Source organism: Gordonia lacunae, assembly GCF_002149015.1.
In the GTDB taxonomy this organism is placed as follows: Bacteria; Actinomycetota; Actinomycetes; order Mycobacteriales; family Mycobacteriaceae; genus Gordonia; species Gordonia lacunae.
Window position 1 is genome coordinate 114,178 of the sequence record NZ_NGFO01000003.1, and the last position, 57,671, is coordinate 171,848.

General features: G+C 68.3%; 46 protein-coding genes and 1 tRNA gene (2 of these 47 only partly in view). 26 read left to right on the plus strand and 21 right to left on the minus strand.

All coding sequences use genetic code 11. From position 1 onward, the window contains the following. Nucleotides 1–1,637 carry the 3' portion of an NADP-dependent isocitrate dehydrogenase gene (locus tag CA982_RS03695; protein ID WP_086534002.1) on the plus strand. It extends 601 nt beyond the left edge of the window, so only the last 1,637 of its 2,238 coding nucleotides appear in the window; its start codon lies off the left edge, out of view; the stop codon is at nucleotides 1,635–1,637. Between the two features lie 58 nt (nucleotides 1,638–1,695). Here the strand turns inward: CA982_RS03695 and CA982_RS03700 are convergent, their stop codons facing one another. From CA982_RS03700 to CA982_RS03710, 3 genes are read right to left on the minus strand one after another with little or no spacing between them, the layout of a single operon-like run. After that, nucleotides 1,696–2,628: a LysR family transcriptional regulator gene (locus CA982_RS03700; RefSeq protein WP_244176125.1), complete on the minus strand. Its 933-nt coding sequence runs from the start codon at nucleotides 2,626–2,628 to the stop codon at nucleotides 1,696–1,698. 54 nt (nucleotides 2,629–2,682) lie between these two features. Next, on the minus strand, nucleotides 2,683–4,101 hold the full coding sequence (locus CA982_RS03705; RefSeq protein ID WP_086534003.1) for an amidase: 1,419 nt from the start codon (nucleotides 4,099–4,101) through the stop codon (nucleotides 2,683–2,685). A gap of 45 nt (nucleotides 4,102–4,146) precedes the next feature. Next, nucleotides 4,147–5,604: a purine-cytosine permease family protein gene (locus tag CA982_RS03710; protein ID WP_086534004.1), complete on the minus strand. Its 1,458-nt coding sequence runs from the start codon at nucleotides 5,602–5,604 to the stop codon at nucleotides 4,147–4,149. Between the two features lie 245 nt (nucleotides 5,605–5,849). Between CA982_RS03710 and CA982_RS03715 the strand changes: the two genes are divergently transcribed. From CA982_RS03715 to CA982_RS03730, 5 genes are all read left to right on the plus strand, one after another. Then, nucleotides 5,850–7,352: a CoA-acylating methylmalonate-semialdehyde dehydrogenase gene (locus CA982_RS03715; RefSeq protein WP_086534005.1), complete on the plus strand. Its 1,503-nt coding sequence runs from the start codon at nucleotides 5,850–5,852 to the stop codon at nucleotides 7,350–7,352. 13 nt (nucleotides 7,353–7,365) lie between these two features. Further along, entirely contained in the window at nucleotides 7,366–8,529 is a 1,164-nt protein-coding gene (locus CA982_RS03720) for an iron-containing alcohol dehydrogenase (protein ID WP_086534006.1), read from the plus strand. Nucleotides 8,530–8,582: 53 nt separating this feature from the next. Continuing rightward, nucleotides 8,583–8,738 carry a hypothetical protein gene (locus tag CA982_RS26535; protein WP_158097794.1) on the plus strand — a complete coding sequence of 52 codons (156 nt, stop codon included), beginning with the start codon at nucleotides 8,583–8,585 and terminating at the stop codon, nucleotides 8,736–8,738. A 160-nt stretch (nucleotides 8,739–8,898) separates the two neighbouring features. Further along, nucleotides 8,899–10,053, plus strand: a complete 1,155-nt coding sequence (locus CA982_RS03725) for a glycerate kinase (RefSeq protein WP_086534007.1) — start codon at nucleotides 8,899–8,901, stop codon at nucleotides 10,051–10,053. 145 nt (nucleotides 10,054–10,198) lie between these two features. Further along, nucleotides 10,199–10,921: a mycothiol-dependent nitroreductase Rv2466c family protein gene (locus CA982_RS03730; RefSeq protein ID WP_086534008.1), complete on the plus strand. Its 723-nt coding sequence runs from the start codon at nucleotides 10,199–10,201 to the stop codon at nucleotides 10,919–10,921. 12 nt (nucleotides 10,922–10,933) lie between these two features. Here CA982_RS03730 and CA982_RS03735 read toward each other — a convergent pair whose 3' ends face one another. Together CA982_RS03735 and CA982_RS03740 are read right to left on the minus strand one after the other, a co-directional pair. After that, the gene (locus CA982_RS03735; protein ID WP_086534009.1) at nucleotides 10,934–11,749 is read right to left on the minus strand and encodes an SDR family NAD(P)-dependent oxidoreductase; all 816 of its coding nucleotides are present in this window, start codon (nucleotides 11,747–11,749) and stop codon (nucleotides 10,934–10,936) included. Between the two features lie 103 nt (nucleotides 11,750–11,852). Next, the gene (locus CA982_RS03740; protein WP_086534143.1) at nucleotides 11,853–12,950 is read right to left on the minus strand and encodes a hypothetical protein; all 1,098 of its coding nucleotides are present in this window, start codon (nucleotides 12,948–12,950) and stop codon (nucleotides 11,853–11,855) included. A 167-nt stretch (nucleotides 12,951–13,117) separates the two neighbouring features. Here CA982_RS03740 and CA982_RS03745 point away from each other — a divergent pair, with 167 nt between their 5' ends. Continuing rightward, nucleotides 13,118–13,714: a TetR/AcrR family transcriptional regulator gene (locus CA982_RS03745; RefSeq protein ID WP_086534010.1), complete on the plus strand. Its 597-nt coding sequence runs from the start codon at nucleotides 13,118–13,120 to the stop codon at nucleotides 13,712–13,714. Continuing rightward, complete coding sequence (locus CA982_RS03750; RefSeq protein ID WP_086534011.1) at nucleotides 13,711–15,267, plus strand: MFS transporter; 1,557 nt, start codon at nucleotides 13,711–13,713, stop codon at nucleotides 15,265–15,267. The genes CA982_RS03745 and CA982_RS03750 overlap by 4 nt, the downstream gene beginning before the upstream one ends. 60 nt (nucleotides 15,268–15,327) lie before the next feature. Here CA982_RS03750 and CA982_RS03755 read toward each other — a convergent pair whose 3' ends face one another. The 9 genes from CA982_RS03755 to CA982_RS03795 form a co-directional block, all read right to left on the minus strand. Further along, nucleotides 15,328–16,251 (minus strand): ABC transporter substrate-binding protein, encoded by a 924-nt coding sequence (locus CA982_RS03755; protein WP_086534012.1) that lies wholly within the window; start codon nucleotides 16,249–16,251, stop codon nucleotides 15,328–15,330. A gap of 54 nt (nucleotides 16,252–16,305) precedes the next feature. Further along, a complete protein-coding gene (locus CA982_RS03760; RefSeq protein ID WP_086534013.1) occupies nucleotides 16,306–17,022 on the minus strand; it encodes a class II aldolase/adducin family protein in 717 nt (238 codons plus the stop codon). A 68-nt stretch (nucleotides 17,023–17,090) separates the two neighbouring features. Next, the gene (locus tag CA982_RS03765; RefSeq protein ID WP_086534014.1) at nucleotides 17,091–18,263 is read right to left on the minus strand and encodes an LLM class flavin-dependent oxidoreductase; all 1,173 of its coding nucleotides are present in this window, start codon (nucleotides 18,261–18,263) and stop codon (nucleotides 17,091–17,093) included. A gap of 46 nt (nucleotides 18,264–18,309) precedes the next feature. Continuing rightward, nucleotides 18,310–19,401, minus strand: coding sequence for an LLM class flavin-dependent oxidoreductase (locus tag CA982_RS03770; RefSeq protein WP_086534015.1), 1,092 nt, complete (start codon nucleotides 19,399–19,401; stop codon nucleotides 18,310–18,312). Beyond that, nucleotides 19,401–20,501 carry an ABC transporter substrate-binding protein gene (locus CA982_RS03775; RefSeq protein WP_086534016.1) on the minus strand — a complete coding sequence of 367 codons (1,101 nt, stop codon included), beginning with the start codon at nucleotides 20,499–20,501 and terminating at the stop codon, nucleotides 19,401–19,403. The genes CA982_RS03770 and CA982_RS03775 overlap by 1 nt, the downstream gene beginning before the upstream one ends. 8 nt (nucleotides 20,502–20,509) lie before the next feature. Then, the gene (locus tag CA982_RS03780; protein ID WP_086534144.1) at nucleotides 20,510–21,307 is read right to left on the minus strand and encodes an ABC transporter ATP-binding protein; all 798 of its coding nucleotides are present in this window, start codon (nucleotides 21,305–21,307) and stop codon (nucleotides 20,510–20,512) included. After that, on the minus strand, nucleotides 21,304–22,173 hold the full coding sequence (locus CA982_RS03785; protein WP_086534017.1) for an ABC transporter permease: 870 nt from the start codon (nucleotides 22,171–22,173) through the stop codon (nucleotides 21,304–21,306). The genes CA982_RS03780 and CA982_RS03785 overlap by 4 nt, the downstream gene beginning before the upstream one ends. Then, nucleotides 22,170–23,207 carry an NrtA/SsuA/CpmA family ABC transporter substrate-binding protein gene (locus tag CA982_RS03790; RefSeq protein ID WP_086534018.1) on the minus strand — a complete coding sequence of 346 codons (1,038 nt, stop codon included), beginning with the start codon at nucleotides 23,205–23,207 and terminating at the stop codon, nucleotides 22,170–22,172. The genes CA982_RS03785 and CA982_RS03790 overlap by 4 nt, the downstream gene beginning before the upstream one ends. Before the next feature lie 107 nt (nucleotides 23,208–23,314). Beyond that, nucleotides 23,315–27,067 (minus strand): ABC transporter ATP-binding protein, encoded by a 3,753-nt coding sequence (locus CA982_RS03795; RefSeq protein WP_086534019.1) that lies wholly within the window; start codon nucleotides 27,065–27,067, stop codon nucleotides 23,315–23,317. A 164-nt stretch (nucleotides 27,068–27,231) separates the two neighbouring features. Between CA982_RS03795 and CA982_RS03800 the strand changes: the two genes are divergently transcribed. The 4 genes from CA982_RS03800 to nrfD are packed head-to-tail and all read left to right on the plus strand — an operon-like array spanning nucleotide 27,232 to nucleotide 33,473. Further along, nucleotides 27,232–27,981 carry an IclR family transcriptional regulator gene (locus CA982_RS03800; RefSeq protein WP_086534020.1) on the plus strand — a complete coding sequence of 250 codons (750 nt, stop codon included), beginning with the start codon at nucleotides 27,232–27,234 and terminating at the stop codon, nucleotides 27,979–27,981. Between the two features lie 24 nt (nucleotides 27,982–28,005). Next, nucleotides 28,006–31,329, plus strand: coding sequence for a formate dehydrogenase (gene fdh / locus CA982_RS03810; protein ID WP_244176113.1), 3,324 nt, complete (start codon nucleotides 28,006–28,008; stop codon nucleotides 31,327–31,329). Next, on the plus strand, nucleotides 31,330–32,364 hold the full coding sequence (locus CA982_RS03815; RefSeq protein WP_086534023.1) for a 4Fe-4S dicluster domain-containing protein: 1,035 nt from the start codon (nucleotides 31,330–31,332) through the stop codon (nucleotides 32,362–32,364). After that, on the plus strand, nucleotides 32,361–33,473 hold the full coding sequence (nrfD, locus tag CA982_RS03820) for an NrfD/PsrC family molybdoenzyme membrane anchor subunit (RefSeq protein WP_086534024.1): 1,113 nt from the start codon (nucleotides 32,361–32,363) through the stop codon (nucleotides 33,471–33,473). The genes CA982_RS03815 and nrfD overlap by 4 nt, the downstream gene beginning before the upstream one ends. 450 nt (nucleotides 33,474–33,923) lie before the next feature. Here the strand turns inward: nrfD and selD are convergent, their stop codons facing one another. Further along, nucleotides 33,924–34,913, minus strand: a complete 990-nt coding sequence (gene selD / locus CA982_RS03825; RefSeq protein WP_425269030.1) for a selenide, water dikinase SelD — start codon at nucleotides 34,911–34,913, stop codon at nucleotides 33,924–33,926. A gap of 71 nt (nucleotides 34,914–34,984) precedes the next feature. Here selD and CA982_RS03830 point away from each other — a divergent pair, with 71 nt between their 5' ends. From CA982_RS03830 to selB, 4 genes are all read left to right on the plus strand, one after another. Continuing rightward, nucleotides 34,985–35,275, plus strand: a complete 291-nt coding sequence (locus CA982_RS03830; protein WP_167383325.1) for a hypothetical protein — start codon at nucleotides 34,985–34,987, stop codon at nucleotides 35,273–35,275. Nucleotides 35,276–35,306: 31 nt separating this feature from the next. Beyond that, nucleotides 35,307–35,401: transfer RNA gene (locus tag CA982_RS03835), tRNA-Sec, on the plus strand. Between the two features lie 97 nt (nucleotides 35,402–35,498). Continuing rightward, a complete protein-coding gene (gene selA, locus CA982_RS03840) occupies nucleotides 35,499–36,815 on the plus strand; it encodes an L-seryl-tRNA(Sec) selenium transferase (RefSeq protein WP_086534027.1) in 1,317 nt (438 codons plus the stop codon). Nucleotides 36,816–36,853: 38 nt separating this feature from the next. After that, on the plus strand, nucleotides 36,854–38,650 hold the full coding sequence (selB, locus tag CA982_RS03845) for a selenocysteine-specific translation elongation factor (RefSeq protein ID WP_086534028.1): 1,797 nt from the start codon (nucleotides 36,854–36,856) through the stop codon (nucleotides 38,648–38,650). A gap of 37 nt (nucleotides 38,651–38,687) precedes the next feature. Here the strand turns inward: selB and CA982_RS03850 are convergent, their stop codons facing one another. Next, nucleotides 38,688–39,311: an acyl-CoA-like ligand-binding transcription factor gene (locus tag CA982_RS03850; RefSeq protein WP_086534029.1), complete on the minus strand. Its 624-nt coding sequence runs from the start codon at nucleotides 39,309–39,311 to the stop codon at nucleotides 38,688–38,690. A 131-nt stretch (nucleotides 39,312–39,442) separates the two neighbouring features. Between CA982_RS03850 and CA982_RS03855 the strand changes: the two genes are divergently transcribed. The 5 genes from CA982_RS03855 (at nucleotide 39,443) to CA982_RS03875 (ending at nucleotide 44,874) form a co-directional block, all read left to right on the plus strand. Continuing rightward, on the plus strand, nucleotides 39,443–40,270 hold the full coding sequence (locus tag CA982_RS03855; RefSeq protein ID WP_086534145.1) for a mycofactocin-coupled SDR family oxidoreductase: 828 nt from the start codon (nucleotides 39,443–39,445) through the stop codon (nucleotides 40,268–40,270). A 13-nt stretch (nucleotides 40,271–40,283) separates the two neighbouring features. After that, on the plus strand, nucleotides 40,284–41,138 hold the full coding sequence (locus tag CA982_RS03860; protein WP_086534030.1) for a mycofactocin-coupled SDR family oxidoreductase: 855 nt from the start codon (nucleotides 40,284–40,286) through the stop codon (nucleotides 41,136–41,138). A 14-nt stretch (nucleotides 41,139–41,152) separates the two neighbouring features. Next, complete coding sequence (locus tag CA982_RS03865) at nucleotides 41,153–42,085, plus strand: AAA family ATPase (protein ID WP_086534031.1); 933 nt, start codon at nucleotides 41,153–41,155, stop codon at nucleotides 42,083–42,085. A 105-nt stretch (nucleotides 42,086–42,190) separates the two neighbouring features. Continuing rightward, nucleotides 42,191–43,066, plus strand: coding sequence for a vWA domain-containing protein (locus tag CA982_RS03870; RefSeq protein ID WP_086534146.1), 876 nt, complete (start codon nucleotides 42,191–42,193; stop codon nucleotides 43,064–43,066). A 200-nt stretch (nucleotides 43,067–43,266) separates the two neighbouring features. Next, nucleotides 43,267–44,874: an HNH endonuclease signature motif containing protein gene (locus CA982_RS03875; RefSeq protein WP_086534032.1), complete on the plus strand. Its 1,608-nt coding sequence runs from the start codon at nucleotides 43,267–43,269 to the stop codon at nucleotides 44,872–44,874. 60 nt (nucleotides 44,875–44,934) lie between these two features. Here CA982_RS03875 and clpB read toward each other — a convergent pair whose 3' ends face one another. After that, nucleotides 44,935–47,487 carry an ATP-dependent chaperone ClpB gene (clpB, locus tag CA982_RS03880; protein ID WP_086534033.1) on the minus strand — a complete coding sequence of 851 codons (2,553 nt, stop codon included), beginning with the start codon at nucleotides 47,485–47,487 and terminating at the stop codon, nucleotides 44,935–44,937. Nucleotides 47,488–47,682: 195 nt separating this feature from the next. On the opposite strand from clpB, the gene CA982_RS03885 reads away from it, so the two are divergent. Beyond that, nucleotides 47,683–49,110 carry a glucose-6-phosphate dehydrogenase gene (locus tag CA982_RS03885; protein ID WP_086534034.1) on the plus strand — a complete coding sequence of 476 codons (1,428 nt, stop codon included), beginning with the start codon at nucleotides 47,683–47,685 and terminating at the stop codon, nucleotides 49,108–49,110. Nucleotides 49,111–49,125: 15 nt separating this feature from the next. Here the strand turns inward: CA982_RS03885 and CA982_RS03890 are convergent, their stop codons facing one another. Together CA982_RS03890 and CA982_RS26540 are read right to left on the minus strand one after the other, a co-directional pair. Next, complete coding sequence (locus CA982_RS03890) at nucleotides 49,126–51,012, minus strand: glycoside hydrolase family 15 protein (protein ID WP_244176114.1); 1,887 nt, start codon at nucleotides 51,010–51,012, stop codon at nucleotides 49,126–49,128. Between the two features lie 21 nt (nucleotides 51,013–51,033). Then, on the minus strand, nucleotides 51,034–51,183 hold the full coding sequence (locus tag CA982_RS26540) for a hypothetical protein (protein ID WP_158097795.1): 150 nt from the start codon (nucleotides 51,181–51,183) through the stop codon (nucleotides 51,034–51,036). On the opposite strand from CA982_RS26540, the gene CA982_RS03895 reads away from it, so the two are divergent. Continuing rightward, a complete protein-coding gene (locus CA982_RS03895; RefSeq protein ID WP_086534036.1) occupies nucleotides 51,182–52,420 on the plus strand; it encodes a cytochrome P450 in 1,239 nt (412 codons plus the stop codon). The genes CA982_RS26540 and CA982_RS03895 overlap by 2 nt on opposite strands. 24 nt (nucleotides 52,421–52,444) lie before the next feature. Here the strand turns inward: CA982_RS03895 and CA982_RS03900 are convergent, their stop codons facing one another. Further along, complete coding sequence (locus CA982_RS03900; RefSeq protein ID WP_086534037.1) at nucleotides 52,445–53,221, minus strand: DUF427 domain-containing protein; 777 nt, start codon at nucleotides 53,219–53,221, stop codon at nucleotides 52,445–52,447. Between the two features lie 401 nt (nucleotides 53,222–53,622). Here CA982_RS03900 and CA982_RS03910 point away from each other — a divergent pair, with 401 nt between their 5' ends. The 3 genes from CA982_RS03910 to CA982_RS03920 all read left to right on the plus strand — a co-directional run bounded on the left by CA982_RS03910 (nucleotide 53,623) and on the right by CA982_RS03920 (nucleotide 56,673). Further along, nucleotides 53,623–54,177, plus strand: coding sequence for a DUF6328 family protein (locus CA982_RS03910; RefSeq protein WP_086534039.1), 555 nt, complete (start codon nucleotides 53,623–53,625; stop codon nucleotides 54,175–54,177). A 32-nt stretch (nucleotides 54,178–54,209) separates the two neighbouring features. Continuing rightward, a complete protein-coding gene (locus CA982_RS03915; protein WP_086534147.1) occupies nucleotides 54,210–55,106 on the plus strand; it encodes an MBL fold metallo-hydrolase in 897 nt (298 codons plus the stop codon). An 85-nt stretch (nucleotides 55,107–55,191) separates the two neighbouring features. After that, entirely contained in the window at nucleotides 55,192–56,673 is a 1,482-nt protein-coding gene (locus tag CA982_RS03920; protein ID WP_244176115.1) for a CYTH and CHAD domain-containing protein, read from the plus strand. 10 nt (nucleotides 56,674–56,683) lie between these two features. Here the strand turns inward: CA982_RS03920 and CA982_RS03925 are convergent, their stop codons facing one another. Next, nucleotides 56,684–57,671, minus strand: partial view of a Mur ligase family protein gene (locus CA982_RS03925; RefSeq protein WP_086534040.1) — the 3' portion only. It continues 530 nt past the right edge of the window; the window shows 988 of its 1,518 coding nt (coding positions 531–1,518); its start codon lies off the right edge, out of view; it ends in the stop codon at nucleotides 56,684–56,686.

Consider the following 57,671-nt stretch of genomic DNA (forward strand, 5'->3'; position numbering starts at 1 on the left):
AGCTCCTCACCGACGCCGGCGAGACCCTCGTCCTCAAGCCCGAGGTGTCGCTGACCGACGGTGACGTCATCGACAGCATGTTCATGAGCAAGAAGGCGCTCATCGCGTTCTACGAGGAGCAGATCGAGGACGCCTACAAGACCGGCGTGATGTTCTCGCTGCACGTCAAGGCCACCATGATGCGGGTCTCGCACCCCATCGTCTTCGGGCACGCGGTGAAGGTCTTCTACCGCGAGGCGTTCGAGAAGCACGGCGAACTCTTCGACGAGCTCGGTGTCAACGTCAACAACGGCCTGTCGGACCTCTACAGCAAGATCGAGTCGCTGCCCAGCGCGCAGCGCGAGGAGATCATCGACGACCTGCACAAGTGCCACGAGCATCGTCCCGAGCTGGCCATGGTCGACTCGGCCCGCGGCATCACCAACTTCCACTCCCCCAGCGACGTCATCGTCGACGCCTCGATGCCGGCCATGATCCGCGCCGGCGGCAAGATGTACGGTGCCGACGGCCGTCTCAAGGACACCAAGGCCGTCAACCCGGAGTCGACCTTCTCCCGCATCTATCAGGAGATGATCAACTTCTGTAAGACCAACGGGCAGTTCGATCCCACCACGATGGGCACCGTGCCCAACGTCGGCCTGATGGCGCAGAAGGCCGAAGAGTACGGCTCCCACGACAAGACCTTCGAGGTCCCCGCGGGCGGAACCGCGAACATCACCGATCTCGAGACCGGTGAGGTCCTGCTGACCCAGACCGTCGAAGAGGGTGACATCTGGCGTCTGTGCATCGTCAAGGACGCCCCGATCCAGGACTGGATCAAGCTGGCTGTCAACCGATGCCGCGATTCCGGGATGCCGGTGCTGTTCTGGCTGGACCCGTACCGCCCGCACGAGAACGAGTTGATCAAGAAGGTCCACAAGTACCTGCCCGATCACGACACCGAGGGCCTCGACATCCAGATCATGTCGCAGGTACGCGCGATGCGATACACCCTCGAGCGCGTCGTCCGCGGCCTGGACACCATCTCGGCGACGGGCAACATCCTGCGCGACTACCTGACCGACCTGTTCCCGATCCTGGAGCTCGGCACCAGCGCCAAGATGCTGTCCATCGTCCCGCTGATGGCCGGCGGCGGACTCTACGAGACCGGCGCGGGCGGCTCGGCACCCAAGCACGTCAAGCAGCTCATCGAGGAGAACCACCTCCGGTGGGATTCGCTCGGCGAGTTCCTCGCGCTCGCGGTGAGCCTGGAGGACGTGGGCAAGAAGTTCGACGACAAGCGCGCCGTCATCCTGGCGAAGGCCCTCGACACCGCCACCGGCAAGCTGCTCGAGAACGACAAGGGACCGTCGCGCAAGACCGGCGAACTCGACAACCGCGGCAGCCAGTTCTACCTCGCGCTCTACTGGGCGCAGGAACTCGCGGCGCAGACCGAGGACTCCGATCTCGCGAAGCACTTCGCCTCGCTGGCCGAGACGCTCGCCGCCAACGAGGACAAGATCGTCGACGAGCTCAATTCGGTGCAGGGTGAGCAGGTCGACATCGGCGGTTACTACTACCCCGACTGGGACAAGACCGCCGCCGTCATGCGTCCGAGCACGACGTTCAACGACGCACTCGCGAGCGCGCAGCGCTGATGCGGAGGTCGGCGTGGGTCTCGGATGAGTCCCACGCCGAACCTGCCGAACGCCGCCGTCAGTGGACTCGTCGCACCCGATCACGTCGCGGAGCGCGCAGGTGTGGACTGTCGGCCACTATCCGGCCCAGAGCGTCGACGATCTCAGCGATGCGTGCCATGCGAACCAGTTCGCGGGGCACCACAAGCCAATAGCCGCGTTCGACGACGAACTCGTCGCCGAGGACCACCGTCGCGCCGGGCAGGTTCTCTCCGATGTACGTCGGCAAGGGCGCGATGCCGAGACCCGCCAGGACCGCCTCGCGGTGCCCCGCGATCCCGTTCGCCTGGAGTCTGGCGCGGACCCCGGGCAGATGCCGCTCCAAGATCTGCAGCGGGTCGACGTCGAGGAGATCCTCGATGTACCAGATGAACGTGTGGTGGTGCAGATCCTGCGCCGACTCCGGGGTTCCCCTTCGCTCCAGATACTCATGCGAGGCATACAACTTCAGCTGGTACTGCGCCAGTTTGTCGACGACCACCGAGCGGGGTGACGGTTCCTCCAGGGTGATCCCGATGTCGAAGTCACGACCGGTCAACAGGTCGTGCGTGGTCGCAGTGAGTACCTCGAGGGTCAGATCCGGATGGCGGGTCATGATCGACGACAGACCCGGAAGCAACAGGTAGGTGCCGAACCCGTCCGGGGCGAGGATGCGCACCGTCCCCGACAACGCGCCGCCGGACTGTGCTTCGACAACCGCTCCGGAAGCCGCGACCACCGTCGTCTCCACCGTTTCCGCATACGGGACGAGATGTTGTCCCGCGTCGGTGAGGCGCCAGCCACCCGCTGAGCGATCGAAGAGTCGGACCCCGAGATCCTTCTCGAGCCGGCCGATCCGGCGCGACACCGTCGTCTGATCGACGCGCAGCCGACGTGCGGCATCGGAGACTCGTCCGGTCCGGGACACCTCCAGGAAGAACTGCATATTGTCGGCCGCCAACACCGGTCCCATACTCACCGATTGCCCCCTGGGAGGCAACGCCGACGTGACACGACCGAGGACCGTTCAGAGCGCGGGATGTGTCTGATTCCAGTCAGTCGTCCGCTGCAACGCGTCGACCACCGACACCAGGGACTGCTCGCTGAACGCCCGGCCGACCATCTGCAGGCCAACCGGGAACGGAACGCCGGACTCGGTGGTCGTGAAGGCGCCCGGGAAGGTGACGGTCGGCAGCTGGGAGAGCGTGAAGGGCACGGTGAAACGGTGCACGCCCGCCGTCGTCTCGTCATCCATGCGGATCATCTTCTCGACCGGCGGAGCGATGAAGGACATGGCCGGGATCAGAACCGAATCGACCTGCGACACCGCAGCTTCCATCCGGCCCTTGAAGATCCAACGACGCTGCAGCAACTCGTCGTACTCCATCGCCGACATCGACCGGCCACGCTCGATAAGCTCGCGCAGTGCGGGCCCGTAGGTATCCAGAGCGCCCACGAAACCGTCACCGTGCGCGCGTGCGGTCTGCGCGGCACAGACCCCGAACCAATCGTCGATCGCCTGCGTGGGGTCCGGCAGCGTCACCTCGACCATCGTCGCCCCCAGGTCGGCGAGCCGGGCCTCGGCGGCTCGGTGTGCCTTCTCGACGTCGGCGCTGACATCGCGGTAGCTCCATTCCGGGTCGACCCCGATCCGGACTCCGGCGAGGGAGCGCGGACCGTCCCCGACCGACATGTCGGGTACCGGCACCTGCGCGGCCGTCGGATCCCGTGGATCCGCACCGGCGATGACCCCGAGAACGAGGCCGGCGTCGCGGGCGGACCGGCACATGGGTCCCACGTGGTCCAGTGTCGCTGCGAGCTCGACGGCGCCGGCGCGACTGACCCGACCCCAGGTCGGCTTCAAGCCGGTGACGCCGTTCGACGCCGACGGCATCCGAATCGAGCCACCGGTGTCAGAGCCGAGGGCGCCGAAGCAGAGGCCCGCCGCCACCGACGCACCGCTTCCGCTGGAGGAGACCCCCACCCAGCGCCCCGCGTCCCAGGGATTCAACGGTGCCCGGAACGGTGGTGTGTGTTCGGTGTACACCCCCTCGGTGGTGTGGACCTTGCCCAGGAGAACCGCGCCCGCCGCCTCCAAACGCTCGACGACGGTCGCGGACGTCGTCGCGACCGTTCCCCGCCGCGACGCCATTCCCGCCTCCGTCTGCCACCCGGCCCGATCGAAGATGTCCTTGATCGCCAGCGGAACACCGTCCAGCCGTCCGAGGGGTCGGCCCTCCGCACGTCGCGAGTCGGACCGCCGTGCGGCGGCCAGCGCGTCATCGTGTGCCACCCAGGCGTACGAGCCGATGGTCTGATCGACCTGGCCAATACGGTCGAGCAAGGCTTCGGTGATGGCGTACGAGGTCTGCTCCCCGGTCGCCAATTGGTCGGCGATCTCGTGGATCTCCTGGTAGTGCAGCTGGTCTGGATTGTGTGTGCTCATCGAGAGTGCTCCGTGATCTGTGCGGGGTGTTCAGTCGCGGGGTGTTCAGTCCATGGCCGGCGCTGGACTCGGTTCCTCATCGTGCGGCGCAGACCTGGCGGCAGGACGATACTGCGAGCCCTTGGTGATGATGGCCAACGGGATGTAGATGGCCGGACCGAGCAGCATCGCGACGAACGAAGCGTAGTAGAGGGGGTACACGCCGGCGACGCCGGCCGCCCCGACGGCGATGCTCACGAGCAGCGCCACCAGACCGCAGACGTTCCAGTTCTTCACTTCCCCCTCGCGGAACTCGATCGACTCGGATGGTGCCAGCCGCAGCCACTTGCGGCAGACGAAGTAGTCGCTGAGGAGGATGAAGATCCAGGTGTTGGTCATGATGCCCGTGACCGCGAGAAACTTGTCGGTGTACTGCAAGATGTTGATGGGGTACAACACTATCCCCACCAAGACCAGCGCCACCATCCACCACTGACGCCCAACTCTCCTCTGTGACAATGCGTCCCAGGTGTTTGCCAGGGCGAGAGAACCCGAGTACAGATTCATCACATTGATCCGGATCTGCGTGATGATCGCGAAGACGACGCCCAGGACGCCCATCACCACCGCGAAGATGAGGCCGGGATCGGTGGCCGACAGTTCCCGTTCGGCCTGAGTCCCGGAGAAGTGCTCGAGCATGGTGTAGCCGAGGAACACACCCAGAATCATGACGACGACGATCAGCAGCAGTTCCACCAGCATCACCGCGCCGGCGCCGACATAGGAGACCGACCGCTTGATGAAACGTCCGTAGTCGGTGGCGATCAGCGCCTGGAAGACCACCTGACCGTTGGCGAGGCTCATCGCCTGCCACATCGCCGCACCGGTCACTCCGCCGGTGACCTCCCACTGCCCCGGACCGACGAGGACGTACCCCTTCGCCAGCATCACCAGCCCGATGATGAAGAGCAACAGGAAGATCGGCGCACCGAATCGCTGCAGCAGGTTCATCGAGTGCATTCCGCGCCACGAGAAGTACAGGGCCACCATCGCGACGATTGCGAAGACCACGCTCGCAGCGGCGGAGTTGATCGAGATACCCAGCAGTTCACTCAGGCCGTGCGAGACGATGCTGCCTTCGAAGATGAAGTAGAAGACGTAGTTGATCGCGTAGACGAAGGACGCAACCGCCGAGCCTTTGGCGCCGAAGCCCAGCCCTCGCGAGAGGAGCGGGAGTGAGAGGCCCTGCTGACTGGCGATTCTCATGATCAAGGCGCCCACGATGGTTGCACCGATGACCATATAGGCCACCGGAACGAGGAACAGCGGCCAGCCGACCAGAAAACCGATCTGGCCACCCAGCGCAAACCAGAACATCGCGGTGACATTGCCGGTCAGGACCAACAGGATCGCCGGTCGGCGCCATCGCGCCGTGTCGGGTACCCGCTCCGTCGCGTAACTCTCGATCTGGTCGTCGAGGCTGGCGGAGGGACCCTTGAAGTAGTCAGCGAGACTCACGTGCATTCCCTTCACGCGTCCACCGACGGTCGGTGTGCCGTCGGCGTCGCATCTACCCAATACGTGTGAACCACATCTCACAAGGCGTGGATGCATTCGTCAACGGCGTGATGTGCACTCTTGACTGCAATTATGCAGTTTCCGCAAAGGTGACCACCCGCGGCGACGTCGCCCAGCGGATATGCGAATCTGCAGCCTCAGATGCAATTTCGGTGATTGACTGCTGCACATCCGCATCACACAGTGAGGACATGACTGTTCCTCCGATCACAATTTCGCACTGGCTCGACAACCGTCGACACGTCGGCTCCAGCGCGGACACCGCCGATATCACCAACCCCTCGACGGGCACCGTCACCGGTCGCGTCGCGCTCGCCACCCGGGACGACGCCGCCGAGGTCATCACCGCCGCCGCCGCGGCCTTCCCGGGATGGCGCGACACGTCCCTGTCGAAGCGGACGGCTGTCCTCTTCCGTTTCCGCGAGTTGCTGAACGCCCGCAAGGGTGAGCTCGCCGCCATCATCACCGCCGAGCACGGCAAGGTTCTCGACGATGCCCTCGGTGAGGTCAGCCGCGGCCAGGAAGTCGTCGAATTCGCCTGTGGCATAGCGCATCTACTCAAGGGCGGGTACACCGAGAATGCATCGACGAATGTCGACGCGCACTCTGTACTCCAGCCGATCGGGCCGGTGGCGATCATCAGCCCGTTCAACTTCCCGGCGATGGTCCCCCTCTGGTTCTTCCCCGTAGCGATCGCGGCAGGCAACACGGTGATCCTCAAACCCAGCGAGAAGGACCCGTCCGCGTCGCTGTGGCTGGCGGAACTCTGGAAAGAAGCGGGCCTCCCCGACGGGGTCTTCAACGTGTTGCAGGGCGACAAGACCGCGGTCGACGCCCTCCTCACCGATCGGGCGGTGAAGGCGATCAGCTTTGTCGGGTCCACACCGATCGCACAGTACGTGTACTCGACCGGTACCGCCGCGGGCAAACGCGTACAGGCTCTGGGCGGAGCAAAGAACCACGCCATCGTGCTTCCGGACGCGGATCTGGACCTTGCGGCCGACGCGATCGTCGGAGCCGCTTACGGTTCGGCCGGCGAACGCTGCATGGCCATCTCCGTCGCGGTAGCGGTCGGTGACATCGGTGATCTGCTCGTCGACAAGCTGGCCGCCCGGGCCGCACAGATCGTTCCCGGGGACCCCACCGCCGGTAACGAGATGGGGCCGCTGGTGACATCGGCACACCGCGACAGGGTCGTGGGCTACATCGCGGCCGGGGTCGACGAGGGCGCCAAGCTGGTGCTCGACGGTCGGGAGACGTCACCGCTGGGAGACCCGAAGGGGTACTTCGTCGGCCCGACACTGTTCGATCACGTCGCCACCGACACCTCGATCTATCGAGACGAGATCTTCGGGCCGGTTCTGGCCGTGGTCCGAGTCGACACCTACGACGAAGCACTCGAGCTCGTCAACAGCAGCGAGTACGGCAACGGCACCGCCATCTTCACCAACGACGGGGGCGCGGCACGCCGATTCACCACGGAGGTCGAGGTCGGGATGGTCGGTGTCAATGTGCCCATCCCGGTGCCGATGTCCTACTACAGCTTCGGCGGCTGGAAGAGCTCGCTGTTCGGCGACTCGCACGCGCACGGCATGGAGGGCGTCCACTTCTACACGAGGACCAAGGCAGTGACCACCCGATGGTTGGATCCCAGCCACGGTGGCGTCAATCTCGGCTTCCCCCAGAACGACTGACATCGGAGGATTCGTGTCCCGTTTCGCATTCCCCAGATTCCTGAACGTCGGGCCCGGCACGCTGGACACCGCGGCTGAGGCCCTCGACGCGTTGGGGCTCACTCGACCACTCATCGTCACCGACGCCTTCATGGTGTCGACCGGGACGGTCACCCGCCTGTGCCGTGCCCTGGAGCAGTGCGGGCACGAGGTCGCGGTCTTCTCCGACACCGTGCCGGACCCCACCACCACGTCCCTGCAAGCCGGCCTCCGGGCGGTCGACGACCACGGAGCCGACAGTGTGATCGGTCTCGGCGGCGGCAGCCCGATCGACACCGCGAAGGCGTTGGCGGTTCTCGCCGTCAACGCCGAGAGCTCCATGAACGAATTCAAGGCGCCGTCGTCGTTCAGCGGACCGGCGCTTCCGGTCGTCGCCATCCCGACGACTGCGGGAAGCGGCTCGGAGGCAACGCAGTTCACGGTCATCACCGACGACTCGACCGACGAGAAGATGCTGTGTCCCGGCCTGTCGTTCCTGCCGGCCGCAGCCATACTCGACTTCGAGCTCACGATGTCGATGCCACCTCGACTGACCGCCGACACCGCGGTGGATGCACTGACACACGCGATCGAGGCCTATGTCAGCATGCGTGCCAATCCGATCTCGGATTCGCTGGCGCTCTCCGCGATCTCGACGATCTCCACGTTCATCCGCAGAGCCTATGCCGACGGCGACGACAGGGAAGCCCGCGAAGGTCTGATGATGGCAGCCACCCAGGCCGGCATCGCCTTTTCGAACTCGAGCGTCTGCCTGGTTCACGGCATGAGCCGACCGATCGGCGCCCACTTCCACGTGGCGCACGGTCTGTCGAATGCCATGCTGTTGCCGGCAGTCACCCGATTCTCGGTGCTCGGCAACGTCTCTCGCTACGCAGACTGCGCGCGAGCATATGGCGTCGCGACCCACGACACCGACGATGCGACTGCCGCAGCGCAACTCGTCCTCGAGATCGATCAGTTGTGCGCCGACGTCGAGGTTCCCACTCCGCAGGCCTACGGCATCGACGCCCGCACATGGCGAGACCTCACCCCGACGATGGCGGAACAGGCACTGGCATCGGGGTCTCCGGGCAACAACCCGGTGGTCCCCAGCAAGGCACAGATCGAAGAGATCTATGCGGCGGTCTACGCCGGCTGAACTCCACGGCGGGGCGGGGAAGACATGTCGATGTCGACTCGCCCCGTCGCGGTATGTCCGAATCCACAGAAGGGCGCACTGTGCTGAATGACGCCGCTCATGCCACGATCACAACCTTGCGCACCGGGATCACCGCCATCGCGGCTGTCCTCGGAATCGCGATACTCATCGTCTGGTATCTCATGCGTCTGGCCGTCGGGCGCCGGTAGGCCTACGGCCGGAGCCCGGCGGGGGAGTCCCGTTCCGCTCTCGGTTGCGCACTGGTGATCACCGGTGCCCGACCAACCCATCCGAAAGACACGCAGCGCGGTTGCGGCTCGGTGGCCCCGAGCCGCAACCGATCCACCACGACTGAAAGGCCTCGGTCCCATGCACGCCCTGATCGCGCCGGACAAGTTCAAGGGCAGCCTCACCGCCCGGCAGGTGGCCGACGGTCTTGCCGAGGGGATGAGGGTGCCGGGTGTGGAGATCACGACCCTCCCCCTGGCCGACGGCGGGGACGGAAGCGTCGACGCGGCTGTCTCCGCGGGACTCCGTCACGAGCGGGTCCGCGTCGCCGCGGCCCTCGGTGATGTCCACACCGCGTCCTACGCGCACAACGCTTCCACCGCTGTCGTGGAGATCGCCAACACCTGCGGACTCAGCACCCTGCCCGCAGGTCACAAAGACCCTCTGCGAGCTTCCAGCCTGGGAGCAGGCCAAGTCCTGCGAGCGGCGCTGCGACACCGGACCCCTCGAGTGGTCCTCGCCCTCGGCGGCAGCGCGAGCTCAGACGCGGGCGTCGGCCTGCTGTCCGCACTCGGGGTCACCTTTCGCGACGACGCGGGACACATCCTCACCCCCGACGCCGCCTCGCTGCCCCACATAGCCCGGATCGAGGGGCGCCCGCTGCCCGAACTGGACGACGTCGAACTGCTCATCGCCGGCGACGTCACCAACCCGTTGACCGGGCCCGACGGGGCCGCGCACGTCTACGGCCCGCAGAAGGGTGCCGACGCCGCGACCGTGCAGTGGCTCGACACGGCAGTTACCGAGTTCGTGGATGTACTCAGCCACAACGGATTTCCCGCCGCACCTGCGATTGCCGCACGTGCCGGCGCCGGTGCGGCCGGAGGCGCCGGATTCGCCGCTATGCTCCTGGGCGGGCGCATGGTGTCCGGCGCCGACTTCTTCCTCGACCTCCTCGACTTCGACACACACCGCGCCGCCGCCGATCTCGTCATCACCGGCGAGGGACGAATCGACCGCCAGACCGCGCACGGGAAGCTGTTGTCGGCCCTGGCCGCCCGCGCCCACCCGACACCGGTCGTCGCCGTGGCCGGCCGCAACGACCTGCCGAGGCGCGAATGGGCGCGGGCCGGCTTCACCGCCGTCCACGCGCTGGCCGACCTCACCTCGAGCGACACCGCCGCCGATCCGGTACTCACGACACAACTGCTGACACAGGTCGGACGCGACATCGCCCGCGAACACGGACGGTCGGCCGGCATACCCGCCGATACCGAGCGACCGAGATCCGGCTGAATGCGTTCGAGGAGGTGATGGCCGCCTCGCGGCAACTCGAATGCGATGTCCCGGTCGACGAGGTCCTGCTCATGCAGAAGCCGGTCATCGATTGTTCGTGGCTTCCCGAGGATGTGGGGCTTCCCCCTCGTCTACCCTCGAGTCCATGGCCGACGTCAACTTCTACTTCGACCCCGTCTGCCCGTTCGCCTGGATGACGAGCACCTGGGTGCGAAAGGTGCAGTCCCAGCGCGATTACACGGTCGACTGGCGTTTCATCTCGCTGCGCCTGCTGAACGCGCATGTCGATTACGACGCCCAGTTCCCACCGGAGTACGAGGCCGGGCACACGGCCGGGTTACGGCTGCTGCGAGCCGCGGCGAGCATCCGCCGCGACCACGGACGAGCCGCCATCGGCCCGCTCTATCAGGCACTCGGCACGCGAATCTTCGACGCGCACACCGGTTCTTACACGGTCGACGCCACCGACATCCGCGGTACCGCGAACTTCGTCGGACCCGTCCTGGACGAACTCGGGTTGCCCGCGCATCACCTGAACGCCCTCGACGACACCGGCTTCGACGCCGAGATCCAGTCGGAGACCGACGAGGCCCTGTCACTGACGGGTCGCGACGTGGGTACGCCGATCATCCACTTCCGACCGCCCGAGGGCGTGGCGTTCTTCGGACCGGTGATCAGCCGGTTGCCGAGTGACGACGACGCGGTCGTCCTCTGGGATCACGTGATCGGGCTGGCGAGTTTCCCGGGCTTCGCCGAACTCAAGCGCAGTCTGCGGGAGAAGCCGCAACTGCGGGCCTTTGGCGTGTCCGACGACGAGGCGGGTGTCCAGGAGGATTGGCACGGCGGGAGCCGGCGCACCCACAAGTGAGCCCACCCGTTCCTACCTGAACGGGTTGAGCGTCCGGCCGAGGAAGTACTGGACACCCGGCGGGATCGGTCGTACCGCTGCCGTGACCAGCTTGTTCACCGTGCCGGTGATGCACACCGGATCACCTTTCATCACCGCGTTCCACCCTTCCCGCACGACGTCCTCGGGCTCTTGCCACAGCACACCCGGCAACCGGTCGGCGGTCTTGCGGGTCTCTGCGCCCATCGCATCGTGGAACTCGCTTCTGGTGAATCCGGGACACAGCGCCGTCACGTGGATCCCGTGCGGCTTGAGTTCCATGTCCAGGGACTCAGACATCAACAGCACGTACGACTTGATGGCGCTGTAGAGCAGACCCTCAGCGGGAGGCAACAGCGCCGTGATGGACGAGACGTTCACGATCCGCCCCCACCGGCGCTCCTTCATCCCCGGGAGCACGCCGTGGGACAGCTCGGTCAGCGAGGTCAGCATCAACTGCAAATGACCTCGGACCTCCTCCCACGACGTCTCGGCGAACGTGGTGCTCAGCGACATCCCGGCGTTGTTGACCAGCACGTCGATCGCCAGCCCGAGCTCGTCGGCGTGCTCGATGATCGCAAGCGGGGTCGCGCGATCGGACAGGTCGCCGGCGAAAGTCTCGCATCGGACACCGTGCTCTCGACGCAGGCGCGCGGACAGTTCATCGAGCCGTTCGGCTCGCCGCGCAACCAGGATGAGGTCGTATCCCTGTGCGGCGAGATGGTCTGCGAACGTCTTGCCGATGCCGGCGGAGGCGCCGGTGATCAGGGCCGTGCGGTGATCAGGCGACCCGTGTCGATTCGATGACATGAGTGGACTCTCGGTCGATGGACGATGCCGCGAGTTCTACCAGGCCGCACGCCGCATCATTGGCGACGACAGCGGGATTCGTTCCAACGCCGGGTGGGGCGCTTCAGGACACGTGACCGTACGGGTGCCATCCGGACGGGTTCCATTTGCCGCCGCGCTCCCGCCGGACCTCGCGGAGGCTGGTCCCCACGTATCGCGCCTCGAGATCGGGGTCGGGTGTCCCGGTGTACACCCACCGCTTCGGGTCGAGGTTGCCCTCGGCGTCGCGATAGGACTCCCAGTAGTCGACGCGATGGACCGCACGGACGAGGTCGTCGGCAAAGACCAACACGGGCAGGTCCGGAACGGTCCGGTGCGGTCCCGCGCGCCAGGCGCTGCGGGAGAGTTCGTAGATGACGTCGGCGGTGGCGTCGCCCCGCGCCGACGCGTCGACCTTCACCAGCACGCACAGCTCCGGTAGCGGCGGCGACACCGGCGCCGCATATCGCCCGACGAGTTCCTCGATGCGCCACGGCCCGTGCGCATCCGGCGCATCCGATGAACCCGACCCGGCCAGGTCGGCGACGTCGAGGCCCGCGCGCCGCAACGAGTTCGCATGCAGCTCAGCAGAATTCGCAGAGCCGATGTCATACCGCAGAATCCAGTGTTCGACGCCGAACCCGTCGGCATCGATGTCGCGGATACGTTCTTCGATCGCATCCGCGATCGCCACCGGGTCGTCGTCACCCACGATGTCGACGGGGTCCGGCACGACCCCCGCCAGGGCGGCGGCCGAATGACGATGCACCCGGTCACCCCGACCCGCACCGACATGGAACAAGGACGCGTCCCGCGGATCGACGAGCGCATACACATAGACGCCGAGGGCGGACTGCGCCTCGTACGGAACCGGCTTCGGCGGACCGGGGGCCGGGACCGCGACCGGTCGCAGCAGGGCGAGCACCTCGTCGACGACCGACGGCCGGACCCCGAGCCCACCCCCGGTGATCCCACCGAAGACCACCTCGCCGGCACGCTCCCGATCGATGAACCGGCGGCCGGCCAAACGGTCGACCGCACGCACGACCTCGGCGACCTCGGCGCGGCGCGCCGCAGCACTCCGCGACGCCGTCCGCTCGTCGCCGGGGTCGAGCATTTCGGCGAACGCCGACGAGGACAGGAAGGCGTCGAGTGCCGTCCGGGGCAGCTCTACCGCATCGATCCGGTGCGGTGCACGCCCGGGTTCGGTCGCGTCGTCGTGGCGCTGTCGCGTCATGGTCGCATGATGCCAGCACCAGGTCCGGAAACCGACGAAGCGGTAGTGTACGTTTGTACATGTACATACGTACATCAACGTTGAGAGGACCGGACCGTCGTGAGCAGACCGTCATGACCGAGGTCCCGGCCCGCCGTCGCCGGAACCCCGAAGAACGCCGTCGCACGATCGTGGAGGCCGCCGCCACCCTGATCACCGAGGTCGGCTCGGACGCTCTCACGCACCGGCTCGTGGCCCGGCGGGCCGGCGTACCACTGGGTTCGACGACGCAGTACTTCGCCACGCTCGACGATCTGCGCGAGGCCGCGCTCGCCCGCCTGGCCGACGACATCGACTCGGGCCTGGCCGAGGTCGCGGAGACACTCGGCGAGCACGGCCCGTCGGCTCCCGTCTTCGCCGAGGCGCTCCACGAGTACCTGTCCGACGAGCGGCTGATCCGTGCCGACCTCGCACTCGTGTCGGCCGCGGTGATCGATCCCGCACTGCGCCCGCTCGCGGTTCGCTGGCCCGCCGGACTGATCGAGATGCTCGTGCCCCACGTCGGGGCCACGGCCGCCCGTGCGATCGCCGCCTACACCGACGGGGTGGCGATGCACGCACTCCTGTACGGGTCACCGCTGTCGCTACACGACCTGACGGCGACCCTCACCGCTCTCACCGCACTGCCCTCCACTCCCTCCACCACCGATCAGAACCGGAGCCGACGATGACGCAGCACTCATCGAAGACCACCTCGCCGACGGGCGCCGGACCGGGCCTGTCCGTCCGGCGCCGGTGGGCGTCGGCCGCCGTGCTGTCGGCCAGCCTGCTGGTCATCACCGTCGACCTGACGATCCTCAACGTCGCACTGCCCGATCTGGCGGCCGACCTGCGCCCAACCGCCGACCAGCAGTTGTGGATCATCGACGCCTACTCGCTCGTCCTGGCCGGCCTGCTGCTCTCCATGAGTTCGCTGGCCGACCGGTGGGGCCGAAAGCGGATGCTGATCACCGGCTTCGCGGTGTTCGGCGGCGCCTCGGCCCTGGTGCTGCTGGCCGATTCGCCCGGCGCGGTGATCGCGGTTCGGGTGCTGTTGGGCGTCGGCGGCGCGATGATCATGCCGACCACGCTGTCGCTGTTGCGCAGCATCTTCACCGACCCCGCCGAACGTGCCACCGCTCTCGGGCTGTGGGCCGCGGTGTCGGGTCTGGGTGCGGCCATCGGTCCGATCGTCGGCGGCTTTCTGCTGGAGTACTTCTCGTGGCGCGCCGCGTTTCTGGTCAACGTCCCGCTGATGGTCGTCGCCATCGTCGCCGCCCTGCTGATCCTGCCGGAGTCGAAGCACCCGCAACCGGGCCGGTGGGACGCCCTCGGCGCGGTGATGTCGATCGCCGGCATGGTCGCGCTGGTCTGGGCGATCAAGCGGTTCGCCAAGGAGGAGAGCCTCCTCGCGCCAGAGGCCTGGTTGGCCCTGCTCGGCGCGATCCTCATCCTGGCCCTGTTCGTGCGGCGATGCCTGCGCCGCACCGAACCGCTCCTCGACGTCTCGCTCTTCCGCAGCCGGCCGTTCAGCGCCGGCGTCCTGGCCGCGCTCGGCTCGATGTTCGGACTGGCTGCGGCACTGCTGCTGCTGGCGCAATGGCTTCAACTGGTCGAGGGCCATTCCCCGATCGCGGCCGGTGTCCGGCTGCTGCCGGTGGCGGGAGCGGCGATCGTGTCCTCGATGATCGCCGCCCCGCTGTCCCGCATGATCGGCGCGCGCGCCGTCGTGGCCGGCGGCATCGGCATCGCCGGTGTCGGCATGGCGCTGATGTCGCTCGGCTCCGACGGAATCGGTTACGGCACGGTCGCCATCGCCCAGGTCCTCGTCGGTTTCGGCATCGGCTCGCTGGCGATCGCGTCGGCGATGATCATGGCCGGCACACCGGATGCCAAGGCGGGCAATGCTGCTGCCCTGGAGGAGACCGCGTACGACCTCGGCAACGTGCTCGGCGTCGCCATCCTCGGAAGTGTCGCGTCGATTCTGTACCGGTCCACGCTGACGGCCGAACCGATCCCCGGCGTGCCAGCCGAGGCGACCGACGAGGCCGCCGAATCCCTCGGTGCCGCCATGGGTCTCGCCGACGCGGCGGGCTCGCCGGGCCTCGCGGAGCGGGCGGCGACCGCGTTCACCGACGCCATGCAGGAGACGAGCCTCATCGGCGGGCTCACCCTCGTCGCCGTCGCCGTGGCTGTCTTCGTGCTCGTGCCGCGCGGCACAGACGTCACGGCGGTGCAGCACTGAGTCGGGGCAGCACTGAGTCAGGGCAGCACTGAGTCGGGGCAGCACTGAGTCGGCCGGCCCTCAGTTCGTCACGGCGGCCTCGACCGACGGCAGGACGGCATCGCGCACCCGCACCGGGCGCGGGAGAAGACCGTTGGCGTGGAGGAGGTCGGCGGCGCGCTGCTGCTCGTCGAGGAATTCCTCTGTGACGGGCCCGATTCCGAACGGCCGGTTGCGGATGGCGGCCTCCCAGGCGTCGAGACTGGCGTCCCCACCGCGATCGACGACGTCACGGACGAAATACTCGGCGGCCTCGCGGGGATGGTCGACGATCCACTGATCCGACTCACGGAGCGCGTCGACGATGGCGGCCAGTTCCTCGGAATGCTGTTCGGCGAAGTCGCGTCGCGTGAACCACAGCGACGGATGGCTGAACAGTCCTTCGGTGTCGATCAGGGTCCGGAGTTCGAGGTCGCGCTCGACGGCGGCCAGACCGGGGTAGGCGCCGACCCAGGCGTCGATCTCACCACTGCGGAAGGAGTCGGCGCCGTCGGTGACCGAGGTGTTGACGGGCACGATGTCGCGCCACGTCAACCCGACCGAATCGAGCGCGAACAGCAGCAGTGTCGTCTGCCACGAACCGTGGGCGATGCCCACCCGCTTGCCCTTCAGCGCGGCCACCGAGTCGATGTCGGAGTCGGCCTTCACCACGAGACGCCCGTTCTCGGTACGTGGTCCGGACACTCCGACGTAGACGAGGTCGCGCTCCTGTGCCAGACCCGTGATCGGCGGCGTGAAACCCGTGCCGATGAAGTCGTACCCGCCCTCGGTGAACAGCCAGTCCGAGTGCAGGGTGGGCAGGCCCGTGGTCGGGTCCGGCTCCGGCGACGCGGGCAGGCTCCGCAGGTCGACCCATTCGACGTCGATGCGTCGTTCGAGGATGCCCCGGTGGCGGAGCACGAACAGGGAGTTGTTGTGCGGGAAATAGCCGACTCGAACGGTCATTGTCTCTCCTGAGTGGTGTGGGGTGGTTCGGGGCGGATCAGAGTTCGGGGCGGTTCAGAGTTCGGGGATGAGACCGCGTTCGCGCGCCTCGGGGAGCAGACCGCTGCGCTTCCACTGCACCTCGAGATTGGTGGGGTGGAATTCCGCCGACCCGCCGAGTCCTTCGGCGATCGCCTGGAACTGGGCCCCCTCCTCCAGCAGGACGATGAACTTGGCGGTGTCGAGCAGTCCTCGGCGACCGATCACGTTGGACCCGCCGTTGGCCTCGAAGATCGCGGCGAGATGCGGATCCTCCTGAAGCCGTTCGAGGATGAACTCCGATGCCGGCTGGCGGCGGTTGATGTGCGGCGGGATCTCCCGCGACAGCGTCAGCCGCTGGGAGGCCGCGTACCGGATCGGGAGGGTCCGGTGGGTCTGCGCCCAGGCACCCAGCCACGGCGTGTGGATGTGCACGACGGTCGTGATGTCCTCGTGGGCGCGGAACACCGGCGCATAGGATGTTACGAAACCCGCTGCACCCGAACCGGACAGGATCTCCCCGTCGAAGGTCGCCACCACCGGACGGACGGTCAGGTCGTCGGCCCAGGGACCCGGGTCGTTCAGTGCGACGGCGATCTCACGACCGGGGACGCGTTCGACGAAGTTGGCGGTACCGTTCGCCGACACCGTCCCGGTGGTCCGGAAGACGTCGAACGCCTTCTGTGCGTGCTCGGTCGCCTCGGCGACGAATTCGGCGACCTCGCGGTCGAGTCCGGTCTCTACGGTGGTCATGTCTCTCCTTGCGATGAAATGGGTTGTCTGTCTTCGACGATGGCGTGCGAGAGGAGGCGCGGCGGTGCTCAGGCCACACCCAGGGCGGACCCGGCGGTGGTCTCGGGCCGGCCGAGCCGGGATCGTCCCAGGAGCGGGAGGACCTCCTCGCCGACGCGATAGGCCTCTTCGAGATGGGGGTTGCCCGCCAGGATGAAGGCGTCGACGCCGAGATCGATCAGTTCGTCGAGTCGTTCGGCGACCTGCTCGTAGCTGCCGACCAGCCCGAACGCCGGGCCGCCGCGCATCAGGCTGAATCCGCACCACACGTTGGGCTGGACCTCGAGATCGGTGTAGTCGGTGATGTTCTCGGGCACCCAGCCCTTGATCCGGCCCGCGCCGACGGAGTCGCCCTGCGCCTGGCGGTTCGCCGCGGCGCGGTCGACGTGCTGCCAACCCTCGGCGATCTCGGCCCACGCCGCCTCGGCGGTGTGCCGGGCGAGGACGTCGATGCGGACCGCGAACCGCGGACGCCGTCCCAGCCGCGCCGCGTGCTCGCGCACCCCGTCGAACTTGGCACGCAGATCCGCGAAGGGTTCGAGCCAGGACAGGTAGTAGTCGGCATGACTGCCCGCGGCGTTGACCGCGGCGCCGGACGACCCGGAGAAGTAGATCTCCGGGAACGGCGTCTCGGCGAGTTGTGGTGGCAGCGCTGCCCCCTCGGTGGAGAAGAAGTCGCCGTCGTAGTCGAATGGCTCAGTCCCCCACACCCCCTTGAGGACGTCGAGGAACTCGCTGGTCCGGCGGTACCGGTCATCGTGGGCGACCTTGTCGCCCCACCACAATTGGGCCGGACCGCCGCCCCCGCTGATGATGTTGTAGACCAGGCGGCCCCCGTTCGCCCGCTGCAGGCTGGCCGACATCCGGGCGGCCTGCAGCGGATGCAGGAACCCCGGCTGGAACGCGACCATGAACCGGTAGGTGCTGGTCTCCCGGGCCAGTGCCGCAGCGGCCGCCCACGGGTCATCGGTCCCGGGGAACGACGGAAGCAACCCGCCGACGAAGCCGGCGCTCTCGGAGGCCTTGGCCACGGCCGCCATGTGGTCGATGTAGCTGTAGGAGTCGCGTTCTCCCGCACGGATCGCCGGCGTCAGGTTGCCCGGCTGGACGCCGCGCCAGTCGCCCCGGTTGAGCCGGCGCGGCGTGCGCAGGGTGGCATGGTCGCCCCCCATCCCTATCCGCCAGTAGAAGTCGATGGTCATGGGTCTCCGCTCGTCGATGGAGGAAACGGGTCGGTCAGGAGTCGGGTCAGGCCAGGACGCGATTGCGCTCGTCAGCCCGGAAGAGCAGGTGCTCGGTGTTGCGGTTGAGTTCCTCGATGTTCGGTATGCCCGACAGGACGAAGCGCTCGAAGCCCTGCCCGGTCAGGTCGACGATGCGTTGCGCGACCTCGTCGTAGGAGCCGACCAGACCGATGGGATGCCGGTGGCCGATCCGGTCGAACCCGGCGAAGGTGAGGTCGTCGACCCAGAGATCCTCCGCGCGGGTGTCGGCGTCGGCGCCGTAGGCGTCACGCCACTGGCGGCGCAGGCGTTGCACCGCCTCGTCTTTCGTCGCCCGGGCGATCACCGGGAGGTAGAGGCCGGCCGCCACGGTCCGTCCGAGTGCTGCCGCCCGTTCGGAGAGCGGCCCGATCAACGGCGCCGCGCCGGTCGAGGACAACTCGAACAGGTGGATGTCGCCGTGCCTGGCCGACAGCGCGAGCGCCTCGTCGCTCTCGCCGGTCAGGCGGACAGTCGGGAAACGATGGCCGTGCACCGACCGGTCGAGCCCGCCGTCGGTGACCTCGTAGAACTCGCCCACGTGGTTGAACTCACCACCGTCGAAACCACCCTGGCGGGCTCCGGCCCCGTCCCACACCCCTTTCGCCACGGTCAGGAACTCGTCGGCGCGGCGGTAACGCTCGGCGTCCGTCAGTCGGTCTCCGCGAGCCCGGTTGTCCGCTGCGTCGGTCACCACGCGCAGTTGCCACTGCAGCCGGTCGTCGGAGTTCCGCTGCAGGGTCGCCGACACCTTCGCCGCGTAGACCGGTGTCCCGAAACCGGGATGGAATTCGACTGCCACGCGCGCATGACGGGTGCGCCGCAACGCGATACCCGCCAGGATCCACGATTCCTCACCAGCGGGGTCGTACGGGGCGATCACCGTGTCGTAACCGGCCGTGTCGATCGCGGTGATGACCTGTTCGGTCGGGTCGAACGGATCCCACCGGCCACCCGTTCGCAGGTCGGTGGCCACCGCCGACCCGGGGGTCGGCGCCCAGCCACCGCGGTGACGCGCGGCGGAACCGACGTGCCGGCTGTCTCCGCGTGTCGGCACCTCCCATTCGAAGGCGACCATCACGCTTCTCCGACGATGTCCGAGATGGGCGTGGCCGCACCGACCTGGGCGCGCGCACGTCGCAGCGGCTCGACGTCGACCCAGCTCTCGATGTCGAAGTCGGCGGGCAGGAAGCCGTAGGTGTAGAGGAAGCGCTTCTGGATTCCCAGCAGATCCAGCCGCTCCTCGGAGAGCGACGGGTGCAACGAGGTGTGGAAATCGTCCCCGTAGGCCGCCACGACGCCGTCCGGGCCCGAGAAGGTTTCCCGCGCAAGCACTTCACGGACGGTGTTCAGATTTCCGGCGGCCCAGTCCGCCGCACGGAGGCTGGCGGCGAGGAAACCGACGACGACCTCGGGATGATCCTGCAGCAGCGACTCGTGGACGGTGATCGGTCGCGGCGTGCCGTTGTTGACCCGCGACCGCCTCGACTCGGTCGAATCGAGATCGACGAGGACGCGCAGACCGTGCTCGACGGCGGCCTCGGCGGCCCGGGCGCCCTTCACGTAGATGGCGTCGACGTCACCGTTGAGCAGTTCGGGGAAACCGGACGGCACCGATCGCAACCGCGCCGCCTCCTCGGTGCGTACGCGCGGTTCCCAGTTGCCGGCCGTCTCGACGACGATCACGTCGCCGAACGAGAGTCCGGCAAGTGCCAGCGCGGAGGCGAAGCCGTGCAACGACATCGCGCGGGGGAAGCTGCGTGCCTGGTCGACCGCCCACGCGGGAATGCCGACTCGTCTGCCGCGGAGCCCCGCAGCATCGTCGATGTCGGAGTCGGGTCCCACCAGAATCGACTGCGACTCGTCGATCCAGGTGAGTCCGATCAGACGTGTCGGCGAACCCGACGCGCGGGCGACGATCGCGGGCACGTTGCCGCCTTCGCGGATCAGGCCGGACAGCTGATGATCGAAGTGGCGGGGAGCGAGTTCGGCGCCCGCGTCCTGGAGGATCGAGAATTCCAGGCCCGCAGCCGATGCCGGCTCGCCGAGCCAGCCCAGGCTGTTGGCCAGACCGCTCGCGGTGGGGACCGGGCACCGGGTGTACCAGACGGTGTCGGCACCGGGAGAATTCGCCGGGGTGACCGGGGTGTGCAGGGAGGTCGCGCTGTCGATGGTCATGGTGTTCCTCAACTCTCGGTGTCGGGATGTATGCGGCCGACGCCGAGTTCGCGCAGGAACTCGGCCCGGTAGCGGAGCGATTCGGGGTCGGAGCGGTCACGCGGGCGGGGCAGATCGATGTCCTCGTCGACGCCGAAGGTGCCGTGCGACAGGATGATCACGCGGTCGGCGAGCCGGACCGCCTCGTCGACGTCGTGGGTCACCAGAAGCACCGCGGGCTGGTGTCGGGCCACCAGATCACCGACCAGGTCCTGCATCTGGAGCCGGGTGAGGGCGTCGAGCGCCGCGAACGGTTCGTCGAGGAGCAGCAGTTCCGGTTCACGGACGAGGGCTCGGGCCAGCGCGACCCGTTGCGCCTCACCGCCGGACAGGGTGGCCGGCCAGGCCTCGGCCTTGTCCGCGAGGTTGACCTCCGCCAGCGCGGCCCGACCGCGGTCCTTCGTGCTCTTGCCACCACGCTGGCCGATCGTCACGTTGGCCAGCGCCCGCTTGGAGGGCACCAGGCGCGGCTCCTGGTACACGGTCGTGCGTGCAGCGGGGACGAGGATCTCACCGGAGTCCGGTTCCTCGAGCCCCGTCAGCAGGCGCAGCAGCGTCGTCTTGCCGGTACCCGATGGACCGAGCAGCACCACGAACTCGCCGCGCCGGATGGTCAGGTCGACCGACTGCAGCACGGTCTTCGGGCCGAAGGTCTTGGTGACGTCGGTCAGCGAGACCGCAACCGGTTGGCCCGCACGGCGTTCGCGTGCGGTGACCTGCGTCGGCTGCCGTTCCAGGAGTGGGGGCAGCGGAGACTCCGGGCTCATCGGACGGTCACCCCCGCCCGCCACGGCATCGAGTACTTCTCCAGGATGCGGACGATCAGGTCGAAGATCAGACCGAGGATGGCGTACAGCACCACACACAGGATCATGTAGTCGGTGCGGTTGTACTCCTGCGCCAGACTCACCAGATAGCCGATCCCCTCTCGGGTGCCGACCTGCTCGGCGGCGATCAGTCCGGTGATCGAGATCGACAGGCAGATCCGCAGTGCCATCAGGATGCCCGGCAGCGCTGCCGGGATGATCACGCCGAGGATCAGACGGCCCCCGGTGAGCCCGAAACCCTGTGCCGCCTCGATCATCTTGCGATCGACGTTGCGCACGCCGAGATAGCTGTAGGCGTACATCGGCGACACCGTGGCGATGGCGATCAGCAGCACCTTGAAGGTGTTGTCGATGCCGAACCAGGCGATGAACAGGGGCACCAGCGCGAGGAACGGAATGGCCCGGTTGATCTGCATCGTCGAGTCGATGAGCTCCTCGCCGAGCGTGTACAGACCCGCGAGCACGCCGAGGATCAACCCGACTCCGACGCCCAGACCGACACCGAGCGCCGCACGCTCCAGCGACGCCACCGCGAAGTCGACGAGCTGGCCGGTGCGGTAGAGCTCGACGAACGCGTCGAACACCGCCCCGGGTGACGCCAGTACCGCCGGCGAGATCGTGCCGGTCGCGGTGCCGATCCACCAGACCGCCACGATGACCCCGGGCACCAGGAACCGCAGAGGAAGCGAGAGCCAGACGGGCCGGTTGCGTTGCTTCCGTGTCCGGGGGGTCTCCAGGCCGATGCGTGACACCCGCTGCGACGCAGCGTCTCCCGAGGTGGACTGCGCGACCGTTGCCGAGGTCACTTCTGTCCGCTCTGGTACTTCTGCAACTGTGCGGGCAGATCGAAGAAGACGTCCTCGGCCGTGACCGGCTTCTGGATCACGCCGGCCTCGACGAACAGCGCCGACACGGACTCGAGATCCTCGGCATCCTTCGCCGTGGGATAGCGCGGCGTGGACGCGTCGGCGCCGAGTGCGAGGGCACGGGTGAGGCGGTCGCCGCTGAGCGCGCGGGGTCCCGCCTTCTCGAAGACGTTCTCGTAGTCGTCGGGGTTCTCCCGCTGCTGATCGGTCAGCTGCTGCAACGTCTTCAGGTACACGTCGGCGACGTCGGGCCGCTCTTCGAGCACCTCGGTCCGGAAGGCGACGATGGTGTTGTCGACCGAACCGATGCTCTCCTCGGTGGCGATCTCGACTCCGCCGGCGGCCTTCGCCTCCTGGTAGGGCTGGTTGAAGGACGCCCAGGCGTCGACCTGACCGGTGGAGAACGCCGACCCGGCCTCGGCCTGCTGCAGGGGTACCCGCTCCACCTTGTCGAACGGAATCCCGGCCTGTTGCAATGCCTTCAGCGTGATGTACTCACCCTTGCCGGCCGGATTGACCGCGATCCGCTTGCCGACGAGACCGGCGACATCGGTGACCCCGGAGTCCTTGGTGACCAAGATGCCGTTCTGGTCCTTGCCGGCCGGGTCGGCCACGGCGATGATCCGGACGCCGACGTTCTTCGACAGCGCCCCGACGACCGGGCTGTAGGCACCGCCGGACACGTCGAGCTGACCGGTGTTGAACAGCTTGAGGTTCGACGAGAAGCCCGGTGTCGAGTTGACCCATTCGATCTTCGCACCCAGCGGGGCCAGCGCCTCGTCGAAGGTCCCGTCACGTTTGCCGACCGCCAGCGGGCCGGCGTTGCCCGGGTCGGTCACCTTGAGCACGTACTGGTCGCCACCACCGGCGGCGGCGCCGCCCGAGTCGCCCGACGCACACCCGGTGGCGACGGTGAGCAACGCGGCCGCTGCGACCGCGGCAGCGGCGAGACGAAATCGTGGGGATCCGGGCATGAAGGACTCCTGTTCGACAGGTGGAGACCGTGTTCAGACGAACACGAGGACTGGGTTACCGCAGACGTTATGTGGACTCAGGCGCCGCGCACACCTCTGGGTTTCCATCAGTTGGAAAGCTTGACAACTTCGCTCAGGGCTGGGTCAGTCGGCGCATAGCTCTCCCACAGATCGCGATACTCACCCGGCCTCGACACCAGATCGGCATGACGCCCGGATTGGACGGCCCGGCCGTCCCGCATCACGACGACCCGGTCCGCCCACGCGGCGGTGGTGAGTCGATGCGCCACGAGAACCGTTGTGCGACTCCGCGCGACGGCTTGCAGTGCGGAGAGCACCTCGGCTTCGGTCCCCGGATCGATGTCTGAGGTCGCCTCGTCGAGGATCAGCAGGTCCGGCTCGACGAGTTCGGCACGCGCGAGACAGATCAGTTGCTGCTGTCCCGCCGACAGCGTGGCCCGGCCCGGCCCCACCGGTGTCTGGTAGCCGAGCGGGAGCGCCGCGATGCTCTCGTGCGCGCCGACCGACCTCGCCGCGCGCTCGATCTCGGCCTGTCCGGCGTCGGGACGCCCGAACGCGATGTTGGACGCGACCGTTCCGGCGAAGAGGTAGGGATCCTGTGGCACGTAGGCGATCCCCGGCCGGGGGCCGGGTGCGCCGGTGTCGCGCAGGTCGACGCCGCCGACCCGGACGACGCCGCGGTCGGGCCGGTAGAACCGCAACAGCAGCTTCATCACGGTGCTCTTGCCCGCGCCGGTGGTGCCGACGACGGCCGCGGTCTCGCCGTCGGGGATGACCAGGTCCAGCCCGTCGAGCGCGGGACGACCCCGCGTCCGCGCCGCCGACGAGTAGCCGAACACCACCCCGTCGAATTCGACTGCCGCGCCGAGTGGTCCGGCGGCGGTACCGGTCGTCGCCGGCCGCACGTTCTGGTCGACGGGGGTGTCGACGGGGGTGTCGAGGAAGCCGCGCATCCGCTGGGTGCCGACCCGAGCCTGAATCCAGAGGTCGAGCACGATCGACAACTGCTGGAGCGGGGTGAAGAACAGATCGACGTAGAGGAGCGCGGCGACCAGCACACCGGTGGTGAGCGTGCCCGCATCCATGAGCTGTGCGCCGACGATCAGGATGAGCGCCTTGGCCACCACCGCGAGCAGGTTCAGGAAGGGGAAGAACACCGAGATGTAGAGCATCGAACGGCGGCGCGCGTCGCGGTAGCGTCGCGAGTGCCCGTCGAAGGCGCCCGCCGCCCACTCCTCGGCGTTGTGCGCCTGGGTGACCCGCACCCGCCCGAGGTGTTCGGAGAGCAGCGCGGTGACGGTCGCGATGCGCGAACGCGCCTGCAGATAGGCGCGATTCGAGCCCCGGACGAAGATCCACGACCCCACGGCGAGCAACGGGATGGTGACAAGCATCGCGGCTGCCAGCCGGAGGTCGAGGAGGGCCAGCACGGCCAGGATGCCGGCACACGTGCACACGTTGACGATCGCGTTGACCATGCCCTGCGTCATCAGCTGACCGACCGCGTCCACATCACTGGTGAGCCGGGTGACGATGCGGCCCGACTGCCGTCCGTCGAAATAGTCGATGCGCAGTCGCTGCAGGTGCCCGAACAGCCGGAGCCGCAGCGCGAAGAGCACGCGCTCGAAGACCCTCGCCGCCCGCAGCGCCAGCACCCACGAGTTCAACCAGGACACCAGCGCGATCACCAGGACGATCGCGCACGTCACCCAGAACACGGTCGTCGCGTCCACCGAGACACCGTTGTCGATGGCGTGGCGGAAGAGGGCGGGGACGGCCAGGGTCGTGGCCGCATCGACGATGACCAGGACGACGCACAGCCCGACGGGCAACCAGAACGGCCGCAGGGAACCGGCCAGGCCGAAGACTCTGGTGCGCGACGACCTCGGCGGCGGACGGTCGTCGCCGGGCGCGGGCACCTCGGTCAGCGGCGGGAGCGCCAGGAGCGCCTCGCGCAGGTGCGAGTCCACCTGCTGGACCTGTTTGCCGCTCTCGTCGGCGTCGAGTCCCAGCCGGGCCCGGACCACCGGATCAGCGCCCGCCTCGTCGACTTCCGGCCAGCTCTCCGGACTCGGGATCGCCTGAGTGTCCGTCTTCACCGAACGCGCGACAGCGGTCGCGCCCCGGATCGCGCCACCGGCCAGGAGCGCCGCGATGCGCGGGTCGGCGAGCACCTCCGCCGGCGGACCGTCGTGGGTGATCCGACCCGATTCGAGGACTATGACCTGGTCGGCGAGTTCGGTCGTCGCGGGCCGACGGGCGATCAGGATCGTCGTCCGGCCGGACATCAGCCCTTCCAGGCTCGCCAACACCGTCCGCTCGGTCGTCGGGTCGAGCGCCGACGTCGTGTCGTCGAGGATCAGTACCGCCGGGTCGGCGAAGAAGGCGCGGGCGAGCGCGATCCGCTGGCGCTGACCGCCCGACAACGAGATCCCGCCGGGTCCGACCACGGTGTCGTAACCCGCGGGCAGCTGCTCGATGAACTCGTCGGCCGCGGCCGCGCGGGCGGCGGCGGCGATTCCGGCGTCGTCGGCCGGGGCACCCATCGCGATGTTCTCGCGGAGGGTGCCCGAGAACAGCAGGCTCTCGTCGAACACCATCATCACCGCCGACCGCACCGACCGCGGCGACACGGCACGCAGATCGGTGCCACCGATCCGCACCGATCCCCGGTCGGGGTCGAACTGGCGGGCGATGAGCGACCCGAGCGTCGTCTTGCCCGCGCCGGACGGACCGATGATCGCCACCCTGCTGCCCGGGGCGATCGAGGTGGTCACACCACGAAGGACGGGGTGACCGCCGAGCGCGAGGTCGACGCCGGTCACCTCGATCGTCCCGCGCGGCGACGGGAGATCCGGACCGGCGGGGTCCATCGCCGGCACCGTGTCCAAGAGCGCGAACACCCGGCGCGCCCCCGACCGCGCGAGCTGCGTCGTCGTCACCATCGCCGCGAGCAGCCTCGCCGGGGGCGCGAACTGCAGCACGTACGAGGCGAACGCCAGGAAGACGCCCACCGAGACGTGCTCGTTCATGGCCAGCCACCCGCCGACGACCAGGACGCCGAGCTGGGTGAAGACGGGGATCGCGACCATCGCCGCGCTCCAGCGGGCCGAGATGCGCGCACTGCGCAGCCGCGACGAGAACAGGCGGGTCCCCCGGGCGCGGAACCGGTCCAGCCGCGCCCCCTCCTGGCCGAAGGCGCGGATCAGTTCGACCCCGGCGATCTCCTCGTCGACCGCCGCGGCGACCTGGCCCAGCAGCACCTGGTCGCCGAACGAGGCGGGATACAGTTCGCGGCGGAGCCGGCGGGTGACCCAGAACAGGACCGGGACACTCGCCGCCACGACGACGAACAGCGGCGGGGACAGGACGAACATCACGACCAGGCCGACCGCGAGCAGGGTGAGGTTGGCGACGAACAGCGGCACCTGGGAGATGAACATCTGGATCAGGTTCAGATCCGACGTCCCCCGCGAGATGACGTCGCCCGCAGCGAGTTCCGCCCGGCGTCGCGCGTCGAGCGCGTGCAGGTGGCGATGGACCGCGACCCGCAGATCGTGCTGCACGTCGACGGCGCACCGGCTGCCGATGTAGCGGCGCAGTGCATGGGAGACGAAGCTCAGCACACCGATGGAGCACAGGACGCAGATCCAGAACGCGAGGGATTGCGTCGGGTCGAGCAGGACATCGTCGACGATGATCTGCTGGACCAGCGGCACCAGGGCCAGCAACCCCTGCCCCACCACCGCCAGCAGGAGCGCCACGGACACCCGGCCGCGGTAGGGACGCACCCACTGCCACAGCCGTCGAAGCCAGCCCGGCCCACTCTCGTCGGTCACACGTCTCCTCGTCGATCTCACGATTGCCCTGATTTCTGAACTGCCGAGCTCGAACCGCGCTGATCCTGATGTCGACGGCCCACTCCGCGAGGAGTATCTTCCGAATAGTGGAAAGTGGCCAGGCCCTGAATCAGGCCGATTTCTAGTCGGGAGGCACAGAGGAGATGGCGGGTTCGGGTGTGCAGACCGTGTCGAGGGCGCTGGCCGTTCTCGGTTGCTTCCGCGGTGGGGACGAGCTCGGTGTCACCGACGTGGCCCGGGCGCAGGGCTTCGCGCTCAGCACGACACACCGTCTGCTGACCGCGCTGGTCGATGCCGGCTTCCTCGAGAAGACCGCGGAGGGCGGCCGATACCGCCTTGGCGGCGCGCTGGCGCAGTACGGCCAGATCGCCTACCGCCAGCACCGGATCTACCTCACCGAACCCCATCTGGAACGGCTCGCGGCCACCACCGGCGCATCGGCCTCGGTCGCGATGCGATACGGCAACGAGGTCGTCCTGCTCGGGACGAGCCGCTGGCGCGAAGCAGAGGGGCACGCGCTCCAGGGCGTCCTGCTGCCGCTGCACGCCTCGGCGCTCGGCAAGGCCCTGCTCGCCTTCTCCCAGGTCGGCCACGACGAACTCGAACGCCTTCCGTATCTGGACGGCACCGACCGTGCCGTCCGGACCGCCGACGAGCTCGCGAAAGAACTGACCCTCACCAGGGAACGGGGCTACGGCTTCAACGACGAGGAGCTGGCGGCCGGCCACCGCACCATCGGACTCCCGATCTTCCCGGCCGATGGTGGCACCGACGTGCGTTTCGCCCTCGGTATCCGGGGCAGCACCGAACTCATGAGCGCCGAACGCATCCCGTTTCTGGTCGACCTCGGCCGGTCCACCGCCCGCGACATCAGCGTCGCCCTGTCGCAGTGAGCGAAGAGGTCTAGACTCGATCCCGTGCCAGCCTTCAGCCCCCTCGAATGGCCGGTGTTCCGCCAGCTGCGGTCGGGCGACGTCTTCGGGCGCGGACCGGCGGTCACGTCGGCGAAGACACGCGGCATCGAGCCGCGCACCGCCACCGCGGACCGGGTGGTCCAGAGCGTGTGCCCGTTCTGCGCGGTCGGCTGCGGGCAGAAGGTGTACGTCAAGGACGAACGAGTGGTCCAGATCGAGGGCGACCCGGACTCCCCGATCTCCCGCGGCCGCCTCTGCCCCAAGGGGGCGTCGAGCGAGCAGCTGGTCAACAACCCGATGCGGCAGACCGCGATTCGTTACCGGGCCCCGTACTCGACCCAGTGGCAGGATCTCGACCGCGACACCGCGATCGACATGATCGCCGACCGTTTCCTCGAGGCCCGGCGCCGCGGATGGCAGGACCGCGACGACGAGGGCCGGCTGCTCCGGCGCACGATGGGTGTCGCCTCGCTCGGCGGCGCCACCCTGGACAACGAAGAGAACTACCTCATCAAGAAGCTCTTCACCGCCGCGGGCGCGATCCAGATCGAGAACCAGGCGCGCATATGACACTCCGCGACGGTTCCCGGTCTGGGGGCCTCGTTCGGACGCGGCGGCGCAACGCAATCACTGCAGGACATGGCCAACGCCGATTGCATCATCCTCATGGGTGGCAACATGGCCGAGGCGCACCCGGTGGGTTTCCAATGGGTGTCGGAGGCGAAGGCCAAGGGCGCGAAGGTCATTCACGTCGATCCTCGCTTCACCCGCACCTCCGCGGTGGCCGACCGGCACATCTCGATCCGGGCCGGGTCTGATGTCGTCCTCCTCGGTGCGCTGATCAACTACGCCATCACGCACGAGAAGTACTTCCGCGAGTACGTCGTCGCGTACACGAACGCGGCGACCCTGATCGCCGAGGACTTCCAGGACACCGAGGACCTCGACGGCCTGTTCTCCGGGTTCGATGCGGAGACCGGCGAGTACGACGCGACCTCCTGGGCGTACGAGGAGCCGACCGCGGCCGCCGACCATCCGACCGGGTCGTCGGGCACCGTCGACTCGCCCGGACATCCCGACGACGGGCCGCGCGTGAAGGACCGCGCCGTGGGTCATGAGCACGGTTCCGGCGGACCGCCACTCGAACACGGCGCGACCGTCCGCGACGACACCCTGGAACACCCGCGCACCGTGTTCCAGATCGTCCGGCGCCACTACTCGCGCTACACCCCCGAGATGGTGCGCGACATGTGCGGGATCTCGTTGCGCGACTTCGACTATCTCGCCCGGGCCGTCACCGACAACTCGGGCCGGGAACGCACCACCTGCTTCGGGTACGCGACCGGCTGGACCCAGCACACCTTCGGCGCCCAGTTCATCCGCGCCGCCTCCGTCCTCCAACTCCTACTGGGCAATGTCGGGCGTCCCGGTGGCGGCATCATGGCGTTGCGTGGGCACGCGAGCATCCAGGGGTCCACGGACATCCCCACTCTGTTCAACCTGTTGCCCGGGTATCTGCCGATGCCCTCGGCGGGCAAACACGACAGCTTCGGCGAGTACATCGACGCGATCACATCGAAGGCCGAGAAGGGTTTCTGGGCCAACGCCGAGGATTACGCGGTGAGTCTGCTCAAGGCGTGGTTCGGCGACTCCGCGACCGCGGAGAACGACTGGTGTTACGACTATCTGCCCCGGCTCACCGGGCCGGCCGGCACCTTCCAGACGACGGTCGACATGCTGGCCGACAAAGTCGACGGCTACTTCGTCCTCGGCCAGAACCCGGCGGTGGGCTCGGCCAACGGCCGCCAGGCGCGGATGGCGATGTCGCATCTCAAATGGCTCGTCGTCCGCGACCTCAACATGATCGAGACGGCGACCTGGTGGAAGGAGGGCCCGGAGATCGAATCCGGCGAACTCCGCACCGAGGACATCGCCACCGAGGTGTTCTTCCTCCCCGCGGCCACTCATGTGGAGAAGGCCGGCTCGTTCACGCAGACCCAGCGCATGGTGCAGTGGCGCCACCAGGCGGTCGAACCGCCGGGTCAGTGCCAGAGCGAGCTGGACTTTTTCTTCGAGCTCGGACGCCGCATCCGCGAACGCCTCGCCGGTTCGACCGACGAACGTGACCGCCCACTGCTCGACGTCACCTGGGACTATCCGCTCGACGAGCACGGCAATCCCGATCCCGAAGCCGTCCTGTCGGAGATCAACGGCTACCACGTGACCGGCGAAGACGCCGGCAAGAACCTCACGTCCTACACCCAGATGAGGCGGGACGGCTCGACCGCGGGCGGATGCTGGATCTACACCGGGGTCTACACCGGCGCGGACACCGACGGGCCGTCGAACTCGGCCGCCCGCCGGGTCCCGCAGGGCGGTGGTGGCGTCACCCAGCACGAGTGGGGCTGGGTGTGGCCGGCGGATCGTCGAATCCTCTACAACCGTGCGTCGGCCGACCCCGACGGCCGGCCGTGGAGCGAACGCAAACGGTATATGGAATGGGACGCCGACGCCGGACGGTGGGTCGGTCCCGACGTACCCGACTTCCCGGTCGACCTGGCGCCCGACGCCCGGCCCGACCCGTCGGTCGGCGGCGTCGAAGCCCTGTGCGGCGATGACCCGTTCGTCATGCAGGCCGACGGCAAGGGCTGGCTCTACGCCCCGCGCGGGCTCGTCGACGGCCCGTTGCCGACGCACTACGAGCCGCAGGAATCCCCGGTGGTCAACGCGCTGTATCCCCAGCAGCAGTCGCCCTCGCGAATCCTGTTCCCGCGCCCGGACAATCTCGACGCGCCCAGTGGTGAGAGCCCCGGTTCCGAGGTGTATCCGTTCGTGTTCACGACGTACCGTCTCACCGAGCACCACACCGCGGGCGGCATGAGTCGCTGGACGCCGTACCTGTCGGAACTGCAGCCGGAGATGTTCTGCGAGATCTCCCCCGAACTCGCGGAGCAGCGCGGTCTGACCAACGAGGGCTGGGCGACGATCGTCTCGCCGCGCGGCGCGATCGAGGCGCGGGTACTCGTGACCGACCGCATGCTGCCGCTGACGATCAACGGCAGGCAAGTGCATCAGGTGGGGCTCCCCTACCACTGGGGCGTCGGTTCCGACGCCGTCGTCAGCGGTGATGCCGCCAACGACCTGATCGGGGTCACACTGGATCCGAACGTGCAGATCCAGGAGTCCAAGGTGGGCTCCTGCGACGTCATCGCCGGGCGCCGGCCGCAGGGCCGGGCACTGCTCGACCTGGTGCGTGCCCATCAGGAGCGCGCGGGGGTCACGGTGGAGACCGACAACCAGCACATCACCGGGAAGGCGGACGAGTAGATGGGGCAGCTGTCCGGACCATCCGATCCCAGCGCCGACGCACACTGGAGCACCCACGAGGAGCGCAAGGGGTTCTTCACCGACACCTCGATCTGTATCGGCTGCAAGGCCTGTGAGGTGGCGTGCAAGGAGTGGAACGGCAACCCGCGCGACGGCGACCTCGCGCTCACCGGGATGTCGTACGACAACACCGTGGCGCTCGGCGCGAGTACCTGGCGTCACGTCGCCTTCGTCGAACAGACCGCCGACCGCATCGCCGAGGCCCGCGACTCCGGCCGCATGCTCGTCGGACTCGGGATGCCCGCGATGCCCTCCTCACCGTCGGGCGAGCCCTCCTCTCCGCTGGTTGAGCCGGCGAGGAGCGGAGCGACGAGCCGAGTCGAAACCACTCCCCCCGACACCCCCGAGTTCCGCTGGCTGATGTCGTCGGACGTCTGCAAGCACTGCACGCACGCCGGGTGCCTCGACGTCTGTCCGACGGGCGCGCTGTTCCGCACCGAGTTCGGCACCGTGGTGATCCAGGACGACGTCTGCAACGGCTGCGGAACGTGCGTGGCCGGATGCCCGTTCGGCGTCGTCGAGCGTCGTGCCGACGGCACCGCCGCCCCGACGACCCGTTCCGGCGAACGCAAGGGGGAGCAGCCCGAGGTGCCCAAACGCGGTGTCGCGCAGAAGTGCACGCTCTGTTACGACCGGTTGCTCGACGACGAGACACCGGCCTGCGCGAAGACCTGCCCGACCACGTCGATCAAGTTCGGCGACCACGACGATCTCGTCGACGACGCGCACGCCCGCGTCCGGGCGCTGCACGAGCAGGGCATGACCGAGGCGCGGCTCTACGGCGCCAACCCGAACGACGGTGTCGGCGGCACCGGATCGGTGTTCCTGCTGCTCGACGAACCAGAGGTCTACGGACTGCCGCCGGACCCGCGGGTGTGCACCGCGGACCTGCCGGCCATGTACAAACGCGCCGGGATCGCCGCGGCCGGGATGCTCGCCGCCGCCGCACTCTCGTTCGTGCGGGGCGGCCGATGACCTCGTCGGAGTTCGACTCGTTCCGCCCGCCGGAGCCGCCCCGGCGGCGCGGGCGGGGTTTCGGCCGCGGCGGACAGCGCAAGCCACGCAAGAACGTCGGCCAGGGCTACGGCAACCGCGAGATGTCGATGGTGCCCGACGCCGAATTCACCTCGTACTATGGGCATCCCGTCGTCAAGCCGCCACCATGGGACGAAAAGGTGGCCGCCTACCTGTTTCTCGGTGGCGTCGCCGGCGGTTCGGGAGTGTTGGCCGCCGGCGCACAACTCACCGGGCGGGACACCCTGCGACGCAACGCCCGCCTCGGCGGTCTGGGCGCCGTGGGCCTGGGCGCGATCGCGCTCGTCGCCGACCTCGGCCGGCCCGACCGGTTCTACAACATGCTGCGCACGTTCAAGGTGACGTCACCGATGAGCGTCGGTTCGTGGATCCTGTCGGCGTTCAGTGGTGCGCTCGGCGTGGCCGCGGTCGGCGAGATCGACCGGATGACCGGGGCGCGCCTGCCGCTCGGACCCCTGCGTCCGGTGTTGCGCGCCGTCGAGGCCCCAGCCGGGCTCGCCGCCGGCCTCGCCGGTCCGCCGCTCGCGGTCTACACCGCGGTGCTGCTCTCCGACACCGCCGTGCCGACCTGGAACGCCATGCACCGGGATCTGCCGTTCGTGTTCGTCAGTTCCGCGAGCCTGGCGTCGAGCGGGCTGGCCCTGGTCACCACGGCGACCGAGCAGGCCGGGCCGGCACGCACGCTGGCCGCGATCGGCGTGGTGGGCGACCTCGCCGCGACGCGTCTGATGGAACACCGGATGGACCCGGTGACCACCGAACCGATGCACGACGGCACCGCGGGCAAGCTCCTGCGCTGGAGCGAGCGACTGGCCGTGGCCGGCGGTGTGGGCGCGCTGTTCAGCGGTCGATCCCGGCCGCTGGCCGTCGCCTCGGGACTCGCACTGCTCACCGCATCGGCCTGCACCCGATTCGGCGTCTTCGACGCCGGCATCGAGTCGGCCAAGAACCCGCGCTACACGATCGAGCCGCAGAAGCGCCGCCTCGCGGCCCGTCGCGCGGCGGGGATCACCGACGACTCGATCACCACCGGGCCGCCCGCGCCCTGAGCACACCCCTCTCTGAGGAGCGCCCGGAGCGTGCGGAGGGCGCCTCACCCACCGCTCCCTGAGGTGCGAGGAGCGCCCGGAGCGTGCGGAGGGCGCCTCACCCACCGCTCCCTGAGGAGCGCCCGGAGCGTGCGGAGGGCGCCTCACCCACCGCTCCCTGAGGAGCGCCCGGAGCGTGCGGAGGGCGCCTCACCCACCGCTCCCTGAGGAGCGCCCGGAGCTTGCGGAGGGCGCGTCACGAAGGGTCTGCGTTGCCTCTCACCAGGACCCTTCGAGACGCTCGCACGCTCGCTCCTCAGGGAGCGGAGGTCTTTCGCGGTCCACGACGGCTCCCAGGCCGCAGATACCGAGGTGCGAGGAGCGCCCGACCCACTGCTCCCTGAGGTGCGGGGAGCGCCCGACCCACTGCTCCCTGAGGTGCGAGGAGCGCAAGCGACGAGCCACGAAGGGTCAGCGCAACGTGATCCCGAAGCCCGCCACGGTCTCGCCGATCACCGGATAGCCCGGGACCTCGCCGACCACGAGCAGCCCGCCCGAGGTCTGTGCGTCCGCCAGGAACAGCAGGTCGTCCTCGGCGACGCCCGGGTCGACCGTCAGATGCGGACGCACCCAGTCGAGGTTGCGACGGGTGCCACCGGAGACGAAACCGTCCCGAAGCGCCTGCGCCGCGCCGTCGACCGCGGGTACCGCACCGCGCTCGAGGACCGCGCCGACGCCCGATGCGCGGCACAGTTTGTGCAGGTGCCCGAGCAGACCGAAGCCGGTCACGTCGGTCGCCGCGCGGACGCCGGCCGCGACCGCGGCTGTCGATGCATCGCGATTGAGCGTCGTCATCAGGGCGATCGCCTCGTCGAACACCTCACCGGTCTGCTTGTGCCGGTTGTTCAACAGTCCGACGCCGATCGGTTTGGTCAGGGTGATGGGCAACCCCGGCTCGGCCGCGTCGTTGCGCAACAGCCGGTCGGGTTCGGCCACCCCGGTCACCGCCATGCCGTACTTGGGTTCCGGATCGTCGATGGTGTGCCCGCCGATCACCGGACAGGCGGCCTGCGCCCCGACGTCGAGACCGCCGCGCAGCACCTCGGTCATCAGCTCCATCGGCAGTACCTCCCGCGGCCAGCCGACCAGGTTGATCGCGACGACGGGGGTACCGCCCATGGCATAGATGTCGGACAGGGCGTTCGCGGCGGCGATGCGACCCCAGTCGTAGGGATCGTCGACGACCGGGGTGAAGAAGTCGGCGGTGGAGAGCACCGCGAGGTCGTCGCGGATGCGTACCGCGGCGGCGTCGTCGCCGTCGTCGAGTCCGACGATGATGTCGTCGCCGACCTGGCCGGTGAGCCCGGCGACCGCCTGCTCGAGCTCGCCCGGCGGGATCTTGCACGCGCATCCACCCCCGTGGGCGTAGCCGGTCAGTCGGATGGGTGTCTCGTTCCGCACGGTCACCGTGTCGAGGGTAGCCCTCCGGCAATCTCCGATGCGGTCCTCCGGCGATCGCTACCATCGGGCTCATGAGGCAAGCAGACGGCGAGTACTACGTCACGGCCGGCGAGCTGCAGGCGTTCTGGGAATCCGGTCACGACTACTGGTACATGCGGGAGGACGGGTCGACCGACCTGTACGCCGACGAACTCGATATCACCCACGGCTGGCCCATCTTCCTGATGAAGCGCGATGACGACTGGTTTATGAAGTGGGACGGCGATTTTCAGCGTGCCGTCGATGACGATCTCAACCCGAAACTGATCCGCCACTTCGAAGAACTCATCACCCAGGGCAACTGGCCGCACCAGCAGGACTGACCCACCGGGCGTCGGATAGGTTGGAACGCATGGAGGCGTATGGGTCCTGGTGGGCTCCCCGGTCTTCAAAACCGAGGAGGTCGAGTATCTCGGCCTGGCGGGTTCGATTCCCGTCCGCCTCCGCCACCCGGTCCCCCACACGAACCCGCCGGCCGCGCCGGTGACGAGCGAAGCGAGAGCCACCCACCGCCGGCTGAGCCGGTGACGAGCGAAGCGAGGAGCCGTGTCGAAGCCCCCCGTCACCGATCCACGTCGCCGGATTCCGCGAACCGACACCCTGCTGGCCCTTCCCGCGGTGTCCGACGCGCGAGTGCGTTTGGGCGACAACGCGATCCGCGACATCATCCGCCGGACGCAGGACTCCGCACGCCGCGGCGACACACCACCTGAGGATGTCGAGCGGATCATCGTCGAGTCGGTGAGTGGGTCGTACGCGTCGTCGTCCCGCGCGGTGCTCAACGCGACCGGCGTCGTCGTGCACACGAACCTCGGACGAGCGCCGCTGTCGCCCGCGGCGCTCGACGCCGTCGTCGCGGCGTCGGGGTATGTGGACGTGGAACTCGATCTCGAGACCGGCGCCCGGTCGAAACGCGGTGCGACCACCCGCGCCGCCCTGCTACGCGCCTGCCCCGCGGCCGGCGACGCGCTGATGGTGAACAACGGTGCGGCCGCGCTGGTACTGGCGACCACGGCGCTGGCGGCCGGGCGCGCGGTGGTGATCAGTCGTGGCGAGATGATCGAGATCGGCGCGGGTTTCCGGCTCACCGAGCTGATCGCATCCACCGGTGCACGCCTGTACGAGGTCGGCACGACCAACCGGACCCATGCACACGACTACGCCGATGCGCTCACCTCCGACGATGTCGGGGCCATCCTGAAGGTGCATCCGAGCAACTTCCGGGTCGAGGGTTTCACCAGCGAGACCTCGCTCGCCGAATTGCGCACCCTCGGCCGGGCGTACGGCGTGCCTGTCGTCGCCGACATCGGCAGCGGACTCCTGCAACCGGACCCGCTGCTGCCCGACGAACCCGACGCGACGACGACACTCGACTCCGGTGCCGACCTCGTCATCGCCAGCGGCGACAAACTGCTGGGCGGACCGCAGGCCGGACTCCTTTTCGGCGACGCCGCGCTCGTGCAGCGTCTGGCGAAACATCCACTCGCACGGGCGGTTCGTGCGGACAAGCTCGCGCTCGCCGCGATGGAGGCGACCGTCGGCGGGCCGCGGCCGCCGGTCTGGAACCATCTGCACGCCGACCCCGGGGCCCTTCGCGTGCGGGCCGAATCCCTGGGTGCAGCAGTCGGTTTCCCCGTCGTCGCGCATGACGGCCGGGTCGGTGGTGGCGGCGCGCCCGGCGTTCCGTTGCCCGGTTGGGCCATACGGCTTCCGGTGGCGACGGCTGCACGCCTGCGCCTCGGCGAACCGGCGGTCCTGCCCCGCGTTCACGACGACGCATGCCTGGTGGATCTGCGCTGCGTTCCCGAGGCCGACGACCCCCGGGTGCTCGCGGCGATCCGGCGCGCGCTGGACGAGCCGTGAAGCCCGGATCGTGACGTGCTGCTCATGAAGTACTGCCCGTGAAGTACGTCGTCGCCACCGCCGGACACGTGGACCACGGCAAGTCCACACTCGTGCGGGCATTGACCGGCATCGAACCGGACCGATGGGATGAGGAACGACGCCGCGGCCTGACGCTAGATCTCGGCTTCGCCTGGACCACTCTGCCTTCGGGGGCCGACGTGGCCTTCGTCGACGTCCCCGGCCACGAGCGATTCATCCCCAACATGCTGGCCGGACTGGGACCGGCACCGGTCGTCCTGTTCGTCGTCGCCGCCGACGAGGGATGGAGCGCCCAGTCCGACGATCACCGCGACGCGGTCGCCGCGCTCGGCATCGACGCCGGACTCCTGGTCGTGACCCGGGCCGACCGCGCATCGACCCGCCGCATCCACGAGGTGATCGACGAGGCGCGACGCCGGCTGAGCGGCACCGGTCTCGCCGACGCGCCCGCGGTGGTGGTGTCGGCACCCCACCTGATCGGGATCGACGAACTGCGCGCGACACTCGACGACGTTCTGGCGCAGTCACCGTCGCCACCGATCTCCGGTCGTGTCCGGTTCTGGATCGACCGGGTCTTCACCCGCACCGGCGCGGGCACCGTCGTCACCGGCACCCTGGCGTCGGGGACAATCACCGTCGGCGACACCCTGGACCTGCTCACGTCCGACGGTCTGTGCCGCGTCGACGTCCGCGGATTACAGAGCGAGGGTACGGCTCTCGCGGCCGCCGGTCCGATCAGCCGGGTCGCGGTCAACCTCCGCGGTGTCGGCGTCGACGACGTCTCCCGTGGCTACGCACTGGTGACGCCCGGCGCATGGCACTCCTCCGCGGTCGCCGATGTCCGTCGCGTGAGCGGTACGCGCTTCGACGAGGCGCCCGAACATCTCGTCGCGCACATCGGCACCGCTGCGCTACCGGCTCGGTTGCGACCCCTCGATGGGGACCACGCACGCCTGACCCTCGCTCGCCCCGTGCCGATGTCGCGGGGCGATCGCGTGGTCCTCCGCGATCCGGGCCGGCGGATCGTCGGCGGCGGCGTCGTGATGCATCCCGACCCCCCGGCGCTGACCCGGCGCGGCGACGCGGCCCGACGCGCGGCCACACTGGCGGCCATGCCCGACGATGCCGGAGCCGCGGACGAGGTCGCCAGGCTCGGCGCCATCCGCGTCGTCGATCTGGCGCGTCTCGGTCTCGTCGACGAGGCGGAAACCGCCGCTCCCGTGGGCGTCCGGGTGATCGGCGAGTGGTGGGTGGCCGAATCCGCCCTCACCGTATGGGCGGAACGGCTCCGCGCCGCCCTTCTCGACCTGCACGGCCGGGACCCGTTGTCGGCGGGGCTCTCCGCGGCCGGCGCGCCCGCGCTCGTGGGACTTCCGGACGCGACGTTGCTGGCAGCCGTCGTCGACCGCGCAGGACTGACGTCATCCGACGGCCACCTCGCGATCCCGGGTCACCGCCCGTCCCTCGGCGATGCGGAGGACGCAGTCCGCGCACTGGAGCGCCGGCTCGCCGACGACCCGTTCCGCGCTCCCGAGGCCGACGACCTGGCCGCACTCGGCCTGGGCGCCCGGGAACTCGCCGCCGCCGAGCACACGGGCCGAATCCTCCGGCTGCGCGACGGAGTCGTGTTGCTGCCGACCGCCCCTGCCCTGGCCATGCGCACCCTCGCCTCGCTCCAGCAGCCGTTCACCACCAGCGCCGCCCGTCAGGCGCTGCGAACCACCCGGCGCGTGGCGATTCCGCTCCTGGAGCACCTCGACTCCCGCAGCTGGACAAGGCGGATCGACGCCGGGCACCGCGAGGTCGCGCGCTGAATTCGGGGGTTGCAGCTCCGTCCCGGACTGTGCCGCCTCACAGGTCGGACGGTGGCCCCGGCACCATCAGCTCGAACATGCGCCGAAGACAGTGCCCGAGCTCGAGATCGTCTCGTCGGAGCCACATCTCGTGCGCGGCAGATGATCCGGCGATGACAGCGTATGCCACCGCGGTGGGGTACGCGTCGTCGCCACCATAGGCAGCACGCATCCGGACGTGGTCGGCGATGACCGTCCGCCATTGCCGGTAGACGACATTCGCCTGCGCCTGCACCGCGGGCACACTGAGGATGAGTTGCGCCCGATGACGCGCCCACCGCTCTTCGGCTCGGCCGTGATCGATCGCCGCGATGAACGCGTCGGTCACCGTCAGGTGGGGTGGCGTGTCGGTGGACGCCGCTGCGACGAGCCGACGGAAGTGATCGAGTTCGGCTGCCGACTCCACCCACACCACGTCGGCTTTCGTCGGGAAGTAGCGAAAGAAGGTCCGGCGGCTGACTCCCGCCGCATCGGCGATGTCGCCCACGCTCGTCTTCTCGAAGCCGCGCTCGAGGAACAATTCCTGCGCTCGGGCGGCGAGCGCATGCGCGCTGGTCGTGGCGGGTCGGCCGCCCCGGTCGGCGCGCACCTCCTCAGACCGTGCGGTTTTCATGTCCGCCATCGTGTCACCCCCGCCGGCCCCAGTCGCCTGACACCGGAAAAGTCGGTTTCGACACCGTTATGGCACGCTGTGACATATCGTCGTCGATGAGACGTGCATCACTGATGGCACGTCGTATCGAAGGGATCACCATGGGCAAACTCGAGGGCAAAGTCGCCTTCATCACCGGAGCTGCACGCGGCCAGGGACGCAGTCACGCCATACGCCTGGCCCAGGAGGGTGCCGACATCATCGCGGTCGACGTCTCCCAGCAGGTCGACACCGTCCCCTACGACACCGCCCGGCCGGGCGACCTCGAGGAGACCGTGCGCGAGGTGGAGGCACTCGACCGACGGATCGTCGCGACCGAGGCGGATGTGCGTGACCTTTCCGCGCTACAGCAGGCCGCCGACAACGGGGTGGCACAGCTCGGTCGCATCGACATCGTCCTCGCCAACGCCGGCATCAGCACCATGGCACCCACTCTCGAGATGGACGAGACCATGTGGCAGACCATGATCGACATCAATCTGACCGGTGTGTGGAAGACCGTTCGCGCGGCCGCACCGCATATCGTCGCCGGCGGACGCGGCGGTTCGATCGTGCTGACCAGTTCACTCGCCGCGATGTGGGCCAACGAGAACATCGCGCACTACTCCGCCGCCAAGGCCGGGTTGATCGGCATGATGCAGGTCCTCGCGAAAGAGCTTGCACCGCAGAGCATCCGCGTCAACACCGTACACCCGACCACCGTGGCGACCGAGATGATTCTCAACGACGCAACCTACCGACTCTTCCGTCCCGACGTCGAGCAACCCACCCGCGCCGACTTCGAGGAAGCCGCCCGCCAACTGAACAGGCTGCCGGTGTCCATGGTCAAGCCGGTCGACATCTCGAACGCGATCCTCTACCTCGTCTCCGACGACGGTCGTTACGTCACCGGAACCACTCACGTCGTCGACGCCGGCGGACGACTGTAGGAGGGGCACCGACATGGGACTTCTGGACGGCAAGACCGTACTCATCACCGGCGGAGCGCGCGGCCAGGGTCGCGCGCACGCGCTCACCTCGGCCCGTGAGGGCGCAGACGTGATCCTGCTCGACATCACCCGCCAACTCGACTCCGTCGAATATCCCTTGGCGACAGCAGATGACATGACCGAGACCGTGCGTCAGGTCGAAGCGCTCGACCGCCGGGCCCTGACCTTCGACGCCGATGTCCGCGATCAGACACAACTCGACGACGCGGTGGCGGCAGCAATCGCGGAGTTCGGAAAGATCGACGTCCTCATCGCCAACGCCGGCATCTGGACCCGCGCTCCGTTCTGGGAGATGTCGGAACAGATGTGGTCGGACATGATGGACGTCAACCTCACCGGGGTGTGGAAGTCCGCCAAAGCGGTTGCACCGCACATGATCGAGCGGCAGAGCGGATCGATCGTCATCACGTCGTCGGTCAACGGACTCGAACCCGGCATGAACTACGCGCACTACGTGGCCACGAAGCACGGCGTGATCGGGCTGATGAAGAACATCGCGCTCGAGCTCGCACCCCACGGAATCCGCTGCAACTCCATCAATCCGGGCGCCATCCGCACCCCGATGACCGATCAGCAGGGCGCGTGGGACATGTTCGCCGGCCACGAGGGCGGCACCCCCGACGACCTGGTCGAAGGCGGTTATCACTTCCACGCACTCAAGGGACACTCGTTCATGCCACCCGAGGTGATCGCGGACACCGCTCTGTATCTGAACTCGGACCTGGCGGCGTCGGTCACGGGTGTGACGATCCCGGTGGATGCCGGCCACCTTCTCCTCACTGGGGTCAACCAGGAACCGGTCAGGTGACCAGGCTTCGGCCGATGGAGACCCACGGCCTCGCGGCGATCCGGACACGGATCGCCGCCGAGGTCGTCGGCCGCGATCGCGAGTTGGACCTCGTGCTGGCCGCCGTCGCCGCCGGCCGGGATCTGATCCTGGAAGGCCCACCCGGCACATCCAAGAGCACACTGCTGCGGTCGATCACCGCCGACTGGGGCATCCCGCTGGTCCTGGTCGAGGGCAATGCCGACCTGACCCCCGGGCGCCTGGTGGGGCACCACAATCCGGCACGGGTCGTGCGCGAGGACTACTCCGCGGACAACTTCGTCGACGGCCCGCTGATCGAGGCCATGCGCGCGGGCGGATTCCTCTATGTCGAGGAGTTCAACCGGGCACCCGAGGACACCATCGACACGCTGCTCACCGCGATGGCCGAAGGCACCATCACCGTTCCGCGCGTCGGCACCATCACCGCCCAGCCCAGTTTTCGCATCGTGGCGTCGATGAATCCCTTCGACAATGTCGGCACGACGCGACTGTCGACCTCGGTCTACGATCGCATGTGCCGTCTGGTCGTCGACTACCAGGATGACGTGGCGGAGCGGGAGATCGTCTCGCGCAGAACAGGAGTGACGTCAGCTCAAATGGTCGCGGACGCCGTCGGCGTCACCCGCGACACGCGTCGACACGACGCCGTCCGCCAAGGCAGCAGCGTACGTGGCGCCATCGACACCGCACTCCTCGCGCATCAACTGTGCGAGATGCGCGGCATCGCCGTCCCGGCGGACGATGCGATCGCAGCGCCACGCGACCTACCGGAGGCGTACACCGCCACCTTCCTCGACGCCATGCAGGTAGCCCTGTCCGGACGGATCCATCTCGACGACACCGCTTTCACCACCGCCGAACAGGTGCTCGGCGAGATCTGGCAGAACCACTTCCTTCTGGCGCCGGCGGCGGCAGAACCGGGTTGAAGGGCGGTCGACGCAGATTCGCCACTCCGGCGCGACTCGGTGGCCCAGCGGGCCCGCCGTCGGAAACCGCTGCGGCGCAATCCCAAGCAATTGTCGGAGAGTCCGATCTTGCTCGGGCCCGCCGGTCAAGGCAGCGCCGTCGCCCCGATAGGGCGACGTGGCCGGAACCCTGACATCCCCCGCGGGACGTCGGGTGCGCTCGTCGCCATCACCGGCGACACCGGTGCGCGCGACGACGCCTCCGCTGCGGCACAATCGGACTCGGTTGCACGTGAACGGGCCGTCCAGCTCGCGAGACGGCTCCGACTCGCACGCCCGGTGGACGTACGGAAAGCACGCCGCGGCGCGAACGGAACCCTGACGACCCAGCGATGGCGGGGCAGCTCCGACGAGCTCGACCTCGATGCGACACTCGAGGCGCTCATCGGCAACCCGATTCCCGAGGACGACGACATCCACGTGCGCGAGCGGGTCCGGCGCCGGCGTTCCATCGTGCTCGCCGTGGACGTGTCCGGCTCGACCCGTGGCGAGCAGGTCCGCACCGCGGCAGCTACCGCCGGTGCCCTCGCCGGTGAGCTCGGTCGCGACGACCTCGCCGTCATCGCCTTCTGGTCCGACGCCGCGCTCATCGTCCCCCTCGGCCGGCCGGTCACCACCGAGCGTCTCGTCGACGAACTCCTCGCGCTACCCGCACAGGGCCTGACCAATGTGTCATTCCCGTTGCAGATCGCCGTGGAACAGTTGGCCGGCGCATCCAAGGCAGACGCTCGCGTGATCCTGTTGAGCGACTGCGTCCACAACGCCGGACCCGACCCCCGGGACGTGGCCGGCCGGTTACCCCGCCTCGATGTGCTGCTCGACATCTCCGGTGAACACGACGCCGAACTCGCACAAGACCTGGCGCTCATCGGTCGAGGCCGGTGCCGGCCGATCCGGGGTCACCACGACGTGGTGCCCGCTCTCCAGGCGATCTTCACCTAGGCGGTGGCGCGGTGACCGCCTGTCGGGTAGATCGCCGCACGAGTCGCGAGAGAACCACCGCCCGAGTCCCCTACCACACGGCACCGACAAGCTGTCGCCGCCGAATAGCATTGAACGACAGCCTGTTTGGTCTTGCCATGTGCTGACATTGATGTACACTTGAAGGATATTCGAACCGCACACGGGGGGGGTGACGGTCAATGTTCGATTCCCAACACGTCATCGGCACCGACGCGCCGCGGCCTCGTGCGGTCGAGTTGGTGGCCGATCTCCACCGGCTCCTCGACGCGTTGCAGTCCGTGGACCTGTCGCCGTGCACCGACGCCGAACTCACCGAGGTCGCGGCTGCCACCGAACGTGCCATCGCGCGACTGACCGTCGCCGGCGACCGGCAGATCAATGAGGTCGAGGCCCGCGACCTTCCCCGTAAGACCGGCTGCCGCACGCTGATGCAGTTCATGACCCACCGCCTGCGGATCTCCAATCCGATGCGCCGCCGCAAGCAGATGGACGCCACCGCCACCCGCACCAGCCTCGGCGGCGAGCTCCTTCCACCCGAATATCCCTGCGTCGCCGAGGCTTTCGCCCAAGGAACGGTGGGCACCGCGCACGTCCAGGCCGCCCTCGATGTCCTCGACCGCATCCCGAACGCTGTCGACCACGACGTGAAAGTCGCTGCCAAACGTCAGATGACCGAAATCGCCGAAGCCCACACACCCGCCGACATCACCCAACTCGGTGCCCGGCTCCTCGCTTATCTCGACCCCGACGGCACCCTGGCCGACGACACCGACCAGAAACGACGCCGCAACCTGTGGATTGGCCGGCAACGCGCCGACGGTACCGCCAAGATCTCCGGCACACTCACCCCCGAACTCGTCGCCCGACTGACGATGATGTTCGCGGTCTGGGGAAAGCCTGGACTCAACAACCCCGACGACCCTGAGTCACCCAGCGGGCCGGCCGGCAACGCCGACCCTGACGCCCTGGCCACTGCTGCCGATCGTGACGGGCGCACCCTCGCCCAGACCAATCACGACGCACTCAACGCCCTACTCAAGGCAGTCCTCGACGACGGGTTGCTCGGGAAATCTCACCGTGGCTTACCCGTCCAGTTGATCATCAAAGCCGACCTCGACGACCTGATCCGCGAAGCCGGCTTGGCCACCACCGCCACCGGCACCCTGCTGCCCATCGCTGACCTGATCGCGATGGCCGGTGAGGTTCAGCCGTGGCTGGCGATCTTCAAAGACGCCACCGCCGTTCCCCTGTATTTCGGGCGGGGCAAGCGCCTTGCGACCCGCGAACAACGACTCGTCTCCTTCGCCCGTCCCGACGGTGAGGTGTGCTCGGCACCCGGCTGCGACCAACCCGCCACCCACGTCGACATGCATCACGCACAACAGGATTGGGCCGACGGTGGTCTCACCGACATCGACGACCTCGCGCCGGCCTGCCCGCGTCACAATCGGATGGTCGGCGACGCACCTGGGCAGTACACCACCCGGATCGCTCGGTCCGGACCCGACGAGGGCCGCTGCGTGTGGCGATTGAACGCCGAACCGGGCGCGCCGCCCAACCCCGAACACCTCAACCGCCGACCCGACATATCCCGGCGATTCGCGGAACATCTGAACACCGTGCGCGACGAAATCCACGGACCGCCAACCCGGCCCGGCGATCAAGCACGCAGCTCATGGCTGACGATCAGCCACGTCATTGACGTTCGCCCACCCCGACCCGGCCAACGACAGCTTCACCCCTCCCTCGTCGAGGCGCACCTCATGGAGCTACTCGCCACCCTCTGAACTACGCACAACGACAAAGGGACCCATCCCGAAGGATGGGTCCCTTTGTCTTTCATGAACTCAGCCGAGTACCAACGATTCTCCGTCGGCACTGACGTTGACCGGCACGACGTCACCGTCGCGGATGTCGCCGGCGAGCAGCTGCTTGGCGAGCTGGTCACCGATGGCCTGCTGCACCAACCGGCGCAGCGGGCGAGCACCGTACAGCGGGTCGAATCCGCGTGCGCCCAGCCATTCCTTGGCCTTGGTCGACACCTCGAGATCGAGGCGACGCTGCGCGAGGCGCCTCTTGAGCTGGCCGAGCTGGATGTCGACGATCGACACCAGTTCCTCCGGGCTCAGGGCGTCGAAGATCACGACGTCGTCGAGACGGTTGATGAACTCCGGCTTGAACGCCGACCGCACGGCCATCATGACCTGGTCCTTGTCGCCACCCGCACCGAGGTTCGAGGTGAGGATCAGGATGGTGTTGCGGAAATCCACCGTCCGGCCCTGTCCGTCGGTCAGTCGACCTTCGTCCAGCACCTGCAGCAGCACGTCGAAGACGTCCGGGTGGGCCTTCTCGATCTCGTCGAACAGGACCACCGTGTACGGACGACGCCGCACGGCCTCGGTCAGCTGGCCGCCGGCCTCGTACCCGACGTAGCCGGGCGGAGCACCGACGAGCCGCGCCACGCTGTGCTTCTCGCCGTATTCGCTCATGTCGATGCGGACCATCGCCCGCTCGTCGTCGAACAGGAATTCGGCGAGCGCCTTGGCGAGCTCGGTCTTGCCGACACCGGTGGGGCCGAGGAACATGAACGAGCCGAGCGGCCGGTTCGGGTCCGCGACGCCCGCACGGGCACGACGCACTGCGTCGGACACCGCCTGCACCGCGTCCTTCTGACCGATGACCCGGTGTCCCAGTTCCTCTTCCATGCGCAGCAGCTTGGCGGTCTCGCCTTCGAGCATGCGTCCGGCCGGGATTCCGGTCCACGCCGACACGACCTGGGCCACGTCGTCGGGTCCGACCTCCTCCTGCAGCATCACGTCCTGCGACGGATCGGTGCCGGTCTTCTCGATCGCGGCCTCGAGTTCCTTCTCCAGTCCGGGGACGCGACCGTACCGCAGCTCGGCGGCCCGTCCGAGATCACCGTCGCGCTCGGCGCGATCGGCCTCTCCGCGAAGCCGTTCCAGCTCCTCCTTGAGGTCTCGGACAGCATCGATCGCGGTCTTCTCCGACTGCCACCGGGCGGAGAGCTCATTGAGCTTCTCCTTCTGGTCGGCCAGCTCGGCGCGCAGCTTCTCGAGCCGCTCCTTCGACGCCGCGTCGGTCTCCTTCTGCAAGGCGACCTCTTCGACCTCGAGCCGGCGGACGATCCGCTCGACCTCGTCGATCTCGACGGGGCGGGAGTCGATCTCCATCCGCAACCGCGACGCCGCCTCGTCGACGAGGTCGATGGCCTTGTCGGGCAGGAACCGCGACGTGATGTAGCGATCGGAAAGCGTTGCGGCGGCGACCAGTGCGGAGTCGGTGATGCGCACACCGTGGTGCACCTCGTACCGGTCCTTGAGGCCGCGGAGGATGCCGATGGCGTCTTCGACCGACGGTTCACCGACGTACACCTGCTGGAAGCGACGCTCGAGTGCGGCGTCCTTCTCGATGTACTTACGGTATTCCTCGAGAGTCGTGGCACCGACCAGGCGCAGCTCACCGCGGGCGAGCATCGGCTTGATCATGTTGCCGGCATCCATCGCGGAATCGCCTGTCGCACCGGCACCGACGATCGTGTGCAGCTCGTCGATGAAGGTGATGACCTGGCCGGCCGAACCCTTGATCTCGTCGAGCACGGCCTTCAGGCGCTCCTCGAACTCGCCTCGGTACTTCGCGCCGGCGACCATCGAACCCATGTCGAGGGAGATGACGGTCTTGTTGCGCAACGACTCCGGCACATCACCGGCGACGATGCGCTGGGCGAGGCCCTCGACGATCGCGGTCTTGCCGACGCCGGGCTCACCGATGAGGACCGGGTTGTTCTTGGTCCGTCGGCTGAGCACCTGCACGACGCGCCGGATCTCGGTGTCGCGGCCGATGACCGGGTCGAGCTTGCCCTCGCGGGCGGCCGCGGTCAGATCGGTCGAGTACTTTTCGAGAGCCTGGTAGGTCGATTCGGGGTCCTCGGAGGTGACCCGCGCACTGCCGCGCACGGCGACGAATGCCTCGCGCAGAGCCTGCGGTGTCGCACCGAGGTTGTGCAGCAGTTTGGCGACATCGGAGTCACCGGTCGCCAGGCCGACGACGACGTGCTCGGTCGAGACGTACTCGTCGTCGAGTTCACCGGCCAGCTGTTGGGCTGCGGTGATGGCTGCGATCGATTCGCGGGATAGTTGAGGCGTCGAGCTGGCGCCGGACACCGTCGGCATGCGATCGACCAATGCCTGGGCCTGCGCACGAACGCTCGACGGGTCCACGCCCACTGCCTTGAGCAGCGGCGACGCGATGCCGTCGGACTGATCGAGCAGTGCCACGAGGATGTGGGCCGGTCGCACGTCGGGGTTGCCAGCACTGGCCGCCGCCTGCACAGCAGAACTCAATGCTTGCTGTGTCTTGGTGGTGGGGTTGAAGCTGTCCACTCGCGTGCACCTTTCTCTTTAGTCCAACAGGCTCAAGTATGAGCCCTACGCGGTCTATAACGCCAACAGAGTTGAGCGCATTCCACTCAGGTCTTGAGAGTTTGTGATCTAGCTCACCATCGCACGAAGTAAGCGCACCAGCGACGCGCTCCGCAGATATCGGAACTCCGGAACGTCGATGGGCACTATTGGTGCATGACCGCAGCCAGCTCAGCACGGAAGAACACGACGCAGTCCGGCACCGGCACGGCAGTGATCTTCATCCTCTTCGGGTCGACGGGCGATCTCGCCAAGCGGATGGTCCTGCCATCGCTGTACGAACTCCACCGTCGAGACCTGCTCCCCGACGGATGGCAGCTGATCGGCAACGGGCGAGGCGACCGTACCGACGATGAATTCCGGCAGCACGTGAAGGACGCGATCGAGGAATTCGGTTCGGACGGGTCGGTGTCTGCGGACGAATGGGCGTCGTTCGCCGAGACCATCCACTTCGCCGGCGGTGGGTTCAGCGTCGACGACCCCGGCCGTCTGCTCGAGGTGCTCGACGCCGCCCGCGGGGCCGTCGGCTCCGCCCAGCTCGTCCACTACCTGGCCCTCCCGCCCACGACTTTCGTCGACTACACGAAAGCGATTGCCGCGCACGGCCTCGCGAAGGATTCGCGCGTCGTCTACGAGAAGCCGTTCGGCACGTCTCCCGACGGTTTCCGGACCCTCGACGAAGCGGTCCACCAGTCCCTCGACGAAAAGCAGATCTACCGGATCGACCATTTCCTCGGGAAGGAGAGCACCCAGAATCTGCACGTGCTCCGCTTCGCCAACGGACTGTTCGCCGGTGTGTGGAACCGCGAACACGTGGCGGAGGTCCAGATCGACGTCCCGGAAACCCTCGACATCGCCGACCGCGCCGCGTTCTACGACGCCACCGGCGCATTCCTGGACATGATCGTCACCCACCTGTTCCAGGTGGCGGCCGAAGTCGCGATGGAACCCCCGGTCTCGCTCGGCGCCGACGACCTGCTCGACGCGCGGGAGTCGGTCATCGCGGCCTTCCGCCCGCTCGACCCGACCGAGGTGGTCTTCGGCCAGTACGACGGTTACCGCGACACCGAGGGCATCCCCGAGGACTCCACCACCGAGACATTCGCGGCGGTACGCCTGTGGGTCGACACCGACCGCTGGCGCGACGTCCCGTTCTTGCTCCGGACCGGCAAGATGCTGGACCACAGCTCCCAGCGACTCAGCCTCGTGTTCCGTGCCCCCGCCGACGGTCCGGTGACCGACACCCCGAAGGACGGCACCGTGCTGACGTTCGACCTGGCCGGCGACGGTGCCATCGATCTGGCCGTCACGATCAAGGAACCGGGTTCGGGCACCGACCTCTCCGTCGCGCACATGACCGAACAGCTCGACGAGGTGGCCGACGGTCTGTCGCCCTATGCGCGACTCATCGTCGACGTGTTGCGCGGCGATCGGTCGCTGTTCACCCGGCCTGACGGCCTCGCCCATGTGTGGGAGGTCGCCGCACCGGTGCTGGCGAATCCGCCGGCGCCGCGACCGTATGCGGCTGGGTCGACCGGCCCGGCGGCCGCCGACGACCTGTGCGGCGGGTCCGGCTGGATCTGAGTGCGAACGTCGGATCTAATCCCCGAGTCGCCGGTCGAGGTTGATCGCCGCGCTGATCAGGGCGAGGTGAGTGAACGCCTGCGGCGTGTTGCCGAGCTGTTCACCGGTCAAACCGACCTGCTCGGCGTACAGGCCGAGGTGATTGGCGTGGGTGAACATCTTCTCCAGCGCCAGACGCGCGTCGGCGAGGCGGCCGACCCGGGTGAGCGCTTCGACGTACCAGAACGAGCACAGCGAGAACGTTCCCTCGGCTCCGTCGAGGCCGTCGTGGCCGCCGTCGGTGTCGTACCGGAACACCAGGGAGTCGCTCACGAGTTCCTCCTCGATCCGCTCGAGGGTGCGGACGAATCGGTCGTCGATGGGCGACAGCAACTTCACGGCGGGGATGAGCAGGAGAGCCGCGTCCAGACGGTCGGAGTCGAGAGTCTGGACGAACGCCCCCACCTCGTCGTTCCACCCGCGTCCCATGATCTGCACGAAGATGTCGTCGCGCGCCTTCATCCAGCCGGCGATGTCCCCGGGTAACCCCCGCTGCCGGCTCATCCGGATCATCCGCTCGAGGGCCACCCACGACATCACGCGGGAGTAGACGTAGTCCTGCGGCTTGCTGCGCACCTCCCAGATGCTCTGGTCCGGGCGATCCCAGTTGTCGACGAGCCACCCGGCCACCGTGCACAGATGGGTCCAGGACCCGTAGGAGATCCCCGGCCCGTACTTGTTGTACAGGTAGACCGAGTCGATGAGTTCGCCGTAGATGTCGAGCTGAAGCTGGTCGGCGGCGGCGTTTCCGATCAACACCGGCGAGGTCTGCCGGTAACCCTCCCAATGGTCGAGTTCGGTCTCCTTCGGTGGTGGGTCGCCGTCGAGGGTGTACATCAGTCGCAGCGGCCCGAGGTCCCCCGACTCGTCGGCACCGTCGTCGAAGCGGCAGGTCAGCCAGTCCATGAACGCACCGGCCTCGTCGGTGAACCCCAACCGGAGCAACGCGTAGAGCGTGAACGCGGCATCGCGGATCCACACGTAGCGGTAGTCCCAGTTCCGTTCGCCGCCGATCTCTTCGGGAAGTGCGGCGGTGACCGCGGACACCACTGCCCCGGAGGGTTCGTGCGTCAGCAGTTTGAGTGTGAGAGCCGATCGATGCACCATCTCCCGCCACCGGCCGGTGTACGACGACCGCGAGACCCAGTCCTGCCAGAAGGCGACGGTCGCGGCAACGACCGCGGGAGAGCTGTCGTGGTCGAGCATCTCGGGTCCGATCGGGTCGGGCGCGAGAACGAAGGTGACGCACTCGCCGGTCTCGACGGTGAAGTCGGCTCGCGCGTCTCGGTCGTCGATCGCGTCGACAGCGACCGTCGACACGAGATGCAGCACCAGGTCGTCGGTCTCGAAACGAATCCGACGCTCGTCCTCGACGACGAGGGTGTGTGCCGTACGGCCGTAGTCGAACCGTGGCGCGACCGTCACGCGGAACCGCACCGAGCCGCGGACACAGGAGATGCGACGGATGATCCGGGTGTGGTGGTCCGGATCGTGTGGTCGCGCGATCGGCATCAGGTCCTGCACCTCGGCGACACCGTCCTCGCTCAGGAAGCGGGTGACGAGCACGTTGGAGTCGGGGAGGTAGAACTGCCGCGTGGTGACGTCCCCATCGACCGGTTCCACTGTCCAGGCGCCGCCCCGACGGGCATCGAGCAACGAGCCGAACACACTCGGCGAGTCGAACCGCGGACAGCAGAACCAGTCGATCCGCCCGTCGACTCCCACCACCGCGGCGGTGCGAAGGTCACCGATGACACCGTGGTCGGCGATCGGCAGGTAGTCGCCGGCGGCGTCGGCGGTAGTCGCGCCGTCGCAGCGGGAAGTCGGGGTCGCGTCCTCGCCGGATTCGGCCGCGGTGCTCATGGCGGCGATTCGGCGCCTGACTCATCGCGGATGGGCCGGCAGCTCCGGCCGCACGCCGACCGGGTTCGTCAATCCGCCGATCTGGAACACCTCGATATCGGACACTCGGAGCGAGAAGTACCCCTCGACGGAAGGACGCGCGGTGCCGACAAGCAGCGTGAGCACGAGCATGACCGACGACGCCGCCACCGTCTTCGCCGACGCCAAGGCCTACACCGACGAGCCGCGCCTGCACGCCGCGATGGCACACCTGCGAGCACACGATCCGGTTCCACGCGTCGACCACGGCCCCTACCGGCCGTTCTTCGCCATCACCAAGCACGCAGACATCATGGACGTCGAGCGCGACAACAACCTGTGGCTGAGTGAACCGCGTCCCGTGCTGACCACGGCCGCCGCCGACGATGTCGCGCGAGCGCAGCTGGAATCGGGTGCGGGACTGCGCACCCTGATCCACATGGACGACCCGCACCACCGCAAGGTCCGCGCGATCGGCGCCGATTGGTTCCGACCGAAGGCCCTGCGCGACCTGCAGACCCGCGTCGACGAGCTCGCCAAGCGCTACGTCGACCGGATGCGCGACATCGGCCCGGAGTGCGACTTCGTCGAGGAGGTCGCGGTCGGCTTCCCGCTGTATGTGATCCTGTCGCTGCTGGGCCTGCCCGAAGAGGACTTCCCGCGGATGCATCAGCTCACGCAGGAACTGTTCGGCGCCGACGACGTCGAATACCGGCGAGGGGCAACGCTCGAGGAGCGGATGGCGACACTGCTGGACTTCTTCGCCTACTTCAACGAGCTGACCGCGTCCCGACGCGCTCACCCGACCGAGGACCTGGCCTCGGCCATCGCCAACGGCCTCATCGACGGCGAGCCCCTGTCCGACGTCGACACCGCGTCGTACTACGTGATCGTGGCGAGTGCGGGCCACGACACCACCAAGGACGCGATCTCCGGCGGTCTGCGGGCGCTCATCGAGAATCCCGGTGAGCTCGAACGCCTTCGCCGCGAACCGGAACTCATGGGCACCGCGGTCGAGGAGATGATCCGGTGGACCACGCCGGTGAAGGAGTTCATGCGCACCGCCGCCGAGGACACCTCGGTCCGGGGTGTACCGATCGCGAAGGGCGAATCCGTCTATCTCGCTTATACTTCGGGCAACCGGGACGAAGAGGTCTTCGACGACCCGGACACCTTCGACGTCGGCCGCTTCCCCAACAAGCACCTGTCGTTCGGGTACGGCGTCCACTTCTGTCTCGGCGCAGCCCTCGCCCGGATGGAGATGAGAAGCTTCTTCGCCGAACTGATCCCGAGGCTGGACTCCATCGAGCTCGCCGGGACGCCCGAGCTGGCCGCGACCGTCTTCGTCGGCGGACTCAAGCACCTGCCGATCCGATACTCGCTGCGCTAGAACAGATCTTCCGCGGTGGCTCGTTCACGCATCGACGGTGAGCGAGACCCGTTCGTCGTAGAAGCAGATGAGGTCCCGCACAGGCTCGGCGTCGGTCAGTGGATCGGTGTAGGTCCACGCGACGTCGGGGACGACATCGTCGCCGACGACCGCCGACCAGTACGTCGCCACCCCCTTGTACGCGCAGACCGTGACGGTGTCCGACGGCACGAGCAGGTCCATGCGAACGTCCTCGCGCGGAAGGTAGTGGCGTGGCGGCAGATGGGTTTCGAGCAGAAGGGTGGGGCGTCGGCTGTCCGCCAGAACCGTGTCGCCGACCCGCACCACGACGTGCCGGCTGGTGTCGAGGCAGTCGATGCGCTGGAACGGATCATGCGGATGGCCGATCGCCGTCTGGTCCTCCTCGCGCCACTCGTCGAAGGCCGACCAGTCCAGGAGAACGTGATCGGCGAGGTCCGGATCTCGCGGGCGGAACCCGGCGCCGCGCAGCGTTCGTCCGCCGGCCCGCAGGTCGTAGACCGTACCGGGCGTCGTGTGGATCGCGAACGGGTCGTCGGGTGTCAGGATCGGCGCATGTTCGACGGAAGCGTCGACCGTCTGCGAATTCACAAGCCGTACAGCAACATCGGCGACGGGCACCGCATAGCATCCGACCACCCGGTAGGGCTCCCACACCTGGAGGGGCGCTGGTGAGTCGACGACGTCCCGTCCGTCGACCGTCGCGCGCACCCGCCGACGCATGTCGGCCCAGCGCAGCGAACCGAGCTGGGACATCGTGAGTTCGTCCATCGACGTGGCCATGGTCCGATGGTCCTCCGATCGCGCGTCATACGCCAGGGTCGATCGGGTCCCCGACGATCGCCGCCTCTCCCCGAGGAGCGAGCTCGCGAGCGTCCCGCTCCCTGAGGAGCGAGCTTGCGAGCGTCACCCCGCTCCCTGAGGAGCGAGCTTGCGAGCGTCACCCCGCTCCCTGAGGAGCGAGCTTGCGAGCGTCACGAAGGGTTCGCTGACTTGACCGGCGACCCTTCGTGGCTCGTCGCTTGCGCTCCTCACACCTCAGGGAGCGGTGGGGGCGCTTGCGCTCCTCACACCTCAGGGACCGGTGGGGGCGCTTGCGCTCCTCACGCCTCGGAGCAGAGGAGTGACCGCTTCGAGACTCGGCGGCACGGCTCGACGAGACCCAACAATGCAACGATGAGCAGATGACCCGTCCGTCGGACACCGACCGACCCCAGCCCGGCGCCGACGACGCCGAGTGGAATCGCGCGCAGCGCGACGAGACGGAAACCCAACGGCTGGACCGCAACTGGAACTCGCTGCTGCAGGAGCTCCGCGTCGTGCAGACGGGCGTGCAGATCCTGACCGGTTTCCTGCTCACCCTGCCGTTCCACGACGGGTTCGAGGAGCTGGGCGGCACACTACGCGTGATCTACCTGATCACCGTGTCGTGCGCGGTCGGTGCGGCGATCCTGCTCGCCGCACCGGTGGCCCTGCACCGCGCGCTGTTCCGGCAGCATCAGCTCGCGCTGATCGTCACCTACGCGCACTTTCTCTCATTCGCCGGACTCACCCTGTTGGGACTGGCGCTGTCCGGCGCGGTCACGGTCGTCTTCGGTGCGACCGCCGGCCCGGTCCCGTCGGCGATCGCCGGGGTCGTGACGCTGGTCGTGTTCTCGCTCGCGTGGCTGATAATCCCACTGTGGCTGCGCGCGGTGACCGGCTCGCCGGCGGGTTCCACCGACGACCCGCGGCGTTGACAGCGTTCACCTGCCCGGGGTACGCAGACGACGTGACCCTCGCACCGAGTTTCATCGAGAACCGCTATGACGAGGTGACCGTGCTCGCGTCGTCTCATGGCGGTGCGTTTCCATACGGCAACTCCGTCGTCGTCCGCGGCTCCGCCGGCACGCTGGTGATCGATCCCTCACTCGAGGTCGACCACGATCCCGTGCAACCCGATGCGGTGATGATCAGCCACGCACACGAGGATCACATCGCCGGTCTCCGCCATTTCGCCGCAGACAAGTTCGCCCATCACGCGGATGTCGGCGGCGTGCGGTCCCTGCAGGTCCTCCTCGACAACTACGGCCTGACCGACGAGCAGCGGGCAGGCGTCGACGCTCAGATCGGCGACACCTTCGGCCTGACGCCCGGCTTCCCCGACGCCGCCGGAGTCGACGACGGGCACGTCTTCGACCTGGGCGACGTCACGGCAACGGTCGTGCACCTGCCCGGTCACACCGCGGGACATTCCGGGGTACTCGTCGAGCCCACCGGCTTCCTCTATCTCGCCGACATCGACCTCACCTCGTTCGGACCGATGTACGGCGATCTGGGGAGCAGCGTCGACGACTACCTGGCGTCGATCGCGCGGGTGCGAGACATCGACGCCCACTGGTACGGCACCTTCCACCAGAAGGGGGTCGTCACCGGCGCCGACGACTTCCGCACACGGCTCGCGGACTACGAGGGCGTCATCCATCGGCGGGACGAGCGGCTGCTGGAGTTGCTGCGACGTCCGCGCACGGTCGACGAGATCGTCGTCGAGCGGCTCGTCTACCGGCCCCACGTCCGGCTGCCCTTCGTCGACGCGGTGGAGAAGCGGACTGCCGAACTCCATCTCGCTCGGCTCCTGCGCCACGGCCAGGTCGCGCGCTCCGACGAGGACGTCTACCACCGCATCTAGGGCGATCGCCTGCTCCACACGTTTACCCGATGTCGGGTTCGGTCACCCTGTGTCAGCGACACACGTGAGAGTGAGGAGCGAACAAGTGCCCACCGACACCACGCGCGACAACAGCTGGGACTTCGGTCTGGACAGCGCGATCCCCGACCTCGGCGACTCCGGCGACGTCGAGGTCTCGTCGACCGATTTCAGCGACACGTACTACGACACCGAGGACCGGGACCTGCTCGCGCACGGGACCACGGTCGTCTACCTCGACGGTGGGGATGACGACGGTGGGGATGACGACGGTGGGGATGACGGCGGCGGGAACGGCCGGGTCCCCGGGTGGCGGGTCACGACGCCGTCCGTCGGCGAGGTCATCACCGAGCGGATCGACGCGCCCGCCGCGGCCGTGCCATCGGCGATCGCCGACGCCCTGTGGGGCCTGGCCGGAGGTAAACCCCTGCGCGTCGCGGCGATCGTCCACACGCACCGAACCCGCCACCGGCACCTGGATGCCGCCGGGGAGCACGCCTACGACGTGGTCGACGACACCGTCTCGGCCACCGTCACCGGCCCGGTCGCCACCGCCACATCGTGGCGCGAGGTCAGCGTGCGCGCGGGTTCCCGCGAGCAGGCGATCCCCACGAGCGTCCGCAGACGGATGGCCGGGGCCGGCGCGCGGCCGGCGTCGGCATCGTCGACCTTCGAGCGTGCGATCGGTCACGAGGCGCTGCGCCATGCCGACCCGGCATCACCGGCCGCAGGCGCGGTGCTGGACTACGTCCGGGAGCAGATCGCGACGATCGTCGCCGGTGACATCGCCCTGCGACGCGGGGCGAACCCGGTGCACGCCGTCCGCGTGGCCATCCGCCGGCTGCGCAGCACACTGCGGACGGCGGCTCCCCTTTTCGCACCGGACGGTCTCGCGGATCTCGACGACGAACTGCGGTGGTTCGCCGGTGTGCTCGGCGAGGTGCGCGACCGTGAGGTCCTGCGCGCCCGCTTCGCCTCGGCAGTCGCCGATCTCCCCGACGAGCTGGTGCTCGGGCCGGTCGCGGCGCGGATCGACGAAGAGCTCTCCGCGCAGCAGCATCATCATCGGCAGACCGTCACCGACGAGATGCGGTCGGATCGGTACCGCCGGCTGCTGTCGGCCCTCGCGACCTGGAACGAGTCGGTCCCGCTCGCCGACGACCAGATCTCGAAGAAGGCGTTGCGACGCACCACCATCCGTGCGGCGCGCAAGGCCGACAAGCGCCTCGCGCACGCGCTGGCGACGGGCAACGTGGAGGATCTCCACCGAGCGCGCAAGGCGGCGAAACGGGCCCGGTACGCGGGCGAGCTGGCTGCGCCGGTCGTCGATCGGTCGCTGGGCCGGTCGCAGGCCAAACGTTACAAGAAGATTCAGACCGTCCTGGGGGAACACCAGGATGCCGCGGTGGCCGCCCGCACGATCCGGGAGCTGGGTGCCGGTGCCGGAGTTCGTCAGGGCGAGAACGGATTCACCTACGGGATCCTGTATCAGCGCGAACTCGCCGCCGCTGCGGCAGCCCGCGAAGCCGTCCTGTCCGGGCAGAGCTGACGCCGGCCCCTCAACCGCCGGGCGTCTCGAGGATCGCGCGCCGCAGCTCGGTGTGGTCATCGAAGAACGTCGTCTCCGGTCCGTACCGCCGAAAGGTGTCGCTGCCCCGGCCGGTGACCACGACGACATCGTGGTCCCCGGCCATGGTCGTGGCGATCGAGAAGGCGGCCTGCCGGTCGGACTCCTCGATGACGAGCGCCGACGCCGCGCGGCGTGCACCCCGGAGCACCCGTGCCCGGATGGCCCCCGGGTCCTCGTCCTCGGGACTCTCATCGGTCACGATCACCACGTCGGCATATCGTGCCGCGACCTCACCCAGGGGTTCCCGCTTACCCGGGTCTCGCCCGCCGGTCGCGCCGATGACCACGATCAGTCGCCCGCCTTCGGTCAGTGACCGCAGATACGGGAACAGGGCGTGCTGACCCGCGGTGTTGTGCATGTAGTCCACGATCGCCCGGTAGGCCTGTCCCGCGTGCACGGGTTCGCACCGGCCCGGGATGCCGGTCACCGAGGAGATCCCCTCGGCCGCCGCGGCGAGGTCGACGCCGTCGGCCACCGCGGAGGTGAGCGCGAGCAGGGCGTTGCCGACCTGATGGGGGCCGAGCACCTGTAGTCCGATGCGGGCTCGCCCGTAGGGCGTGTGGGCGGTGAACTCGGCTCCGAGCGGTCCGGTCCGGATCCCGGTGGCGACGACATCGGCGTCCGGACGGGAGGTCGAGCACGTCCAGGTCTCCGTGGTCGTGCCGGCGGCCAGTCGCGCACCCCACTCGTCGTCGATGTCGATCACGGCGACCTGCGTCCGATCGGCGGTGAACATCGCGGCCTTGGTGGCGAAATAGCTCTCCATCGAATCGTGATAGTCGAGGTGGTCGTCGGAGAGGTTGGTGAACGCCATCACCCGGAACACGGTGCCGTCGACCCGCCCCTGGTCGATCGCATGCGAGGAGACCTCCATCGCGCAGCAGGTGATGCCGTGACGCCGGAACGTCGCCAGCGTC

Bases quoted from the DNA above. Each gene is read 5' to 3' on its own strand.
- CA982_RS03865 (WP_086534031.1), top strand. From the start codon at position 41,153: ATGGAGACCCACGGCCTCGCGGCGATCCGGACACGGATCGCCGCCGAG.
- CA982_RS03910 (WP_086534039.1), top strand. From the start codon at position 53,623: ATGACCCGTCCGTCGGACACCGACCGACCCCAGCCCGGCGCCGACGAC.
- CA982_RS03800 (WP_086534020.1), top strand. From the start codon at position 27,232: ATGGCGGGTTCGGGTGTGCAGACCGTGTCGAGGGCGCTGGCCGTTCTC.
- CA982_RS03855 (WP_086534145.1), top strand. From the start codon at position 39,443: ATGGGCAAACTCGAGGGCAAAGTCGCCTTCATCACCGGAGCTGCACGC.
- CA982_RS03730 (WP_086534008.1), top strand. From the start codon at position 10,199: ATGGCCGACGTCAACTTCTACTTCGACCCCGTCTGCCCGTTCGCCTGG.
- CA982_RS26540 (WP_158097795.1), bottom strand. From the start codon at position 51,183: ATGCTCGTGCTCACGCTGCTTGTCGGCACCGCGCGTCCTTCCGTCGAG.
- CA982_RS03700 (WP_244176125.1), bottom strand. From the start codon at position 2,628: ATGGGACCGGTGTTGGCGGCCGACAATATGCAGTTCTTCCTGGAGGTG.
- CA982_RS03710 (WP_086534004.1), bottom strand. From the start codon at position 5,604: ATGCACGTGAGTCTCGCTGACTACTTCAAGGGTCCCTCCGCCAGCCTC.
- CA982_RS03755 (WP_086534012.1), bottom strand. From the start codon at position 16,251: ATGACCGTTCGAGTCGGCTATTTCCCGCACAACAACTCCCTGTTCGTG.
- CA982_RS03850 (WP_086534029.1), bottom strand. From the start codon at position 39,311: ATGGCGGACATGAAAACCGCACGGTCTGAGGAGGTGCGCGCCGACCGG.
- CA982_RS03745 (WP_086534010.1), top strand. From the start codon at position 13,118: ATGACCGAGGTCCCGGCCCGCCGTCGCCGGAACCCCGAAGAACGCCGT.
- CA982_RS03735 (WP_086534009.1), bottom strand. From the start codon at position 11,749: ATGTCATCGAATCGACACGGGTCGCCTGATCACCGCACGGCCCTGATC.
- CA982_RS03895 (WP_086534036.1), top strand. From the start codon at position 51,182: ATGACCGACGACGCCGCCACCGTCTTCGCCGACGCCAAGGCCTACACC.
- CA982_RS03875 (WP_086534032.1), top strand. From the start codon at position 43,267: ATGTTCGATTCCCAACACGTCATCGGCACCGACGCGCCGCGGCCTCGT.
- CA982_RS03790 (WP_086534018.1), bottom strand. From the start codon at position 23,207: ATGCCCGGATCCCCACGATTTCGTCTCGCCGCTGCCGCGGTCGCAGCG.
- CA982_RS03705 (WP_086534003.1), bottom strand. From the start codon at position 4,101: ATGAGCACACACAATCCAGACCAGCTGCACTACCAGGAGATCCACGAG.
- CA982_RS03830 (WP_167383325.1), top strand. From the start codon at position 34,985: ATGAGGCAAGCAGACGGCGAGTACTACGTCACGGCCGGCGAGCTGCAG.
- CA982_RS03860 (WP_086534030.1), top strand. From the start codon at position 40,284: ATGGGACTTCTGGACGGCAAGACCGTACTCATCACCGGCGGAGCGCGC.
- CA982_RS03885 (WP_086534034.1), top strand. From the start codon at position 47,683: ATGACCGCAGCCAGCTCAGCACGGAAGAACACGACGCAGTCCGGCACC.
- CA982_RS03900 (WP_086534037.1), bottom strand. From the start codon at position 53,221: ATGGCCACGTCGATGGACGAACTCACGATGTCCCAGCTCGGTTCGCTG.
- CA982_RS03770 (WP_086534015.1), bottom strand. From the start codon at position 19,401: ATGGTCGCCTTCGAATGGGAGGTGCCGACACGCGGAGACAGCCGGCAC.
- CA982_RS03725 (WP_086534007.1), top strand. From the start codon at position 8,899: ATGCACGCCCTGATCGCGCCGGACAAGTTCAAGGGCAGCCTCACCGCC.
- nrfD (WP_086534024.1), top strand. From the start codon at position 32,361: ATGACCTCGTCGGAGTTCGACTCGTTCCGCCCGCCGGAGCCGCCCCGG.
- CA982_RS03815 (WP_086534023.1), top strand. From the start codon at position 31,330: ATGGGGCAGCTGTCCGGACCATCCGATCCCAGCGCCGACGCACACTGG.
- CA982_RS03780 (WP_086534144.1), bottom strand. From the start codon at position 21,307: ATGAGCCCGGAGTCTCCGCTGCCCCCACTCCTGGAACGGCAGCCGACG.
- CA982_RS03890 (WP_244176114.1), bottom strand. From the start codon at position 51,012: ATGAGCACCGCGGCCGAATCCGGCGAGGACGCGACCCCGACTTCCCGC.
- CA982_RS03760 (WP_086534013.1), bottom strand. From the start codon at position 17,022: ATGACCACCGTAGAGACCGGACTCGACCGCGAGGTCGCCGAATTCGTC.
- CA982_RS03715 (WP_086534005.1), top strand. From the start codon at position 5,850: ATGACTGTTCCTCCGATCACAATTTCGCACTGGCTCGACAACCGTCGA.
- CA982_RS03750 (WP_086534011.1), top strand. From the start codon at position 13,711: ATGACGCAGCACTCATCGAAGACCACCTCGCCGACGGGCGCCGGACCG.
- CA982_RS03765 (WP_086534014.1), bottom strand. From the start codon at position 18,263: ATGACCATCGACTTCTACTGGCGGATAGGGATGGGGGGCGACCATGCC.
- CA982_RS03775 (WP_086534016.1), bottom strand. From the start codon at position 20,501: ATGACCATCGACAGCGCGACCTCCCTGCACACCCCGGTCACCCCGGCG.
- CA982_RS26535 (WP_158097794.1), top strand. From the start codon at position 8,583: ATGTCCGAATCCACAGAAGGGCGCACTGTGCTGAATGACGCCGCTCAT.